This window comes from Alkaliphilus sp. B6464 (assembly GCF_018141165.1).
Taxonomy (GTDB): domain Bacteria; phylum Bacillota; class Clostridia; order Peptostreptococcales; family Natronincolaceae; genus Alkaliphilus_B.
Window position 1 is genome coordinate 3,344,943 of the sequence record NZ_CP058557.1, and the last position, 53,645, is coordinate 3,398,587.

General features: G+C 32.5%; 85 protein-coding genes (2 of these 85 cut by a window edge). 6 read left to right on the forward strand and 79 right to left on the reverse strand.

Annotation, left to right across the window (positions count from 1 at the left end; translation table 11 throughout):
- From HYG84_RS16990 to HYG84_RS17295, 63 genes are all read right to left on the reverse strand, one after another.
- Positions 1 to 127 carry the start of an N-acetylmuramoyl-L-alanine amidase family protein gene (locus HYG84_RS16990; RefSeq protein WP_212379328.1) on the reverse strand. The gene continues 593 nt to the left of window position 1, outside the view, so 127 of the gene's 720 nt are visible here — the first part of the coding sequence; it begins with the start codon at positions 125 to 127; its stop codon lies off the left edge, out of view.
- Between the two features lie 79 nt (positions 128 to 206).
- Complete coding sequence (locus HYG84_RS16995; protein ID WP_212379330.1) at positions 207 to 362, reverse strand: CD1375 family protein; 156 nt, start codon at positions 360 to 362, stop codon at positions 207 to 209.
- A 1-nt stretch (position 363) separates the two neighbouring features.
- Positions 364 to 696, reverse strand: coding sequence for a hypothetical protein (locus HYG84_RS17000; protein WP_212379332.1), 333 nt, complete (start codon positions 694 to 696; stop codon positions 364 to 366).
- A gap of 24 nt (positions 697 to 720) precedes the next feature.
- On the reverse strand, positions 721 to 1,437 hold the full coding sequence (locus HYG84_RS17005; RefSeq protein ID WP_212382391.1) for a hypothetical protein: 717 nt from the start codon (positions 1,435 to 1,437) through the stop codon (positions 721 to 723).
- 14 nt (positions 1,438 to 1,451) lie between these two features.
- Complete coding sequence (locus HYG84_RS17010; protein ID WP_212379334.1) at positions 1,452 to 2,072, reverse strand: YmfQ family protein; 621 nt, start codon at positions 2,070 to 2,072, stop codon at positions 1,452 to 1,454.
- Between the two features lie 3 nt (positions 2,073 to 2,075).
- Positions 2,076 to 2,684, reverse strand: coding sequence for a hypothetical protein (locus HYG84_RS20475; protein ID WP_249168669.1), 609 nt, complete (start codon positions 2,682 to 2,684; stop codon positions 2,076 to 2,078).
- A gap of 11 nt (positions 2,685 to 2,695) precedes the next feature.
- Positions 2,696 to 3,712, reverse strand: coding sequence for a DUF2793 domain-containing protein (locus tag HYG84_RS17020; protein WP_212379336.1), 1,017 nt, complete (start codon positions 3,710 to 3,712; stop codon positions 2,696 to 2,698).
- Positions 3,712 to 4,083 carry a phosphoglucomutase gene (locus HYG84_RS17025; protein ID WP_212379338.1) on the reverse strand — a complete coding sequence of 124 codons (372 nt, stop codon included), beginning with the start codon at positions 4,081 to 4,083 and terminating at the stop codon, positions 3,712 to 3,714. Before HYG84_RS17025 ends, HYG84_RS17020 begins: the two co-directional genes overlap by 1 nt.
- Before the next feature lies 1 nt (position 4,084).
- On the reverse strand, positions 4,085 to 5,131 hold the full coding sequence (locus HYG84_RS17030; RefSeq protein WP_249168670.1) for a baseplate J/gp47 family protein: 1,047 nt from the start codon (positions 5,129 to 5,131) through the stop codon (positions 4,085 to 4,087).
- Positions 5,128 to 5,535, reverse strand: coding sequence for a DUF2634 domain-containing protein (locus HYG84_RS17035; RefSeq protein WP_212379340.1), 408 nt, complete (start codon positions 5,533 to 5,535; stop codon positions 5,128 to 5,130). The genes HYG84_RS17030 and HYG84_RS17035 overlap by 4 nt, the downstream gene beginning before the upstream one ends.
- Before the next feature lie 11 nt (positions 5,536 to 5,546).
- On the reverse strand, positions 5,547 to 5,801 hold the full coding sequence (locus tag HYG84_RS17040) for a DUF2577 family protein (protein WP_212379342.1): 255 nt from the start codon (positions 5,799 to 5,801) through the stop codon (positions 5,547 to 5,549).
- An 8-nt stretch (positions 5,802 to 5,809) separates the two neighbouring features.
- The gene (locus HYG84_RS17045; protein ID WP_212379344.1) at positions 5,810 to 6,763 is read right to left on the reverse strand and encodes an XkdQ/YqbQ family protein; all 954 of its coding nucleotides are present in this window, start codon (positions 6,761 to 6,763) and stop codon (positions 5,810 to 5,812) included.
- A gap of 9 nt (positions 6,764 to 6,772) precedes the next feature.
- Positions 6,773 to 7,273 (reverse strand): hypothetical protein, encoded by a 501-nt coding sequence (locus tag HYG84_RS17050; protein ID WP_212379346.1) that lies wholly within the window; start codon positions 7,271 to 7,273, stop codon positions 6,773 to 6,775.
- Between the two features lie 55 nt (positions 7,274 to 7,328).
- Positions 7,329 to 7,916: a hypothetical protein gene (locus HYG84_RS17055; RefSeq protein ID WP_212379348.1), complete on the reverse strand. Its 588-nt coding sequence runs from the start codon at positions 7,914 to 7,916 to the stop codon at positions 7,329 to 7,331.
- Between the two features lie 69 nt (positions 7,917 to 7,985).
- Positions 7,986 to 10,079 carry a phage tail tape measure protein gene (locus HYG84_RS17060; RefSeq protein WP_212379350.1) on the reverse strand — a complete coding sequence of 698 codons (2,094 nt, stop codon included), beginning with the start codon at positions 10,077 to 10,079 and terminating at the stop codon, positions 7,986 to 7,988.
- A gap of 181 nt (positions 10,080 to 10,260) precedes the next feature.
- A complete protein-coding gene (locus tag HYG84_RS17065; RefSeq protein WP_212379352.1) occupies positions 10,261 to 10,683 on the reverse strand; it encodes a phage tail assembly chaperone in 423 nt (140 codons plus the stop codon).
- Between the two features lie 12 nt (positions 10,684 to 10,695).
- Positions 10,696 to 11,169, reverse strand: a complete 474-nt coding sequence (locus HYG84_RS17070; RefSeq protein ID WP_212379354.1) for a phage tail tube protein — start codon at positions 11,167 to 11,169, stop codon at positions 10,696 to 10,698.
- Positions 11,169 to 12,473, reverse strand: coding sequence for a phage tail sheath subtilisin-like domain-containing protein (locus tag HYG84_RS17075; protein WP_212379356.1), 1,305 nt, complete (start codon positions 12,471 to 12,473; stop codon positions 11,169 to 11,171). Before HYG84_RS17075 ends, HYG84_RS17070 begins: the two co-directional genes overlap by 1 nt.
- A complete protein-coding gene (locus tag HYG84_RS17080) occupies positions 12,473 to 12,664 on the reverse strand; it encodes a hypothetical protein (RefSeq protein WP_212379358.1) in 192 nt (63 codons plus the stop codon). Before HYG84_RS17080 ends, HYG84_RS17075 begins: the two co-directional genes overlap by 1 nt.
- Positions 12,657 to 13,085, reverse strand: coding sequence for a phage tail terminator family protein (locus tag HYG84_RS17085; RefSeq protein WP_212379360.1), 429 nt, complete (start codon positions 13,083 to 13,085; stop codon positions 12,657 to 12,659). The genes HYG84_RS17080 and HYG84_RS17085 overlap by 8 nt, the downstream gene beginning before the upstream one ends.
- Before the next feature lie 9 nt (positions 13,086 to 13,094).
- Positions 13,095 to 13,532, reverse strand: a complete 438-nt coding sequence (locus HYG84_RS17090) for an HK97 gp10 family phage protein (protein WP_212379362.1) — start codon at positions 13,530 to 13,532, stop codon at positions 13,095 to 13,097.
- Positions 13,533 to 13,922, reverse strand: coding sequence for a hypothetical protein (locus HYG84_RS17095; protein WP_249168671.1), 390 nt, complete (start codon positions 13,920 to 13,922; stop codon positions 13,533 to 13,535).
- Entirely contained in the window at positions 13,916 to 14,254 is a 339-nt protein-coding gene (locus tag HYG84_RS17100; RefSeq protein ID WP_212379364.1) for a phage head-tail connector protein, read from the reverse strand. The genes HYG84_RS17095 and HYG84_RS17100 overlap by 7 nt, the downstream gene beginning before the upstream one ends.
- 13 nt (positions 14,255 to 14,267) lie before the next feature.
- Positions 14,268 to 15,278 (reverse strand): major capsid protein, encoded by a 1,011-nt coding sequence (locus HYG84_RS17105; protein ID WP_212379366.1) that lies wholly within the window; start codon positions 15,276 to 15,278, stop codon positions 14,268 to 14,270.
- Positions 15,279 to 15,296: 18 nt separating this feature from the next.
- Positions 15,297 to 15,941, reverse strand: coding sequence for a phage scaffolding protein (locus HYG84_RS17110; protein WP_249168672.1), 645 nt, complete (start codon positions 15,939 to 15,941; stop codon positions 15,297 to 15,299).
- Between the two features lie 134 nt (positions 15,942 to 16,075).
- Positions 16,076 to 16,312, reverse strand: a complete 237-nt coding sequence (locus HYG84_RS17115; protein ID WP_212379368.1) for a hypothetical protein — start codon at positions 16,310 to 16,312, stop codon at positions 16,076 to 16,078.
- Positions 16,313 to 16,323: 11 nt separating this feature from the next.
- Complete coding sequence (locus tag HYG84_RS17120) at positions 16,324 to 17,889, reverse strand: minor capsid protein (protein ID WP_212379370.1); 1,566 nt, start codon at positions 17,887 to 17,889, stop codon at positions 16,324 to 16,326.
- Positions 17,879 to 19,318, reverse strand: a complete 1,440-nt coding sequence (locus tag HYG84_RS17125; RefSeq protein ID WP_212379372.1) for a phage portal protein — start codon at positions 19,316 to 19,318, stop codon at positions 17,879 to 17,881. The genes HYG84_RS17120 and HYG84_RS17125 overlap by 11 nt, the downstream gene beginning before the upstream one ends.
- Before the next feature lie 137 nt (positions 19,319 to 19,455).
- Positions 19,456 to 20,730, reverse strand: coding sequence for a PBSX family phage terminase large subunit (locus tag HYG84_RS17130; RefSeq protein WP_330655520.1), 1,275 nt, complete (start codon positions 20,728 to 20,730; stop codon positions 19,456 to 19,458).
- Complete coding sequence (locus HYG84_RS17135; RefSeq protein ID WP_212379374.1) at positions 20,711 to 21,589, reverse strand: terminase small subunit; 879 nt, start codon at positions 21,587 to 21,589, stop codon at positions 20,711 to 20,713. Before HYG84_RS17135 ends, HYG84_RS17130 begins: the two co-directional genes overlap by 20 nt.
- Positions 21,590 to 21,701: 112 nt before the next feature.
- The gene (locus tag HYG84_RS17140) at positions 21,702 to 22,280 is read right to left on the reverse strand and encodes a hypothetical protein (RefSeq protein ID WP_212379376.1); all 579 of its coding nucleotides are present in this window, start codon (positions 22,278 to 22,280) and stop codon (positions 21,702 to 21,704) included.
- A gap of 102 nt (positions 22,281 to 22,382) precedes the next feature.
- Entirely contained in the window at positions 22,383 to 23,405 is a 1,023-nt protein-coding gene (locus HYG84_RS17145; RefSeq protein ID WP_212379378.1) for a DUF6731 family protein, read from the reverse strand.
- 92 nt (positions 23,406 to 23,497) lie between these two features.
- Complete coding sequence (locus HYG84_RS17150) at positions 23,498 to 23,653, reverse strand: hypothetical protein (protein WP_212379380.1); 156 nt, start codon at positions 23,651 to 23,653, stop codon at positions 23,498 to 23,500.
- Between the two features lie 12 nt (positions 23,654 to 23,665).
- Positions 23,666 to 23,800, reverse strand: coding sequence for a hypothetical protein (locus tag HYG84_RS20545; protein WP_256442557.1), 135 nt, complete (start codon positions 23,798 to 23,800; stop codon positions 23,666 to 23,668).
- Between the two features lie 259 nt (positions 23,801 to 24,059).
- Positions 24,060 to 24,512: a hypothetical protein gene (locus HYG84_RS17155; protein ID WP_212379382.1), complete on the reverse strand. Its 453-nt coding sequence runs from the start codon at positions 24,510 to 24,512 to the stop codon at positions 24,060 to 24,062.
- Positions 24,513 to 24,524: 12 nt separating this feature from the next.
- Positions 24,525 to 24,698, reverse strand: coding sequence for a hypothetical protein (locus tag HYG84_RS17160; protein ID WP_212379384.1), 174 nt, complete (start codon positions 24,696 to 24,698; stop codon positions 24,525 to 24,527).
- Positions 24,695 to 24,883 carry a hypothetical protein gene (locus HYG84_RS17165; protein ID WP_212379386.1) on the reverse strand — a complete coding sequence of 63 codons (189 nt, stop codon included), beginning with the start codon at positions 24,881 to 24,883 and terminating at the stop codon, positions 24,695 to 24,697. Before HYG84_RS17165 ends, HYG84_RS17160 begins: the two co-directional genes overlap by 4 nt.
- 2 nt (positions 24,884 to 24,885) lie before the next feature.
- A complete protein-coding gene (locus HYG84_RS17170) occupies positions 24,886 to 25,590 on the reverse strand; it encodes a putative HNHc nuclease (RefSeq protein WP_212379388.1) in 705 nt (234 codons plus the stop codon).
- A complete protein-coding gene (locus HYG84_RS17175) occupies positions 25,591 to 25,890 on the reverse strand; it encodes a hypothetical protein (RefSeq protein WP_212379390.1) in 300 nt (99 codons plus the stop codon).
- A 457-nt stretch (positions 25,891 to 26,347) separates the two neighbouring features.
- The gene (locus tag HYG84_RS17180; protein WP_212379392.1) at positions 26,348 to 26,713 is read right to left on the reverse strand and encodes a RusA family crossover junction endodeoxyribonuclease; all 366 of its coding nucleotides are present in this window, start codon (positions 26,711 to 26,713) and stop codon (positions 26,348 to 26,350) included.
- Between the two features lie 80 nt (positions 26,714 to 26,793).
- Positions 26,794 to 27,612 (reverse strand): DNA-methyltransferase, encoded by an 819-nt coding sequence (locus HYG84_RS17185; protein WP_212379394.1) that lies wholly within the window; start codon positions 27,610 to 27,612, stop codon positions 26,794 to 26,796.
- 165 nt (positions 27,613 to 27,777) lie between these two features.
- The gene (locus tag HYG84_RS17190; RefSeq protein WP_212379396.1) at positions 27,778 to 27,915 is read right to left on the reverse strand and encodes a hypothetical protein; all 138 of its coding nucleotides are present in this window, start codon (positions 27,913 to 27,915) and stop codon (positions 27,778 to 27,780) included.
- Positions 27,916 to 27,926: 11 nt separating this feature from the next.
- Positions 27,927 to 28,460, reverse strand: coding sequence for a dUTP diphosphatase (locus HYG84_RS17195; protein WP_212379398.1), 534 nt, complete (start codon positions 28,458 to 28,460; stop codon positions 27,927 to 27,929).
- The gene (locus HYG84_RS17200) at positions 28,460 to 28,726 is read right to left on the reverse strand and encodes a nucleotide modification associated domain-containing protein (RefSeq protein WP_212379401.1); all 267 of its coding nucleotides are present in this window, start codon (positions 28,724 to 28,726) and stop codon (positions 28,460 to 28,462) included. The genes HYG84_RS17195 and HYG84_RS17200 overlap by 1 nt, the downstream gene beginning before the upstream one ends.
- Positions 28,723 to 28,917, reverse strand: a complete 195-nt coding sequence (locus HYG84_RS17205; protein ID WP_212379403.1) for a hypothetical protein — start codon at positions 28,915 to 28,917, stop codon at positions 28,723 to 28,725. The genes HYG84_RS17200 and HYG84_RS17205 overlap by 4 nt, the downstream gene beginning before the upstream one ends.
- A 2-nt stretch (positions 28,918 to 28,919) precedes the next feature.
- Complete coding sequence (locus HYG84_RS17210) at positions 28,920 to 29,078, reverse strand: hypothetical protein (RefSeq protein WP_212379405.1); 159 nt, start codon at positions 29,076 to 29,078, stop codon at positions 28,920 to 28,922.
- Between the two features lie 42 nt (positions 29,079 to 29,120).
- Complete coding sequence (locus HYG84_RS17215) at positions 29,121 to 29,270, reverse strand: hypothetical protein (RefSeq protein ID WP_212379407.1); 150 nt, start codon at positions 29,268 to 29,270, stop codon at positions 29,121 to 29,123.
- A 56-nt stretch (positions 29,271 to 29,326) separates the two neighbouring features.
- Positions 29,327 to 29,536 (reverse strand): hypothetical protein, encoded by a 210-nt coding sequence (locus HYG84_RS17220; protein WP_212379409.1) that lies wholly within the window; start codon positions 29,534 to 29,536, stop codon positions 29,327 to 29,329.
- Between the two features lie 28 nt (positions 29,537 to 29,564).
- Entirely contained in the window at positions 29,565 to 29,714 is a 150-nt protein-coding gene (locus HYG84_RS17225) for a hypothetical protein (RefSeq protein ID WP_212379412.1), read from the reverse strand.
- Between the two features lie 176 nt (positions 29,715 to 29,890).
- Positions 29,891 to 30,283 (reverse strand): single-stranded DNA-binding protein, encoded by a 393-nt coding sequence (locus tag HYG84_RS17230; protein WP_212379414.1) that lies wholly within the window; start codon positions 30,281 to 30,283, stop codon positions 29,891 to 29,893.
- Positions 30,276 to 30,440 carry a hypothetical protein gene (locus HYG84_RS17235; protein ID WP_212379416.1) on the reverse strand — a complete coding sequence of 55 codons (165 nt, stop codon included), beginning with the start codon at positions 30,438 to 30,440 and terminating at the stop codon, positions 30,276 to 30,278. The genes HYG84_RS17230 and HYG84_RS17235 overlap by 8 nt, the downstream gene beginning before the upstream one ends.
- 169 nt (positions 30,441 to 30,609) lie before the next feature.
- Positions 30,610 to 30,936, reverse strand: a complete 327-nt coding sequence (locus tag HYG84_RS17240) for a hypothetical protein (RefSeq protein WP_212379418.1) — start codon at positions 30,934 to 30,936, stop codon at positions 30,610 to 30,612.
- A complete protein-coding gene (locus HYG84_RS17245; RefSeq protein ID WP_212379420.1) occupies positions 30,936 to 31,829 on the reverse strand; it encodes a replication protein in 894 nt (297 codons plus the stop codon). The genes HYG84_RS17240 and HYG84_RS17245 overlap by 1 nt, the downstream gene beginning before the upstream one ends.
- 41 nt (positions 31,830 to 31,870) lie before the next feature.
- Positions 31,871 to 32,467, reverse strand: coding sequence for an ERF family protein (locus tag HYG84_RS17250; RefSeq protein WP_212379422.1), 597 nt, complete (start codon positions 32,465 to 32,467; stop codon positions 31,871 to 31,873).
- Positions 32,467 to 32,619 carry a hypothetical protein gene (locus tag HYG84_RS17255; RefSeq protein ID WP_212379424.1) on the reverse strand — a complete coding sequence of 51 codons (153 nt, stop codon included), beginning with the start codon at positions 32,617 to 32,619 and terminating at the stop codon, positions 32,467 to 32,469. The genes HYG84_RS17250 and HYG84_RS17255 overlap by 1 nt, the downstream gene beginning before the upstream one ends.
- Positions 32,619 to 33,158: a host-nuclease inhibitor Gam family protein gene (locus tag HYG84_RS17260; protein ID WP_212379426.1), complete on the reverse strand. Its 540-nt coding sequence runs from the start codon at positions 33,156 to 33,158 to the stop codon at positions 32,619 to 32,621. Before HYG84_RS17260 ends, HYG84_RS17255 begins: the two co-directional genes overlap by 1 nt.
- Positions 33,151 to 33,297, reverse strand: coding sequence for a hypothetical protein (locus tag HYG84_RS17265; protein WP_212379428.1), 147 nt, complete (start codon positions 33,295 to 33,297; stop codon positions 33,151 to 33,153). The genes HYG84_RS17260 and HYG84_RS17265 overlap by 8 nt, the downstream gene beginning before the upstream one ends.
- Before the next feature lie 11 nt (positions 33,298 to 33,308).
- Positions 33,309 to 33,677 (reverse strand): hypothetical protein, encoded by a 369-nt coding sequence (locus HYG84_RS17270; RefSeq protein ID WP_212379430.1) that lies wholly within the window; start codon positions 33,675 to 33,677, stop codon positions 33,309 to 33,311.
- Positions 33,678 to 33,691: 14 nt separating this feature from the next.
- Positions 33,692 to 33,952, reverse strand: coding sequence for a hypothetical protein (locus HYG84_RS17275; RefSeq protein ID WP_212379432.1), 261 nt, complete (start codon positions 33,950 to 33,952; stop codon positions 33,692 to 33,694).
- 163 nt (positions 33,953 to 34,115) lie between these two features.
- On the reverse strand, positions 34,116 to 34,280 hold the full coding sequence (locus HYG84_RS17280) for a hypothetical protein (protein WP_212379434.1): 165 nt from the start codon (positions 34,278 to 34,280) through the stop codon (positions 34,116 to 34,118).
- Positions 34,281 to 34,295: 15 nt separating this feature from the next.
- A complete protein-coding gene (locus HYG84_RS17285) occupies positions 34,296 to 35,054 on the reverse strand; it encodes a Rha family transcriptional regulator (RefSeq protein WP_212379436.1) in 759 nt (252 codons plus the stop codon).
- A gap of 30 nt (positions 35,055 to 35,084) precedes the next feature.
- The gene (locus HYG84_RS17290; RefSeq protein ID WP_212379437.1) at positions 35,085 to 35,273 is read right to left on the reverse strand and encodes a hypothetical protein; all 189 of its coding nucleotides are present in this window, start codon (positions 35,271 to 35,273) and stop codon (positions 35,085 to 35,087) included.
- 60 nt (positions 35,274 to 35,333) lie between these two features.
- A complete protein-coding gene (locus tag HYG84_RS17295; RefSeq protein ID WP_212382377.1) occupies positions 35,334 to 35,555 on the reverse strand; it encodes a helix-turn-helix domain-containing protein in 222 nt (73 codons plus the stop codon).
- A 227-nt stretch (positions 35,556 to 35,782) separates the two neighbouring features.
- On the opposite strand from HYG84_RS17295, the gene HYG84_RS17300 reads away from it, so the two are divergent.
- Genes HYG84_RS17300 through HYG84_RS17310 form a run of 3 tightly spaced genes read left to right on the forward strand, consistent with a single transcriptional unit; the run spans position 35,783 to position 38,273 of the window.
- On the forward strand, positions 35,783 to 36,145 hold the full coding sequence (locus HYG84_RS17300; protein ID WP_212379439.1) for a helix-turn-helix domain-containing protein: 363 nt from the start codon (positions 35,783 to 35,785) through the stop codon (positions 36,143 to 36,145).
- 28 nt (positions 36,146 to 36,173) lie between these two features.
- Positions 36,174 to 36,635 carry an ImmA/IrrE family metallo-endopeptidase gene (locus HYG84_RS17305; RefSeq protein WP_212379442.1) on the forward strand — a complete coding sequence of 154 codons (462 nt, stop codon included), beginning with the start codon at positions 36,174 to 36,176 and terminating at the stop codon, positions 36,633 to 36,635.
- 48 nt (positions 36,636 to 36,683) lie between these two features.
- Positions 36,684 to 38,273, forward strand: coding sequence for a recombinase family protein (locus tag HYG84_RS17310; protein ID WP_212379444.1), 1,590 nt, complete (start codon positions 36,684 to 36,686; stop codon positions 38,271 to 38,273).
- Between the two features lie 33 nt (positions 38,274 to 38,306).
- On the opposite strand, the gene HYG84_RS17315 is transcribed toward HYG84_RS17310, so the two are convergent.
- From HYG84_RS17315 to HYG84_RS17330, 4 genes are all read right to left on the reverse strand, one after another.
- On the reverse strand, positions 38,307 to 38,504 hold the full coding sequence (locus tag HYG84_RS17315) for a manganese catalase family protein (protein ID WP_330655521.1): 198 nt from the start codon (positions 38,502 to 38,504) through the stop codon (positions 38,307 to 38,309).
- A 29-nt stretch (positions 38,505 to 38,533) separates the two neighbouring features.
- Positions 38,534 to 38,782 carry a spore coat protein CotJB gene (locus HYG84_RS17320; RefSeq protein WP_212379446.1) on the reverse strand — a complete coding sequence of 83 codons (249 nt, stop codon included), beginning with the start codon at positions 38,780 to 38,782 and terminating at the stop codon, positions 38,534 to 38,536.
- The gene (locus tag HYG84_RS20775) at positions 38,782 to 38,937 is read right to left on the reverse strand and encodes a spore coat associated protein CotJA (RefSeq protein ID WP_249168770.1); all 156 of its coding nucleotides are present in this window, start codon (positions 38,935 to 38,937) and stop codon (positions 38,782 to 38,784) included. Before HYG84_RS20775 ends, HYG84_RS17320 begins: the two co-directional genes overlap by 1 nt.
- A 296-nt stretch (positions 38,938 to 39,233) precedes the next feature.
- Entirely contained in the window at positions 39,234 to 39,752 is a 519-nt protein-coding gene (locus HYG84_RS17330) for a peptidylprolyl isomerase (RefSeq protein WP_212379450.1), read from the reverse strand.
- A gap of 365 nt (positions 39,753 to 40,117) precedes the next feature.
- Here HYG84_RS17330 and HYG84_RS17340 point away from each other — a divergent pair, with 365 nt between their 5' ends.
- The 3 genes from HYG84_RS17340 to HYG84_RS17350 all read left to right on the forward strand — a co-directional run bounded on the left by HYG84_RS17340 (position 40,118) and on the right by HYG84_RS17350 (position 42,642).
- On the forward strand, positions 40,118 to 40,258 hold the full coding sequence (locus HYG84_RS17340; RefSeq protein WP_212379452.1) for a hypothetical protein: 141 nt from the start codon (positions 40,118 to 40,120) through the stop codon (positions 40,256 to 40,258).
- A 246-nt stretch (positions 40,259 to 40,504) separates the two neighbouring features.
- On the forward strand, positions 40,505 to 40,795 hold the full coding sequence (locus tag HYG84_RS17345; protein WP_212379454.1) for an ArsR/SmtB family transcription factor: 291 nt from the start codon (positions 40,505 to 40,507) through the stop codon (positions 40,793 to 40,795).
- A 116-nt stretch (positions 40,796 to 40,911) separates the two neighbouring features.
- Positions 40,912 to 42,642: a CoA-disulfide reductase gene (locus tag HYG84_RS17350; RefSeq protein ID WP_212379456.1), complete on the forward strand. Its 1,731-nt coding sequence runs from the start codon at positions 40,912 to 40,914 to the stop codon at positions 42,640 to 42,642.
- 87 nt (positions 42,643 to 42,729) lie between these two features.
- On the opposite strand, the gene mnmA is transcribed toward HYG84_RS17350, so the two are convergent.
- From mnmA to HYG84_RS17410, 12 genes are all read right to left on the reverse strand, one after another.
- A complete protein-coding gene (mnmA, locus tag HYG84_RS17355) occupies positions 42,730 to 43,830 on the reverse strand; it encodes a tRNA 2-thiouridine(34) synthase MnmA (protein ID WP_212379458.1) in 1,101 nt (366 codons plus the stop codon).
- A gap of 52 nt (positions 43,831 to 43,882) precedes the next feature.
- Entirely contained in the window at positions 43,883 to 44,083 is a 201-nt protein-coding gene (locus tag HYG84_RS17360) for a hypothetical protein (RefSeq protein WP_212379460.1), read from the reverse strand.
- A 118-nt stretch (positions 44,084 to 44,201) separates the two neighbouring features.
- Positions 44,202 to 45,389, reverse strand: coding sequence for a coenzyme F420-0:L-glutamate ligase (locus tag HYG84_RS17365; protein WP_212379462.1), 1,188 nt, complete (start codon positions 45,387 to 45,389; stop codon positions 44,202 to 44,204).
- 150 nt (positions 45,390 to 45,539) lie between these two features.
- Positions 45,540 to 46,457, reverse strand: a complete 918-nt coding sequence (locus HYG84_RS17370) for a DMT family transporter (RefSeq protein WP_212379464.1) — start codon at positions 46,455 to 46,457, stop codon at positions 45,540 to 45,542.
- A gap of 137 nt (positions 46,458 to 46,594) precedes the next feature.
- A complete protein-coding gene (locus tag HYG84_RS17375) occupies positions 46,595 to 47,425 on the reverse strand; it encodes a YitT family protein (protein WP_249168673.1) in 831 nt (276 codons plus the stop codon).
- A gap of 435 nt (positions 47,426 to 47,860) precedes the next feature.
- Positions 47,861 to 48,631 carry a LytR/AlgR family response regulator transcription factor gene (locus tag HYG84_RS17380; protein ID WP_212379468.1) on the reverse strand — a complete coding sequence of 257 codons (771 nt, stop codon included), beginning with the start codon at positions 48,629 to 48,631 and terminating at the stop codon, positions 47,861 to 47,863.
- Between the two features lie 15 nt (positions 48,632 to 48,646).
- Entirely contained in the window at positions 48,647 to 50,290 is a 1,644-nt protein-coding gene (locus tag HYG84_RS17385) for a sensor histidine kinase (RefSeq protein WP_249168674.1), read from the reverse strand.
- Between the two features lie 172 nt (positions 50,291 to 50,462).
- Positions 50,463 to 51,608: a pyridoxal-phosphate-dependent aminotransferase family protein gene (locus tag HYG84_RS17390; protein ID WP_212379470.1), complete on the reverse strand. Its 1,146-nt coding sequence runs from the start codon at positions 51,606 to 51,608 to the stop codon at positions 50,463 to 50,465.
- A 46-nt stretch (positions 51,609 to 51,654) separates the two neighbouring features.
- A complete protein-coding gene (locus HYG84_RS17395) occupies positions 51,655 to 52,002 on the reverse strand; it encodes a cupin domain-containing protein (RefSeq protein WP_212379472.1) in 348 nt (115 codons plus the stop codon).
- Between the two features lie 30 nt (positions 52,003 to 52,032).
- Positions 52,033 to 52,725, reverse strand: coding sequence for an LrgB family protein (locus HYG84_RS17400; protein WP_212379474.1), 693 nt, complete (start codon positions 52,723 to 52,725; stop codon positions 52,033 to 52,035).
- Entirely contained in the window at positions 52,718 to 53,074 is a 357-nt protein-coding gene (locus tag HYG84_RS17405; RefSeq protein WP_249168675.1) for a CidA/LrgA family protein, read from the reverse strand. The genes HYG84_RS17400 and HYG84_RS17405 overlap by 8 nt, the downstream gene beginning before the upstream one ends.
- A gap of 409 nt (positions 53,075 to 53,483) precedes the next feature.
- Positions 53,484 to 53,645: the 3' portion of a hypothetical protein gene (locus HYG84_RS17410; protein WP_212379478.1), read on the reverse strand. The gene runs 981 nt beyond the window's last position; the window shows 162 of its 1,143 coding nt (coding positions 982-1,143); the start codon falls outside the window, past its right edge; its stop codon occupies positions 53,484 to 53,486.

Genomic DNA, 53,645 nt, shown 5'->3' on the forward strand with positions numbered 1-53,645 from the left:
CGAGAATATCTGATACCATACATGCAATTTTAAAAGCTACGTGGCTTTCTTTTAGTCCTGTAGGACCTACTGCTCCTGGATCACTTCCGCCATGGCCCGGATCTAGAACTACTATATATTTCTTCATAACTTCACCTACCTTCTGAAATTAAAGAAGGGCATAAAAAATACACCCTTCTAGGTGTTAATTGTGTCGCATAAATTTCCTATGCTGCAACTTCTCCTGTTGTTAAGTAGATTGCTACTGCTGTTCTATAACTTTCTTCTACAATAACTTTTTCACTACCCTCAACTGGCTCTAATTCGTATCTTTCGATTTTCACTAAATAAGCATAAGATTTAATTTTCCAAGCATATAACATATTAATTTCCTCCTTTTAATGTTTTGATTTCTTGTTTAAGGCTTTCTAATTCATTTGATAACTGTATTACTGCTTCAGACAAAAATGCTTTTTCTTCGTCTACTTGTTCGTTCACTATCTCGGGTATAGGCTCAGGTCTTTCAGTTGGAATTACATCAACTATTTGACCATCTTCTATTACTAGTTCCATATAAGGAGCATTAAGTTTTATTTTTTCTATTAATTCTTTATTTTCTTCTTTTGTTTCATCTATTATATAATTACCTTCGTTGTACCAGTCTGTACTAGGGAACAAAGAATTTGTTTCTATTGTTTTATCTCGTAATACAATCACAGCTATTCCTCCTTGTATATTTTATTAACCAATAGCAAACCATTCATAAGAAGCTCCAGATTCATTTGGTCTCATATAAATACTATTGGTTCTTAGGATTACACCCGTTGATGATATAGTTATTATTGAACTTGAGTTTGATGTACTATTTACACCTAAAGAGAAAGTGTAATCAGAATAAAAAGTAGTGAATAATGTGTGGTTTGGTTCTTTTTTCACAACATAAAACACCATAGGCATAAATCCTACATTAATTGCCCTTCTGTCAACGTCATTCCCTGTGTATGTTCCTCGTGCTATCCTAGTTCCTTTAGGTGGTGTTGGTATATCGGACAACTTAATATGTCCTGCTGTATCTTCTGTAGCCATTTCTGCCAAATGCGTCGCAAACTCTGTGTCTAATACATATTGATTGTGTGGATTTGTGAGGTTTGCGTGTGCATCTACTTTAGACTGTGCACCCGATGGAGTTTCTTTAGCATCCAAAGCAGATTGTAATCCTGTAATAAAACTAATAGGATGGCTTGATGGATGAGTATAGTTATTAGCTCCAGTAGCTATTCCTGTTAATTTTGTTTTCTCTGCTGTTGTATAATCATTTGTGCTTAATCCTTTCCCTGCCACTTTATCAACTTTCTTAGCTAGTTCAGCTTCTAATATCTCACTATTTTCGGATACTAGGGGTAAATCAGCTATATCATTGCCTTCTAATATTGTGCAACCAAGAGCAGTTTTCCTCATAATATCTCTCCTCTCTAAAATTTCTCATATGTCTTTAGTTCCGTACAAGTTATACTTTTTAAATCACTACAGGTTACATTCCAGGCTATTAACATTTCACAAGTAGTGTAGCTGTATTTAAATTCATAAGCTAAATGAGCTGGCTTGATAGTTTCTAACATATCTATGAAACCTTGCATATTCTTTGGTATCCCTTTAACACCTATAAATTTTACAATAAAGTAATCTTCTTCTAAATATTCTATTACATCAACTTCTCCACCACTGAAAGCCTCAGCAGTATTCTTAATCATTTGTTTGGTAGTTGTCCCTCTACCTCTCCACTTAGCCTTTATAATTTCTCTTCTTTCTTCATAGGATAAACTCATGTTAGTTTTTAAGTCTAGTTCACTTTCATAAATGCTTAATCCCCAAGTAGCTGTATCAATAAAAAATTGCCTATATACATCTTCTGTATAATAAGCAATTAATCCAAATTCTTTAGATATGCTTTCTTGAATTTCTTTCATTGTCTTAGATTCGTGATAGTACCAAGGCAAATATTTCATTAAATTAGGGGTTAGTAAGTCTATCTCGTCTATTGAAGTACCTTCTTCTCCATACCTGTGCTCACCGTATTTATACTGTCCATACATAACCTACACCCCCTTGAGATCATTGCAGGTTAGACCACCAGTGAAAGTTCTATACTCTGTCCAAGGTCCCCAATCAGTATCACTCATTCCTAATCTAATTGCTATAGATGACTTCCCGAAAGTTACTTGTACTGGATATCCTCCTGAAGAATTACCCCATCCTACTATTGTTAATATGTGAGCATATGTACTATTGGCACATGCGTTGACTGGAGGATTTCCAGCTGAAGTCCTATATTTAAAATCTGCCTTAATGCATCTCCCACCCGCCATTAAGTTCTTAGGAGTATCTATAGTGTTTCTAGTATCTAGTATATCAATATAATTATGAGAATGGGTACTAGGTGTAAATGTACTTGGTTTCCCTGTTATCCCACCCCATGGTACCTTATCAGCCACCTCTGCCATATCTACCTTTCCATCATTGTTAGTATCATAGATGGATTTAAGCATATCACCAACAGTTTGAGCTGCTACTAACAATACATTTCCTTTTGCAGTACCTATATATAGCTTTTCTGTATCCTCACAATACCCTAACTCTCCAACTGCAAGAGTACCAATATCTTTTTCTAATCCTCGCCTTATTTGAATCAATACTTTTCTTGCCACATTATCACCACCTAAAAGGTTCCTCCATCTATTAATGCAACTGTAAGCTTATTCCCATCATATACAATACTCGAGCCATCAATACTAGCATTTACTCCAGTACTATCTACTGTGATTCCTTTACCAGCTTTCACACTTATAGATGTAGTTCCAACTGTTATTCCATTACCTTGTCCTATGCTTAATGTAACTTCATCTGCTTGACCTCCGCCTTGAAGTCCATTTCCGGCCTTTATGTTCTGGTTAGCTTCACCACTTCTAACCCAAGTAGTACTGTTAAACACATAGTTTTTATTTTCATCATGAACATATACGCTCCAACCAATAGAAGGTGTATAATACATCCATTTCGCTCCATCCCAATGTGCTATTTGATTTGTTTTTCCTGCCCATGCTCCTGTTGCTCCTGTAGGTATTATCCATCTAAAGTTTTTCTGTGGAGTTACTGGAGGAGTTGTCAATGCTTTAGATCCTACACTATCTTGCCAATCTAATCCTCTTACAGCATTAGATATTTCTGTATTAATTTTCTGTGCTGACCATAAATCAGTAGCTCCTATGGAAGTGTCGTTTATTTTCCTATGTCGTGTTATATCGTCTATATGATCTCTAATTTCAGCAGCAGTAGCACTTTTGGATCCATCAGAAACTTTGTTTACCTGTCCATTAGTAATATCTGCTTTCTTTACCTTTGCATAAGTAGCTCCATCTTTTATATTATCAATATTACCTGTTAAATCTGTAAGAGCTAAAGAATTGATTCTGTTCCATGTTGAACCATTATCTATATAGATGTACCCTAAGTTAGCCCCTTCTGTTACATAAAAAAACCGACCTTCTACTCCTGCATTCGGTCGACTTGCATATGGTCCTGATAAAACTTTACCTACAAATATATTTTTAGAACCATCCCCTATATACACCTCTTTAGTGTCAGTACAAAATCCCATTTCTCCTTGTGATAATGTGCCTAAAGTATTTAACTGTGCTTTAGTACCTCTACGAATTTTTATTGTTTGCTGTGCCATTACATATCACCATCCCTTATAAAATAGCCACCATCTATAACCCCATTTTCTCTGTAATCATCAAATCTTTGATTGATTGAGTTTATATCCTCCGCTTCAACTTGGTCACCTGTAGTTTCATAGACGATATAGATTTTTTCTGATTTAGAAAACACCTTCAAATGAGTTTTCCATGGTGTTTCAGAAGGGGTGGAAATAAAATAATTATCTACCTTTTCCCCTGTAAATTTAGGTTCTGTATAGATTGATATAGATTGGTGATTTACATTATCATGGTCTAAAAATCCTTCCCAAATGCCATTAACTATATCTTTTTCTTCTTCTATTATATATACTCCGCTTGGTTTCTTATTTAATTTCTCTACAAACAATCTATATCACCTCTAATTCTACTAAGTTGAACATAGGTATTTCTTCTTCATTTAGCGATATATTTTTCATTTCTTCATTTAACTTTAAATCAGCATAATCCAGTACTCCATCTATATTTAATAGAATGCTCCCAATCTTCGCATAAGAAATATAGCTATCTTTAAACGCTATATCTTTTCGGTACTGCTCTAACGCCTTCTTAAATTCATCTTGTAGTAACTGTATTCTATATCCTTCTGCTAAACTCACTTTAGCTTTTATGCTTATGTCCTTGGCAACTGCTGACACAACCGTCACTTTAGCACCTATAGGTCTTTCCTCTTCTATATGATCAAATACCTTTGTGACAAGTTCCTTCCCTGCTGGATTTTTATTAGAATCTACTATTACTATCTTTACTGTGCCTTTTCCGTTCCACAAAGGTATTACTTTCGCATCTCCTACTCCGACAACTTCTTTTGCCCAATTAAGATAGTGATATTTATTTCCGCTTGTTGCAGGGGTTCTAATTCTCTCATAGTATCTTTCCAGTAAACTCTCATCACTTTCAGCCTCGTATCCATAAATCAATACATCGGTCAACTGAGCCTTTCCTAATCCATTTATATAATCCACTGGTATTAATGAACCAACATAAATATTACCAGGTTCGCCAACTTCCTCACATTCAAGCTTAAATTCTCCATCGGTTATTTTTTCTATAACTACATAATACAAATCTTCACCCGCGAACCTGCTACCTGTCGTTACATTAAAAAAACTACCATCTTCTTTAGAAAATACACCTTTTCTGATAGCGTTAGTAGCATATTTTCTTATTATTCCTGTTTTTTGATATACAAACCTTTCTAACTCCTCGCCTTCAAGATTTTCAGCATTTAATTTACCATAGAGATAATCTAATGTAATATACGTTTGTGCTAATTCAGTAGCTGCAGGAGCCATTGCGTCATATATAACTGAACCTGGTCTTTTATCCATACTATTTGGTATCTTATCTAACATTCTTTTTAATATGTTCTCAAAGCCCATTTCTTCAAAAATCATATAGTCACCTCCTTTTGCACTCCTACTTCTCCCAATGTGGTTATCACTGTAAATTTGACTGTTAATGCATCTTTTTGATCTATATCCAACATTGTAAAATCTTTTATTTCAATTATTCTATCATCTGTCAAAAGCGCATCTCTTATCATTCTTTCTACCTCTGACTCTACATAAAATCTATCTTGCCCAATAAGTGAACACAGTTCATGTCCGTACCAATCCGGATATATTTTATGCGAGTATCTAGGTGTATTCAGTATCTTGTCCACTGCTTGTTCTACTGCTTTAATTGAATCAATTGTACCTCCTATCCTATTGTTTTTGTAATCTATCGTATACGTCAAAGAAGGCATATTTACTACTTCTAATTCATCTGAATATGTTAATTCTCTCTGAGGTATCATTTAATCCCTCCTTAATACTTGTCTAATACTACAAAGAGCTGTCCATTTTGGACTCTTAAAAGAAGAAGCTTTTCCCCTATATCATCACTGTCTATCTTTATACTTGATGGAACATGTATAAAGTCTTCATCAATAGGAAGTTTGCTATCTATTTTTACTATCAGTGGGTTTGTTTTTTCTATGGTTCCGACTATAGATTCCGTTAACTTTTTAGCTTCTAAATAACTCTCAATTATGTTTTGAATTTGGTCTAATAATTTTGCCATCCCATCACCTACTCATATATAAGATTTAAGCTCATAGTATGATGTCTTCCCTTAATTTTATGGGTTACACTATCTATAATCATTAATTGATTTACACTTATATCCCCTAGCTCTTGAATAAATACCCCTACCGAATTACCTGCCCTTAATTGAGTAAATCCTATACAGTCTATAGACAGTGTACGTTTTAAACGATTTCTAACTTTTAATAGGGTCTTAGCTTGTTGATTAGCTCTACCTTCCGGAATGTTTTCGTTTAACTTTTCTGTATACTGCAATATGCCCCATTTGCTTATATTCTCACTATCAAAAACTATATAGACATCTCTCTTACCAGTTTCTTTATTATCTTTAAATAATTTAATCCGATTATAAACATCACTGTCTATAGATGTAGTATATTTAAAATTAGTAGCTAAACTTTCATCACCTATTATAAGGTTAGTTTTTAAGCTATCAATGTCCTTAATAGTCAGATATCCAAAGTCATCATATACCACATAAATTTTACCTGTATTTATTAGTGTTTTATCTAGTGCTCCTTGTATAATATCTAATAAAGTTTTATTATCTTCTATTAGTTTTTCTATTTTAAAAGGCGTATTTTGTATATCGCCATATTGCAATTCAAACTGTTTAAAGATATGCACTGCTATTTCTGAAGCAGTTTTATTTTTAAATATAAAAGTGTCTTTATTTTTCAGATATCTCATTTGATCGTATGCAGTTACTTCTATAATCTGTGATTTATCTCTATCCTTCTTAAAGATATAACCTTTAAATAACTTCCTATCTCCATCTATAAGTTTTACAGTATCCCCTTCAAAGAAAGCCAACTCATCTACTCTTTGAACATTTACTTTTAGTGTAGCAGCTTTATTTAATTCTGTTTTCCATTCAATATTTGAACATAAATGAGTTACATTAAAAGTTTTTCCTCTACTTTCTATTAATACTTCCATTTTAATCACCTACACTTTAGGTCTGTTAATGTTTTGCACATAGACCTGATCAATCTTACCTTTATCACTTCCTGCTACTGTAAACGTCTTTAAACCATATTCTCTATACTCCTTAAGCTCTAATTTCACATATATATCATCTTCTTCTCCTGCCCTTTTTTCATATTCTACATTTTCTATGCTAACTAACTGATTGATTGCCATAGGATCTCCTGTGATTACAAGTCTTACAGGTTCTTTACTTTCCATGTATTTATCAAACTTATCTAAGTAAAAATCAGGACCCTTGAAATCATTTTTAGTCAATACAAAAGGGTATGCCCTACCAGGTAATAAAACCTCAAAATCGATTTCATTAAGCTTCATATCTCCTAATATATTGATTTCTCCGAGTTTAAGGACTTGATACGTTTTGTTGTCTCCTTCTTTTCTGACTCTAATCGTCTCTGGGTTTACTGGAAGTCTTATTATTTCACCTTGGAAGTTAAAGAATATGCCGTACTTATCCATATTGCACCTCCTATTTTAAGCATTAGAAAAGACACCCTAATTTTAAGGTGCCTATCTATATATTATTTAAAAGCTCTTGTTCCTGTTGTCTTTTTATTTCCTCTGAAGTTATTGCTTTATCCCCAAATATGTTTTTAAATTTCATTTCAAAAATATCTTTTGTTCCAGCTCTGCATTTAAAAAATATTTTATTTTCATCAGTTTCCATTACCATATATGCCTCTTGTTCAGCTATTTCTCCAATACCACTCATTCCACCAATAATAGTACCTACCGGACCCGCTATAAGAGTGCCTGCAATCCCACGTTTAATTACACTTTTACTTTTTGTAATTACATCCCCATCAATAAAATACACTTTATGTACATAATCTTTGGATATTCCTATATACCAAGCTTCCTTACTAATTGCACTCATTAATTTAAAACTAACACCCCCATCATGAGCATAGATAAATGGCTCTAAAGACGCAGGATTTGAATTTTTACGATTTTCATCAATTGCTTTTATTCCTTGGATATAGCTTAATCCCAAATTCGGTACTTGTTTTCCCTTGCCCATTTCTTTTTCTAAATCTCTTTTAAAATCTTTTTCTTCTTTCGGTATAAAAACCAAATTAGGTTTAGTTGTAAGTACTTTCACATTAATCTCCTCCCAACCAATGTCATTTATAATATTATAACATTAGTTGGAAAGATTTTCATTTATATTTTACCCATAAGACAATTCTGTACTAATAGCAATCTGTTCTTCTAACATTTCTTCAATTATTTTTGGTATTCCATCCATATCTGCGGTTTGGTGTACGTCTCCAAAATTCGCGTTAGACTCAAGTTTAAATGAATTATATTGAACAACAGCTTCTTTCATCGCCACATCTCTTAGTAGTTTAATGTCTTCATCTGATATATCTACTTCTTTTACACTTTTTACTTTATCTACACTCCCTATATCCATTTTAGTTGGAAACTCTGGAAGTTCTGGCTTTTCCGGTTCTTCTGGCAATTCCCCCATAAGTTTGTCTGGATCAAACATATCCTCCAAAGGATTTCTAAATTTAAGGCCAGTTTTTTCATCTAGCTCCTTTATTCTAAAATTTCCAATTAAGTTACCAATAACGGGTACTTGAGATACTTGATCTAATAAATCATTAACAAAGCCAATTACGCCATTTATAAATTTTACCATTGCAACTCTCACCCAATCAAATTTTTGTGCTAATGCAACTAAAACAATTATTACTGCACCTATGACAGTTATAATAGCTAAAGCTGGACTTATTAACGCTATTTCCGCCACAGCCTTTGCGACTAATGCTGGAATAGACATAAATATTGCTTTTAATAGTCCTTTTTCTGCTATAGTCTTAGCGATTGTCGCAAGTACACTTTCTTGAGCTAAGAGTGTTTGAATCTTAGTTTGTATGGCTTGCGCACTTTGTGCTAACCAAAGTACTCCCATTGCTGCTATTAGTCCCCATATAACAGGCGCTAAAGGATCTAGTTGAGCAAGGAATATCATAAGCATACTAGCTAAAAGGCCTATTCCACCAGCAACCATTTGAATTAATACAAAAAAAGTACTACCTATATCAGATTGAGCTATTGTAAGAAGTAACATGCCGACAGGCTCTAATGCCGCACCCAATCCAACTAGCCATGTATTAAATTGTGATAAAAAACCTCTGAACTCTCCACCTATTCCACCATCTATTGTGGCTATCATGTCATTTAAAGCACCATCAGATTGCTCTATCTGATCTTTATACTCTGGGAGCTTATCAAGTTGTGTCATTAATGCATTTAATCCTACTTCGTCGTAAACATTAAACATTCCTGACATAATTTGCTTTTTACTTTGATCGTCATATTGATTTAATTTATTTCCAAATTCCTGTAATAAATCAAAAGCATTTCTTGACTCACCATTTTTATAAGCTTCTATGCCCATTTTTTCTAGTATTTCTTGTGTCTTTTTCTCCGTTCCATATAATCCATTCATAATATTTCTGACCTGTGTTCCTGCTTCTGTTCCTTTTATACCAGCATTTCCAAACACCCCTATAAGGGCATTTAACTCTGGCATAGACATTTTACCAGTTTGAACGCCTTTAAATCCTCCACCTTGATAAGCATTTAAAAGCTGTTCAATATTAGTATTAGAAATCCTTTGAGTTACTGCCATTTGATCTGCAAATTCGGGCAATTTATCTATACTTAACTGTAATGGCGTCATGGAATCTGTAATTAAATCTGATATTCTCCCAAACTCTGCTCCTGTAACTCTTTTTAAGCCACTCATAATCGGCATAGCAAAAGTTGACTCATCAAAATCCCATCCTGCCAAAGAAGTATACTGATAGCCTTCTGCAATATCCTTTTTAGTTAATCCTCCCGTAGCAAAAGCTGTTGTGTACCTGTCTAACTGCTGCATCATGTCTGAAGAATTGTCTCCTGTTATACCCATTACCTGTCTAGTGGCATCATCATAGGTCATTGATGCATTAAAAGCTCTTCTTCCACCTTCTATAGCAGCACCTATACCCAGATATCTTTTGAAAGAGTTAAATAAACTGTTACTACTTTGTTCAGCTACTTGTAAACCTTGGGCCATTTCATTAACCTGTGTAGTAAAGGCTCCTATATCTGTTCTAGCTTCTCTAATAGAACTAGTTAAATCCATATTTCTGGCTGTTGTATCTAAGTTTTCCATAACCCTAAGCATTTTATCTAAGCTCTGAAAAACACCATTTAAAGGCTGAGAAAAGTTATCGAATAGTTTTAATGTAGTTCCTACTGCACTCACTGTCTCACCTACTTTCTTTTAGCCTTATCCATAGCCTTTTTCTCATCTTCTATCCTTACATCTATACTGGCCATAATAAAAGCTTTTTCATATGGCGGTAAATTAGAAAACCTACTAGGCATTATTCTAAGTTTGTGGAGGGCATAGTGAGCATAAACAGCCTCACCATCACCCTCCTTTATTAGTTTTTTGCTTCTTCTTTTAACTCATTCATATCTTGATTTAATCCTGATATCTCCATAATTTTATTTGATAGATTTGTGATTTCTTCAATTGTAAGCATTGCATCTAATAATTCTGTTTCTGACATAACCTCATAAAAATCTTGAAGCTCTGCATTTTTTAAATCTGGATATACAACACATTTTGCACATAATGCCAAAGTAGTTGCTCCTTCATTAGTCTTTTTAATCATTTGCTTATTTTTTATTTCTGTCATAGAGTTTTGTTCTCTTATAGCTGAAAATTGTCCAAAGCCAATAGGTTTAATTTTAAATGGTTCTATGTCCCCATCTGAATTTTTAAAGTCCTCTGATACTACAAACTCTACTATTTGATTCTTTCTATCTCTTTTATCTTTATTTAAAAATGCTTGTAAACTCATTTAAATTCCTCCTTAATTTCCATAGCTTAACTTTTTATATTTTTTAATAATATCTATATCTTCACAGGTAAAGCTTACTTCCTGTTCAAGCGAATCCGCATCTGCATCTAACATGGCAAGGGTAGCATTATCTAGGTTACAATCCCTAACTATCGTTTGCTTATTCCCTGCCTCTGATGTTGGGTCATCATTTTCTATAAGTAACTCAAAATACATATCTTGGCCAGTTCTAATGTAGTCAATAGCCATTTCTGTAAAGGTATCTTCTGGCTGAAGTATAGTCATATCTCCTTTTAACGAGAAACCTGTTGCTTTATGCCCGGTGACCCTTCTTCCAATTGTTTTGATTTCAGCCTTCTGTTTTTCAAAGTCTATCTTTATTTTTTTAGCACAAAAAAGAAGATGTCTCCTACCATTTATAACTAGATAGGCTCTACCTTCTTTACCTGATATAGCATCTTTTGATTTAAGTTCAACTCTACTCATTATTTAATCACCCTTTCTATGTAGATTTTGTCTACACTATCGACAGGTTGTACAGCATATCTTATGAACACGGAATCTATATCATCACCCTCAAATATTTCAAAATCTTCTAATGTTGTATTTTGAAAGGCTCCTAATTCTTCGTACTTTTTAGCTAGTTTATAAATCTCATTTTTAAGAATAGCTCTACCTGCCTCATCATTATCTTCTTTACCAATATAGTAAGTGTAAAAAGTCTTATCTATGTCTCCGTCAAAGTTATCTAGTGCTCTGGATGGCCTTCCTTTTCTTAATGCCTTTGGTCTTTCTTTCGATAATGATTTTAAAGTAGTGACATCTTGTTCTATTACTACATTGCCATCTCTAGACATGGTAAAAACAACTTCACCCTTAAGCAACGCTTTCTTGATATCCTCATTTTGTAGCTCCCCGGTTACATTGGTAGCACCCATCTTATATTTATGATAGGTTAGTGATTCGTTAATTCTTGCTCCTGCTACGGCCCCTAATACATAAGGTACACATTCAGCTGAGGTCAATTTTGATGCACCCATCACGACTCCATTTTTAACGGAATAAATAGCCTCATGATCCGCTTCTGGATATTCAGATAGTACGCATTGAATTTTGTACCCGACTTCATCTCGAATCCGATTAATAAAACTAACAAAGAGTTCTTTAATAGGTTCTTCAGTTCCTGGATAACCAATGGCATTGATATTACCTACTTCTCTTTCTACAGCTTCAAGAAACTGAATATAGCTTTCATTGGTAACTGTTCCTGTTTCCCCACCTGTTAATTTTAATCCGGCCACTTCCTGCAAGGTTCCTGAAAGGGTAATAAAATCACTTTTGAATTCTTTTATAGTGGTAATGTTCTGTTTCTCTACCTCTATGGTTCCAAGGGTTATAATCACTTGATAACTATCATCTAAGTTCTTTTCAATGACAACTGTGATATCATTCCCTCTAATTCCTTCATATTTGGCCTCTGCTATAAGTTCCCCTTCTGTAGCCTTTGATTTCTTTCCTTGCTCCGCTACATTGTATAAGTAAATAATTCTAGCATTTTTAAAGGCTTCTTTGATAGGGAATACTTCTTGGTCAGTAATTGAATACCCAATCTTTTTTAGTAGGTTTTCCCCATTTACTATCTGAATAAATCCTTTTTCTCCCCAATTTAACTTAAGGGGTAAAGCACATACGCCTCGATCGGATACTTGAGATAGATCCATATCCTCTGATGTATTTCTGCTATACACACCTGGTCTTCCTTTATTTTGACTTTCCCACCTAGCACCCATTATTTCACTTCCTTTCTTCTAAAAGCTTCTAACTCGCTTTTTACTTCTTCCTTTGTATACTTCTTATCATTATCTAAGATAATTTTTAATATATCTTGATCTATTGCTGAGTATAACTTGGATTGAATGAATTGATTTTTAGAGTATCTATGTTCTTTTACCGCTTCTTCACTCTTTTTTAATTTACTCATCCTTAACCACTCCTTCCTTCTCTAAAGCCTCCATTTTGATACCTTCTTCTATCTCGATTAATCCAACATCTACATCAAAGAAATAATGTAATATATCGTTGACCTTCTCTACTTTTCTATTGTTTAGTCTTATCACCTTACCATCTTCAAGTTGTATATATTCTATAGATCTTAATAACTTATTTTGTACTATCATAAAGTCACTGTTACTATCTTCTAGATCGCTAAAATACTGAACATCAAAGAATATATTATCTGTATAGGTCTTGCATAATCCTTTTTCGGTGCTTGTATTTAAAATGGCAACAAAAAAACAAGGTGCTTTAAAACCTTGCTTAATAGCTTCGTTATAAATTGTAACTTCGGAAAAAATCTTTTCTAATTCTTGATTTATAGCAACTACTATTTTATCAATAGTCATCGTATCACCTTATTCTGTTTTAAGAATTTCTTCTAATAATTTGGCTGCTCTATTCTCTAAAAACCTAGGTAATTCTCGTTCTATTTCCTTCATTGAAATAGTCATCATAAATCTTCCCTGTACCCACCCTGTATGATCTCTGGTTCTATGGCCATATTCCACAAAATTAGCATATTCTGTTGGATTATATATCTCTACTACATAAGAGCTGCCTTGCTTTTCTACATTCCCTACTTTCCAGTTACGTCTAAGGTTACCTCCTGTTCTTCCAGAACCTTGAGGGTATACTCCAACAGGGGTACGTTTCTTAATCTTTCTTTCTGCTCTAAAAGCCATTTCCAAAATAAATTCTTCCAGAAACTTATCTACTACTTTTCTATTTATGGATCTTTGAAAGTTGTCTGCAAGTTTCTTAAAATCCGAATAATCAAAGCTACCTTTACCCATCTATGCTTTACCTTCTTTTAACAGGATAACTTCTTGATGATTATTATAAGGGAATCCTTCTCCAGCTTTATATGTCTCTTTAACCCCAAGTTTATTAGTAACCTCTATAGTATCACCTTGCTTATTTTCTAGTTCTGGGGCTATGAAGAGTTTAAGTTCATAAGCTATCTGGTTTACTGTATCAGTTTGATTATTTTTAGATAGGCTTTGCTTAGATACTTTGCAAGGTTGATCTTCATATTTAACTTTGGGTACTTGCTTAGTTGCTCTAGTGACGGGATCTTTATAATCTTCGCAGCCTGTCACATTGCATGTGCAATCATATAAGCTCTCTATAGCTTTTCTTGCCTTAGCCCTAGCTTTCTCTATACCTTTAAACATGATTACCATACCAGCTTTCTATATCTATTAAGTTGCTCTTTGTAATTCTTTATTAATGTGTCTTTAAATTCATTAGCCGAACTCCTATAGCTTACAGTAGTATCTCCTTCGCTTATGGAAGAGACAGAACCCAGGGGACTCTCTTCTTCTCCTAGGTTCTCATTTCTATATAGATCTACCGCCATGCTTAAAACTGTATTGTTAAGCTCTGTTGGAATCTCTTTTATATTGCAATAGTTCTTTATAGTATCTTCTGTTTTTTCTAGTGTAAACTGGAGTATAAAGTCTTTTGTATCATCTGTAATACCTAATAGTTGTTTCAACTTCTCTAACTGAGTCATCTTATTCACCTTCTTATAGCTTATGCTTAAATGCTACTATTCTTATTTGTTTTGGCTCATATACTCTTTGCCAGTTGGCTTTATTTGCTAACTCTAATCTAGATGGCCCTTCTGTTTTAGCTACACTTGCATTGGTAAATCTAATCCCTCTAGGATGTAAAATATAAGTCTTTCTATTGATTAAATAATCAACTCCAGAACCTTTTTTCTTGTCTCTATCGGTTTCGGTAGCTATAAATCCTACTGGATTGCCATTTCCTAATGCTAAAGCTCCTTGACCAAATAGGTAAGTTGTGTAAGTTCCGCCAGTCTCCACAGGACAACCATCATCAATTACTACTCTTTTACCTTGATAAACGTTAAATGCGGGACTATCACTTGGCTTTATTACATCTATTAAGTTTTGCTTTCTTAAAGCTGATTCTGTAGCACTATGCATAACAACTGCCGTTAAAAGTTCTTTTGCATCTCCTAGCATTTGTTGTGCGTCTATAAAGGCACTAGCTGACCATTTGGAAGCATCACCTTCTAATGCAGATATGTCTAGAAGATTATCCTTCATTGTTGGAGCTAAAAACACACCTTTAAGAATTGCAATTAATTCTTTCTGCATATCTCTAGTCCAAAATCCACTTACTAATTCTGCTATAGCTGCCATTGGGTCCTTACCTGCAAGTGCAGCAGATAAGTCCGTAGCACTCCACATTTTTGCACGTCTTATAATAGCTGCCACATCTTTATTACTTGTAATCTTAGCTGCTTCTAAATCTGCATCTTCGATTATTTGTTCTGACTCTCCTGTTAAATCCTCGAAGAACGGCATGTTAATAGTTGGAGCTGCTTGAGAAGCTAGATTGTCAAACTCTGAATTGTTTGTTATTATGCCACTTTGTACTAAAGCACTTTTCTCCATTGTTCTATTGATTACATAAGGATTAAATAATTCTGGTACGATAACATCTGATAATTTAGTACCTCCACTTGAAGCGAATAATTGCAGATCCATTTTAAATTTTGTTTTCATATTTATCACCTTTCCTTTTTATATACTTACTCCAGCTTGGCTCATTAATTGTCTAGCCTGTTCTGGGTTTTCTTTAAATATCTTTCCTTGATCCGTTAAGTTAAAAGTTTCTTTCTTCCAAGGATTATTCTTCATCGATGGATCAATTGTATTAGTATCTTTATTTGGATCTCTACCTTTCAATATATCCTCACCAAATAAATAAGAGTCCGATTCTTTCAGACCCTTTAATTGTTCTTCTAACCCTATTAAATTGTCTCCATCAATACTTACCTTGTCTAAATCTAACAGAGCTTTTATAACCTTAATATTCCTTACATTTGCACCCTTTAAAGCTCCTTCTAATGCATAATTAAATTGCATATCCTGTATCTGTTTTTCATAGTCCTTTACTTTAGTCTCATACTCTCCTACTTTAGTTTGTAATGCTTCATTATCCTTGTTACTCTTTTTTAAATCATCAATAGTATTACTCGCTGTTTTAAGTTGTTCATTTAAAGCATTGAACTTATCTTTAGGTATCCAATTACCATCTGACACTATTGCTATCTTTTGATCTCCTAGCTTTTCTGTAACTTGCTTATATAGATCCTCACCTAATAGTTGCTCTAGTGTTTCACCTGCGAATAATTGCAAGTTCATTTTAAATTTATTGATTGTCATTCCTATTCCTCCTATTATTGTTCTAACCTTTTTAAAGTGGCCGGCTCCACCTTTGAACTCTTGTTTCTTTATGCCCTAACAATACTAAAAAAGGGCAATATAAAAGCACCTACTACTTTTCTAGCAAGTGCCTTCTAATTAAAAGTTATATAGTTTTTTAATTCTATTTCAGATTCTATATAGGTCGCTCCTACATCTTCATCCATTATTAGCTTTATTTTTTTATCATCCAAGTAATATATTTGTATCAATGATCCGTTGACATCTTCTAATAGGGTTTCTGCTTTTACATTTGGAATTTTCTTTATCATTTCATCATACTTATTAAACACTGTAGCGTCTACTTCTGTACTCAAAGTATAGTCAAACATTTTAACCCCTCCTAGTTTACTCCAAATTTCTCATTTACTGATTTCCTAGTGGTGCTTGAACTACCAATTATATCTTTATAAACCTCATCTAATGAAAGTTTCTTATATTTAACTTTGTAATCTACTAACTGTTCAAATGTTTTAATCGCTTCTTCTAAATTTAGTCTTTCAGCTTCTTTTCTATCTTTCATCATCAATCTAGCTTCTGTTTTATATTTATTTCTCAAACTATAAGATTCCATAGCCTGTTCTTTAATGTCCTTAGACTTATCTATTACATTAGGTATATCGCTACATTTATGAACATACCACTCTCTTACTTCTTTATTACCCAATTTTCCATATAAAGAATCTCTATAATCTAAAGAATTTAACGTATCTTGTTTCTTAGTCTTAATATTTTCCCATTCTTTAATATTATTATACTTTAGTTCTTGGAAGTCCTCAAGTTTAGAAGGTATTTTATCACCAAATATTAATTTATATTTACTGTGCTGTGCCGTATCACTATACTTATTATGTAGTTTCTTCTCTGCTAATAATTCTTCTGGATCACTTTCAACATATTTCTCATACCATTCTTTGTAATTCATATTTCCATCTACATAATAAACGTTACCATCACTATCTCTCGCAATTCTATTTTCATCTATAGTATCTGAAAAATAGGCTATAGTTGTGGTTCTACAGTTCGGATGGAATGGTGGAGCATTTACTCCAGGTTGCATTTCTGATACTTTAAATATATTCCCATCCATGGATCTACATATCTGGCTAGTACTAAGGTCTAATGTAGCTAATACTTCATATTCTTTTACTACTCCACTATTCTTGTATGAATCCATTGTAGCTTTATTAGTTATATAAGCACTTTCTGTATTAACAAGGGTAGCTGCTCTACTCCTGGATACATTCATCCTATCTGCTAGTAACCTTGATGTTTTATCTATACTATCCCCGCGAATTAATGATTGTACAAGAGTTGTCTGCAACTCCGTCAGAAGTTTAGTTCTATTATCCCATACTCGGCTACTAAAATTTCCTTCCATCCACTTTTGGGCTATGGCTTTTTCTATGGTGTTTGTATCTAGCTTTGCAAAGTTTACTCCTATACCTAGTCCCTTTTGAAATTCATAAATGTTCCTGTAATAGGTATCTTCGTAAATATCCGATAGTAGTCTGTTCATTCCTTCTAGCTGACCATTCATTACCATCTCTACTTGATGTCGTATTTGGGTTTGTAAGGCTTCTAACCTACTGACCCTAACTTTATACGATACATTATTTAGTTCCTGCTCCCATATGCCATTAGTATTGTTTTTAGCCTTAGATGTGAACTCCTCTAAAGTCATTTTAAACTCAGATGACTCTCGGCCACCTAGTAATTTTTTAGCCTCTGACATATCTACTTTATTTTCAATTGCAAATCTTTGATAGAAAATTTCTATATCCTGCTGAATACTTAATTTAGCTTTTTCATATTCTTTGATCATAGAAGTTACATATTCATCCGTTTTCTTAAATTGCTTTGAAGCTATCTGCTCTGAACGTTTTTCCCAGTATTCTTTATTCTTCATTATCTACATCACCACTTTTAAAGTTAGGTGGATATACTTGAAGATCTTTTTCTCTCTGTTTCTCTAACCTGTCTAATTCCTCCGACACATCTTCTACCCATGGATGATTAGCAACTATTGTTTCATCAGATATAACTCCTTTAGATTGAGCCGCTATTTGTACATCCTCTAAATCGTTGGTTATCATGGTCCTTCTAAATGTTACTTGTACGGTAGTACTATTATAATCTTTCTTATCTATGATATTGATATATTCAGTAGTAAACCATAGTAGCCTTTTAACTGCCTTTCTAAACTTCCTTTCCATGACAGAAGCTTTCATATTCAATAGAGCATAAAGGAATTTAAGAGCTACACCGCTAGGACTATTCCCGAATCTATCTGTTTTTACATTTACACCTTGACCGAATAAGAATATATTTTCTTCTAGTCGGTCCAGCATTTCTTTCTTAGCATCTATAGGAATATTTAGCTCTAACTTGTCTACTCCGCTACCTGGTTCGCCACTAACCTTTATAGTTTTGTAGTGTCTTAGGTTCTCACTAAATTGTGATAGGTCGGTATCTTCATATCCTTTTAATATAGTTATGATTTCTTGTACTTCTGATAGATTATTGGCTAGATCGGATACATTAAGGTCATAGTTATCTATAAGTTCTTTATAGTATTTCAAATCACTATTTCTTTCCTCGTTATTAGGAAACTCAATAAAAGGTACTTTGCCCCATCCATAGCCTACATTATTGTAGTAGAAGTGCGAATCCGGATTCTTAAGTTCTGTATCATCTAACACAAATACTCCGTTTTCTTCTTCAATGTAAAAGGTTACAGTGTCTCTAGTCCACCATTCTACTCTAATTCTATCTTTGCCATTAACCTCTACTAAATAATACCTTAATACCGCTTCTAGGTTCTCTTGTAGGCTTGTATCATAGATAGGTATAACTTCTTCTGCCGGAATGATTATAAACTTAAATTTGCCCTCACTATTAATATATATATGTAGCCATTCAGTACCCTTATTGGAACTATTCTTTGCTAATTCTGTTAGTCTATCGTCCCATTCTTCACCTAATATTAAATTGAGCCTTTCCTCGTAATCCTTATCCTTTTTATCGCATTGAAACACTATAGGCTTACCAACTAAATAAGATACCTTCTGGTCAACTAGGAGCTTATGCCAGTTGTGAGGTATCTTATGGTTTGCTTTTGTATCATCTTCTAGTTTGCGGCCATCTTTATAGTAGTACTGTTTACGTTTTAATATGTCATTCTCATTTTCGTAGTACCTTTGCCCTTCTACCATTTTCATGGTATCATGGCTATCTATTAAATCTTTAATAATACTAGAATCATTAATATTGGATTCGCTTATAAGCTTCTGCTCTAATAACTTTTGATACGTTATCAATCTATCACCTTCTTTCATATGTATTCATAAGAACAGGTCAAAAATCATAGCATATCTATACATTTTCATTGAATAATAACACATTTGTTGTATTATCAATACTTACAATCATTTTTGTATGTTACAGAACTATGATTATGTTACATTCGACCTATTTATTTAAGAAATTCTATCGACTTATTACCAAATATAATTGTATTTACAAAGTATCTATCAGCATCTAATTGGTGATCGTTTTCCTTTGAAGGTTTATCCTCTCCCCTATCGGCCGCTTTAGAATCCCATATGTAAGACGAAAATTCTCTGAATGTCTCTTTACAACAATCGTTATAAACTATAAGTAAATTATTAAGAGCAGATGCCATATTTCTAATGCCATCTAATACATCATTCTTAGCTTTTCTTACTTTTATCTTACGTTTTTTTAGCTCTGCAATAAACGAAGCGGCAGAAGGGTCTACTATAACACTTTTTATATTTAATTCACCTATAAAGTCTACTAAATCATCAGCATATTCTGTATCTGTTTTTTGTTTGGATTGTTTTCTACCATCATAATGGTATTCTTTGATCTTATACCATTTATTTTGATATTTGCCCCACAAACCAAATGTGGTTGGGTTTTGTGTACCATAGTCAATAGATACATAATATTCGGTGTATGCTCTATTTGTAGTTTTAACTGTATGTTTTTCATGACTAAACATATCATATATAACACCTTCGGCCATTACCCATAATCCAAGGATATACCTCTTAAAAAACACACCAGAATACATCTTCCTATATCTTTCCTTGATCTTTTCTGTTAGGGAAAGATTATCGTCCATAGTAAAGTGTAAATAGATTAAATTTTTATCTTTAATTCTATCTATCCATCCAATCTTAAACCAATGATGTGGTCCGGCAGGGTTACAGTTAAACCAAAATTTAGAGCCATCAACTGAACAACGACCTGTAGCTTGACTAACAAAACTCTCGGGCATCAAAGCCACTTCATCAAAGAATACTCCAGCTAGTGTTATCCCTTGAATAAGATCCTGTGACCTTTCATCTTTACCACCAAAAATATAAAAATAGTTAGTGATATTACCTTTACTAACTATGACTAGATTATCAGCTCTATGATCCTTAACTTTATATCCTCTGGACTTTAACATTAACTTAAGCCAAAAGAGAACATTACGTCTAAATGAGCCTATGGTTTTACCGCACATTCCAAAGTTCTGTTGGTCAAAAGTCTCCATGGCCCACATTACGTATGACAATGACATAGATAGAGTTTTACCACTTCTTATGGCTCCATCGGCTATAATGCCATCTTTATCCTTTACCGGAGAATTGGGAAGCCACCAAGTTAATATTTTCTTCTGCTTTTTAGAGAAGGGTTTGAACTTAAATACTGCCTTTTTAATCTTCTTCAGCATCATCCCAAACCTCGCTTACCTCTCCTTTAAGAGCTTCTATGAATCCATCGTCTTCTACTTCTTCATCTTCTCCAAGGACTTTAGTCTTCTCTAATTCAAGTTTTTCTCTAGCCATCTTAATCTTTTCTTCTTCGATTTGTCGTCTAAACCTATCTGGGAATAGATCAAAATACTTTTCTAATTTTTCAAGAGCTTTCATTTTGTCATGGAGTTTTATAGATATTCCTTCCTTGCCTTGTTTAACTTCGCTTATTAAAGAACCGTCTACATTGACGGAGTCATTTAAATCCACATAGTTTAATACAAGTTCCTTTGGCTCTCCATCTACTATACCGACTACAACTGGCTTTTTACCAAACTCAACATAATCGGTTATATCTGCAAATGCTATATCCATATACTTTTGAAGTACTGCCATTGCATCTAAGCCTATTCCTTCTCTAATACTTTGCTTTAATTTATCTATTTCTTTTTTTATGTTAGGTTTTGCTAGGTTTCTACTTCCTTCAACTCGTGCTGTAAGATAATTAGAATCATAAGCTTTTTGATATGCCTTAGTTGCATTCCAATATTTAACGTAATACATACAAAAAAGATGCTGTTTGTCTGTTAATTCAGCATCTTCTATTTCATCATCATTCATAGCTTTTTTAATTATTTCCTTGCTGATTGCACTCTCTTTTTGTGTATGCACCCTTTTAGATTTTGTATGCACACCTTTTCTACTCCAATTGTATCTCTGTTTCCATGACTTAACTGTATTAATAGATACATTGTACTTCTCTGCTATGTCCTTATACTTCATTCCTAACATGTAGTCTTTTTCTGCTAGTTCGTAATCTGGACCTCTTATTTCCGTCATACCACCACCCCATTGCTAGTTGCTTTGTTTGTTTTTCCCAAAAGAAAAGCACATCTCAAATGTTATTTTGCTTAACACTTGAGATGCACTTAAGTTGCCTTACTATTTATTTTTATATTTTTTCACAATTTTTTCTTTGTATATCCATAGCTTCCTTCATCTCATTAAAATACTCAGTATTTGATTTAGTATTTTCAACTTGTAAATCATCCTTTATTTGCCTTAAAAGTTTTATTGTTTCATCTTGATACTTTTTCTGTTTCTCTACTGCACTAGATGCATCACTAATGTTAACATCATACATTTTAAGTACAATTGCTGAAAAACGTATAAATTCCATAATGACAGATATAAATACACTTATGTAAATGAACACAAAAAACTCCCATTTCATTACATCATAAAAAATAGTTATTATAAAAAAAATAAATGTTACAATTAAAAATTTCTTTGCATATTTAATGAAATTTTCACAAAGGTTTTTATCCGAAATTTCAACAACCGCTTGTGAATAACTTGATCCAAATACAGACATAATCGTTACATTAAATCCAATTAAAACAACAGATATTGTTGTCAACATTTCTACCCTTGCATCAGTCAATATATCTGCATTAAGAAAGCTAAATATACAATTATAAGTCTCCATAAATATTGTATATTTCAAAGACAATAATTTTAAAATAATCATTATAATGAAAAATATAATCGCGGTGTATTGTAACTTTTCCTCAATTACACAGTTAATACATTTATTAAGTGAATTGCTATTCTTTCTCTTCATACTTATCACCTATTTTTCTACCGACTTCAAAATAACTCTACTCTCTTTATTAGGTTCTTTTTGCAACTTAGGAAAATCAGCTGTTACCATATCGATTATAAATTCCTCATAAGATTTTGACAACGTACCCTCATAACCTTCATACATTCCAATAATCGTTGATCCCACATATTCAGAATCAGGATTAATATTTTCGTCTTTTTCAAGTATTTTATCTTTAAATTGCTTGCCAATATATTTTAAGTCTATTGTGTCTAATTTATCTGTTTTAGCATCTCTATACCTCACTTTAACACTCTCAATGTAATTGCTATCCAGATTTAAAACCTTTGTCAGATGTTTAACAGTTTCCAAATTCATTGTTCCTGTTTTGTTTTGCCCCAAATTAAACTCTAATTTTAATGTATTTGCATCTAATGAAGTATTTCCCGCTCTAAAATTACTTAATACATCTAAAATTAATTTGCTGTTATTATCATCTACTTTAACTCCTCTTGCAATTATATTTTCACTATATTTGTCTAGTTTTAATTTAATCTCTAACTGTCTTATTTGCATTGATTCTTCTATATTTTCTATGCCTTTTTTAGATATGACTGGTATGAGTTTTACAGCCCATTCAATTCCTTCTATTCTATGTATAAATGATGTGAAATATTCCTCGATGTTTTTAGGCTTAAGTCCATTTTGATTATAATCTAAAACAGCAGTCCTATATTTTTGATCGTAAACCATAGTAACAAGTTCTACAACATCTAAGTCTTTTTGTATTTCTCTTAAATCAGATGTAGTTACCTTTCCTAAAAATGGTTTATAGTCTGTTCTAAATTTCCCTATAGGTATAATTCTTTTTTCTTTATGGAGTTCACTTAGATGCAGTGGAAATAGTGCAGAAATATTTCCACTTAAGTTTCTAACTCTGCATTCCCAAGGAAAACATGCAATTTGATCAATAAATTTTAAAAAGTCTAAATCAGTTTTTTCTCCATTTTTAAATATTGCAACGTTAAAAAAGTTAATAGTTTTGCTCATTTCAATTTAGCTCCCTTTTATTATTTTCCTAGTTGTTAAATTCGACAAAAGGAGTCTAAATCCTATAATAATCGTTCGCAAGTTTCGACAAATTATTTAATGCACCTTAAGAACATGCAAGTATACTTTGTTCCTGTCCACCTACTCCACTCACATCTATGACACTTACAACTTTCTATTTCATCCTGTCTTTTCTTTTCTCTTTCTAACTCTTTTCTATAGAGTATATCAATGTATTTTTCTTTCATAATATCACCTAATTAAAATATCATATAGAAATCATCCCAATCCTTAACTTCTGTGATCTCAACATCGTCATATACAACTGACACATACCTTATTTCCTTCTCTTGATCTAGCTTAGAAAGTAATTCGATTAATTCTTTTACCGACATATAATCACCTCATTTTTGGTAATAAAAAACCCCACTGAGCGAGTCCCAGCGAGGTTAAATAAAGGGGAGGAAACATTTTCTACCTAAGTTATAATTTTCTATAATGCTATTATACTAGGTTTGACTTACATTTTAGTTACTTTTTGATGTCTTTTTGATTACTTTTCATCAAGTTTATCTAAAGTAAAAACCCCAGCGACCTCAGTCGGTAGGGTTTCTTGAAAGGAGAACACTTATGTATATTCTTTCTATACTATCATTATATAACGTCTTTTTTATCTTGTCTTACTACATCTTTACTATGTTTGCTGATGGTATTTGATACATGAGAATAGCTATATCCTAATTCATCCGCTATTTTTTGATTATCTTTTCCGTCAACAAATCTCATATATAGTATTTTATGATCTACCCCTTCTAACTTTTTAAGCATTCCCTCTATTTGCTCCTTACAAGCATTTTTTTCTTTTACAGTATCCTCTAATACTTCTAATGTATTTTCAGCTCTCTTTAACCTGTCTATGAGTCTGTCTAATGGAATATGAACTACGCTTCCCGAAGGCTCTTTTGAATAATCTATCCCAGTAATCCCTTTAGGTCCTGTATGCATTAGTTTATAAATATTTTCAATTTCTTTTTTTATATTTTCAATTCTATATTCAAACCCCTCAATTTCAGTACATAATTCAATGTAACTTTGTGTTAATTTCAATTCATCGCCCCCTTAATCTTCTTTAACTTGCTCTAGTTTCATCTTTCTAAATGTAGTTATAATTTCATCTAGTCCGTATATATCTGCTAATCTATTTAATTCTTTTTCTAAATTCTCTATCATTTCTTGTCTATATGTGCCTGGTTCTATGCCCATAACACTCCAATATACTCTGTGGCGATTCATATTTGCCTCTCCTGGTCTTCGCCATACTCTACTAAATGTTTTCTAACTAAAGTTTTAATAATAGGTCGCGCAAAATCCGAATAGCTATCTCCTGCTTTTCTTACACATTGATCTATAACTTCTTGAAGTAACATATCCTTTTCAAATTGTGATAAATGTTTTATAGTTAAATTGCCGTATTTCATATTTAACCCTCCTGGTCTTCGTGGTTTTCTAATTCATCTACTTTATAACCCAATTCTTTTAAAGTTTCATCATCTACCTGTATTCCGTAGACATGGTATTTTTCAAAGAAACTCTTATCCCCAATTACATGTATTTCATCATGAAGTTTTCTCGATACAGGTAAGAAATACTTACCACTATGACTAATTTTATGTCTATTTCTTCCCATTCCAACTTTACTACCTGTACAGTGGTGTAAATCTGCTAGTTTTCCTGTGCTGAAACATTTGCGATATTTAATACACATGTAAAGGTAGTTGCTTATATCATCTGTCCGATCTAACCCACTATCAGCTAATGGAATGTCCCATTGAAATGCAAATTCGATTAAGTAGTTTATGAATAACCTTGCTGTTGTTACACTACAGTTGGATAAGGAGAAATAATCTTCTCCACTATCCGCTATGTAGTAATACTTCATGATTTCCTTTAATTCTTCCGGTAGATGCCCAGTATGTAGGCTTATATCCTTAATTGTTGCATATATCTTCTTCCTTTGGTCAGCCGATATGGTTCTACCATCATCTAACCGCAATTCAGCTTGTACTATTCCGTTCTTGCTAAATCGTTTTATATAGTCCCCTAACTCTTTCTTAGGTATAATAACCCTTAATTCTGTTCCTCTTTCAGTGTGTTTATATGCCTTAATCTCTGCGTATTCATGCAACTATAACACCTCTTTAACTGCTTCCCATAGTGCATCACATAATTCTGGTTTTGCTACATGAAACTGATGATATAATGTAATTTTTTCTTTCTCATATAAAACTACATGCCATGAATTGTTTTTGTCTTGTTCTAGCGTAATCCAATATTTGTGTTGTAAAACCCCTATCATTCTTCCAATATTAACATCATATTCACTTACGTAAATTTTTTTTTCCGGAAGACCCATTAAATTAAATAATTTGTCTAAATGTTCATCAGTTAATGAGTCAAATTCTTCAAACGTAATATGCTGTTTCATCTAATCCTCCCTTTCCTCTCTCAGATCACACTTATTAGGTGGAAAACTAGGAAGTATAATTTTATCTTTTATTTTGCAAAACGTTAAATTGTTCTTAGGTGATATAAGATGTTTGCAATCATTGCATGGTGGTTCTTGTGATTTAGCCTTAAGTATTTTCTCTAGTAAACTCACCTATCCCACCCTTTCTATTTAACAATTTCATGCAGTAGCCAAAATGGATATGTTATTAGCTTAATTACTAAAAACAAAACGTTTGATGGTGCTAACAAGATTAAAAGTAGCCACATTTTTATAATCCGTTTTAACTTGTAATATCTTACCTTGTGCTTAAATAAATAGTGATATTGCACTTTTAAATCAAATATCAATTCATCTATTATGAAGAATCCGTATTTATGTTTTATTGTTTTGTTGCAGATGCCACATTGCCTTGATGATGTTTGTGTGTATCTCATTATCCCACCCTTTCTATTTCAATTTCAGTTCTTGGATTACTTCTATCATAGTCACCTTTAAGAATAAGCTCTATATTACTAAAACTATCGTCTACTAATATCCCAGACCTTACTAATCCATCTAGTATGAATTTACCGCTATAGTTGTCGGGATCTCGTCTGTGCTTAGTAGGAAAATAATATGTTATTTTGACTACTGCTTTCTTATATGCGTTGTCAATCTTTTCTTTTTTAACTAACCATCCTATCGTGTCTGCCCAATGTTTCTTTATATTCTGATATTCAAAAGCCTGTGTCCTGGTGCTACCTCTGCCCATATACTTGTTATTACTTGGAGGTATGTCTGGTATAACTAATTTAATCATTGTCCCCCTCCTTGCAAATTTCATAAATCTATATTAATTTCCGTATAATTTGTTATAATTTCAATGAGTCATGTTGTAATTTAAATTATAGATAGCTGTTCGAATTCATCCTCATTTTCTATTAGCATTTGTTCTGTTGCTTTTCTAAAAAAATCTTTAGATATTTCAAATCCATAGCTGCTTCTATTTAGCTCCTTGCAAGCCCTTAATGTGGTTCCACTACCTGCTACTGGATCTATTACAACATCACCTTCATCGGTAAAAATTTCAATAAGTTGTTTTAATACAGTTATTGGCTTCTGTGTTGGATGTATTTTGGGATAAGATTTAGAATTATCTCTTTTCCATTCAAACCAATTAAAAATCATTTTCCCTTTTTGTGTGTCTGTTCGGCCGTTATTGAACTTAGGGAGTTTATCTCTGTATAAAACAACTGCATGTTCCGTTGCCCCGACTATTTTCATATTCGCTTTTAATACTTGTGCTGAATAATTTTTAATAAAAAATAATGGATAACTTTTTTTAAAACCATGCTTTTTGCCATATTCAATAACTGTAGGAATTTGTTCAAATGAACAAAATACAATCATAGCTGGAGCTTTCCCTTTTTCTTTCGGCTCTTTTTTTAATAATTTATTACAGAAATGGAAGTATTCAGCTATATTAAAATTATGATCAGTATTGAAAAATGCTTTTCCTGCTTTCTTACTTTCTCCGTTTTTGTTGTTCCCACCTATATACCATTCAGGGTTTGAAGCGTAAGCATTAACTCCTAGGTTATACGGTATATCTGCTATTACTAGTTGTGCCTTTGGTATCCCATATCTTTTGTAATTTTGAAAATTATCATTGTATAATTCTGTGTATAATTCTGTTTTTATTTTTTTATTATTTTTCAATTTATTTTCCTCCACGTCTGGAGGTGCAGCTGCACTTTTATCTAGAATTACTCCGTTTTTATATATTTAAATTTCATTTTGAATGCTATAATTTAATTGTGTGTGCTTGTGGAGAAGTCTCCTCGGTCGCCAAACTAAAGTGACTTCCCCTTGCACATGCCCTTATTACTTTTTCTGTCTAAAATACTCGCAATAACTATCTAACTTAGTTTCTTTTTCTTCTATAATGCACATGTGTATAGTGCCTATTAGAGATTCTTGTTCATATCTCAATTTACAAAATTTACAGCTTCTATCTTGCATTTGTATACCTCCTAATATCCATTCTCCTGTCTATCGTGGTTGATCTTATTTTTATCCATATAGGCTTGTACAATATTTTTTTCTGTAAATCCTAATAGTTGCCCTAATCCTAAAAATGTTTCAACTAGCTGTATGTATATAATGCATTTAATAGTGTAGTCTAATTCGCTTTCTAACTCTGTTGCATATCTAAAAACTTTATTGAATTGTTTAGTTATGTCTGTACTATATATATTAGTTTTGTATTCGTCTTGCACTCTCCAATTCATACCATAATCAAGTCCTATGCTCAGTATAAAATGCAAACAATCAACGTATTCTTCTAAGAGTGGATTACCAGCCAATTGATTTGGATGATTATTGTCCCTTGGTATCTGATCTTCACTCCAAAATTTAAATCCTCTCCACTCGTTAGCCAATTCTCCGAGTTCCACCTGTAAAGCTAATATCTTTTTATGTATCAAAATATGAACTGTAAGTCCTTTTTCTTCTATTATGCAAATATCTAACTTACTTTGTTTTTTAAACAGTTCTTTGAGTTTCATTATTCCGCCTCTCTTTCTATAAGTTCTAAAATCGCATAATTCGCAAGGTCTAAAAGTGTATCGTTTATGCTCTCATCAACTTGTGGTTCGTAGTCTATTTCATACAACCTTTTTAATCGTTCTAACTTGTCCATTAGTCGAATTAAAATAGCCTTAGGATACTCTTGTCTAACCTTTGAAAAACTATCTCCGTAATCGGCATTTTTAGCCTTATAAGTATCATGTAATGTATTGCATATTTCTTTATGAATTTCTACTTTGTTCATCCTTTCAACACCCTCCTTGCGTCTCTTAGTCCTTCAAATCCCATTCGCTTTAGTTCTTTCAATATAATCGGGTGACTGCACTTGAATTCTATCTCTAACTTTGTCATGCTTGCATTTTCTTCTATTAATTTCAACATTAAGTCTTGATCTTGTTTTTCCCAAATGTATTCACCCTTTTTCCCTCTTATCATTTTTACCACCTATCCTTATAATTTTTGTGTTTCCAACCACTTTCAATCCTGCTCATTCGTTGTACTGCTTGATATGTGTACTGTCTTAATTCCCTTTCCTTCTGCCTATTCTCCTTAATCTTTTGTCTATCTTCCTCAGTTATATATCTTGCAGCAAACATATGCTTGTCCTCCTTACGCATAATTCTTGCAATGCGACATTATTATTTTTCTATTTCATTTAAATCTACACCATAAATTTCCTTAACCCAACTTTTAATAGTTTCTGAATAACAACCTAATAATCCATAGTTAAAACCATCACAACTCAAATTGTTTCTTTCTAATATTGTAAAAATGTTTTCCTTATTCATTTTAAATGCACCTTCCTTTTAAAATATAATGAATCGTACAATTTTCAAAATATGTACTAAAATATGTTACCAGATGAAGCAATAACTTTTGCTGTGCCTTCAACTGTACCCATATATGTGAGTTCCATATTTCCAACACTAACTTTATAAAGATTCATTCCGATATCCGTTACAGGTGATATAACTGCCCCAGCTTCGATTGCCTTCACGTAAAATCTTTTTACTGATCTTTCAATAAATAGCTTAGTTTCATCGGACAAATTCATTAATTTCACTCCTTCGCATAATTTTCATTTAACGTAAAGATAAGTTTTTATAATATTCTTCTCTTTTGTCTTGTTCTTCTTTTACAATTATCTTCCATGTTTCCCTTATTTCTTTCTCTGTGGTTATGCCTTTTGTTATTAAAATTCTTTCTAAAACTTTTAAATCTAAATTAGCCATTTTTAATTACCTCCATATTTTTTAATTTAAGTCGTATAATCTTCATATTGTGTCTTACTTCTTATCAGTCCGCTCTAAGTAACCATTGTTAATTCCATAAGCAACTCCACACATGCAAGCCATAAATCCTGCTGCAAATCCTATTAATTCACTTAACATATTTTCTCCCCACTTCATCAGAATGGTATATCGCTGTCCGAGTCTATAGCTGTAAAATCATCATAATTAGAATCACCTGTAGAATTATTCTCCTGCTTCTTATCCCCCCACTCTAAAAACTCCACATTGTCCGCAATCACTTCCGTAACATATCGTTTTTGTCCGTCTTGAGCTTCATAGGACCTACTTTGAAGTCTACCTTCAAGTCCTACCAATCTACCTTTTGCAAGATAGTTAGCACAGTTTTCGGCAGTTTTACCCCATACAACTACGTTGAAAAAATCTGCTTCCTTTTTTTTTGAAAAAGGTCTATTTACTGCTATACTAAATGTTGCTACTGCTTTGCCACTTGCTATATATTTAAACTCTACGTCTCTAGCAAGACGACCTATTAAAATTACTCTATTCATCTTCATCCTCCACTTCTTCTAAGTAATTTTCGTATGCTTGATCGCAACGTGTACCTTCACATAGATTCCAAGGTCCCGTGTTTACCTTCTGGGTTCCAAATTCCGTCCACGGACAATAATCGCATAATTCTTCTTCTAATTCCTCTCTTGATTTCATATCTACTCAACCCCCACTAAGATTTATTTGTATGTACTAAACTAGACCACATCAACCTAGACTTAATTGGTAACTTTAGAAACTCAAAATTTAATATTGGTCTCATTGTTTCACCCCCTCATATATTTCCATCGCTTTTTCTATAGCTTCTTTAGCACTACAATTTTGATCAAAATATATTTTTACTGCTTCTTCCGCCACTTTGATGATTTTCTTCTCCTCTTGCTTGTCCATGCCCAAATATTCCGCCCTCCCTTGACTCTATTTTGTTCTGTCTGCCTAGATGCATTATTAGTAGTGCTACTTCATCAACTGCATTTCTAATGCCATCATACTTTCTTAACTTTCGAGCCATTTCTTCAATGCTCCATCCACAAGTCCACATGAATATTGCTTGTTGAATTTGTTCCGTAGTCCAAGTTAAATCTAAGTCGTCTAAAATTATGACGTAGTCTTTTAGATTGCGCTTAATTTTATCCGTTGTGGTAGTTGCCATCAGTTCCCCTCCCTGCGTTTCTTCTGATTATTTAATATAAGTTGCTCTAATTCATCTGCCGAATACTTATCGCCCCTACTTTTAGCAAGGTGGAATTTAGTCTTAGGCTTTGGTGGTTGATTCCGTTGTTGTGGTACTACTTGTTGACTTGGACCTTTACTTTTAAAGTCACTATAGTTAATCCACTTCTGCCCTTCATCTAGCCAATCATAGTAGCCATTATTTTGAGTTAAGAATTTATCCAGTGTCATTTTGTACTTACAGAATTGATAATTTGGATCTCTAAAAGCTTCTCCGTATCTTTTAATAGCTTCTAGGATAGTATCTTGTTTATCTCTCTTTAATGCTTTATCTATAGCCTGTTTCATTTTAGAAGTAAGTTCTTTATGAGTAATAATATTTTGATTGTTATAAGTTTCAAAAACTCTTTCTTTAATATTTTCTTTATATATTTCTTTAATCTTTCTTTCTTGGTAGAAGGATTCTTCTACTGGGGTGTTGAACAACTCTTCATCTGGGGTATTGAATAACTCTTCATCTGTTGAACAATTCTTCACCTGTTGAACAATAGTTCCACACCCTACCCAAGTTTGATACTTTTTATTGATCATCAATTTTCGACTTTCTATATCGGTGTATTTCTTTGAAACCAACACTACATTAGATTCAATTAACTTATTCAATTCGCTAGATACATATCTTCGACTTACTCCAGTAGCTTTACTTATGAAAGATAGTGACAACTCATGTTCTTTACGTCCAAATCCGTAAGTATAGCGAATGATACAAAGTAAAATTTTAAGTTGGGTAGCATTAAACTTAGTACTATATATCACTTCCAATAATTCGTTTGCTATCCTAGTGTACCCATTTTCTAATTGAGGATTAGCCATTTAATCACCTTCTTTGTCCCCCTTTCGGGTAGGGCTATCGGCTAGCCCTGTTTTACATTCTTCTTCTGACAGTCCATGCACAAACCTTTTCCGTAGTATTGTTTGCTGTATGTTTCAACCGCAGGCTTTATTTCTACACCACAATCCACACAACTTCCACTATTGGCTTCTTTATTTTCTTTTTTACTAGAACTACTTTGTTTAGGTTTATCATCCGTTTTAGCAGGCTTGTCCTTTGTTTTTCCATGTGTATTCGTACTATCCGAATCCTTAGTATCATCTATGCAGAATAGTCCGTTTAAAGCGTATTTACGAGCATATGAAGATGTACTCCCTGTCACTTGACTAAGGTCCATACCTTTTTTAGTTTCGTCTTCTCTAGCATAAGAAGTTGAAGTAATCTCCTGCCCTTCTTCTGCGTCAATCAATGTCGCTGTAGCTTTTACATAGTATCTGTCACCTATTTGGGTTATTTCATCATTGATTACTAGAGTTGCTTTATGTTCTTCTAATAAAGGTTTCAAGCCTTCTAAAATATCTTCACAACTTCTATAATGGTATTTTCCGAACGAATTATATTGTCCCTTTGGTGCTTTAAGCTCTGTTTGTATCTTCAATAATTTTTCAAATATACTCACTATGCTTGTCCTCCTTTCAGGAATTCCAGTTCATCTTCCACAGGCTTAAAGTGTACTAATTCAAGGTAATTTCTAAGTGGCATAATATTAATTTGTCTTAGATCTTCTTCACTTTCAAATACTTCTAATGTTAGAGTATTAATGTATTTCATTAGTCCATCACAACCTCAAATTTATCTTCTCTTTCAATTGCCTTTACATGTTCTATAATTTCCCCTGTATGCTTGTCCACTACATTCCCAGCAACTACTGTTATATCTTTCTTTAATGTGCTCCAATCAAAACTCTCTTTAACTTTGATTAAATCTGCTCTTGTCGACCCTTTGGCCCACTTTATTAAGTTTTCTTCGTCTCTAACATACTCTAGTGGTTGCTTTCTAAATCGTACTGTACCATGTGGTAATTTAATAGATTTAGTCTCAGGGTCCTTCTCACGTTCCTTAACCATGTACTCTAGTAGTAACCCCTCGAATCTAGCTATATCATACTTACTTTTCTTGTTTTCGCTTTCTTGCCACGCTTTGATACGTTCAATTTCAGCCTCTGCTAATTGGTCAGTTTCTTCTATTTGCTCTTTTAATACCTTAATTTTTCTTAACGCCCATTCTGCCGATTGTTTGTTCTCAATCTTGTAGCCTTCTCTTTCTACAGTTTCAACCTCTTGTATTTCAGCTAATTGTAATCTATTCATCCTCATGTTCCCCTTTCAAAATTCGTATTTGTCTTTTCAAGTAACTATTTTCCTGTTCTAGCAGGTTTATATAATTAAACAGTCGTGATACTCCGTTATTAACATCTGCTTTTATCTCTTGTAACTGCCGATCAGTCATAGGACACCCCCCTAATCTATGTACCATTTGCCATAAAGGATTTCTCCTATGCTTATGCCAGCTCCATTTGTGCCTAAAATTTCATGAAATTCGTGTTTAGGTGCTTTATACAAATAAAGTCTTTGATCGACTTCGCAATAAACACTAGACTCTTTTTCTAAAGCCTTTATTGCTTCTGTAAATGTAACTGGCTGTTTTACTTCTTGCCAGTCTCTATCAATAAATATAGCTCGAACAAATTCGTTATTATCTTGTGTGTACCTAAAGGATATAACTGTGTTATTTGATTGAGCGGTAATTTCATTTGGCGTATCTTTATCACTTATAAATGTTTTATTTGGTTTTTCCTCTAATATCGCAATAACTTCACTTAATTTCATGTTTACAACCTCCCTTATATCTCTGCGAACTCTGATTCGAGTCGCTTAATCTCTGCATTGGCTAAATCTATAAAATTATTAATTAAATGTGCTCCCGCATAAGTTGTAAAATTATAGTTTTCTTCTTCAAGAAAGTCGAGCTTAAATCCATCCGTATAAACACCACGTGTTGTTTTTACTAGTTTTATTCTCTTTTTCCATCTATCAATTTCATTTAAAATACGATTTCCATCGTTAACTCTTACCTGCATATATTCCAAAGTTTTAATATCCATTGTTTACAACCTCCCAATTTGTGTTATAATACTGTTAACTTGTTTTTCTAAGCCCCTTATTCGTTGGCAGACGATAGGGCTTTTTCTATTTCTGCTAATCTTTTTAGCTGTTTTCTAAGTTCTTTTACTGCGCCTGTGTAGCGAAATAACATTACTTTCATAGTTACACCTCACTTATTTCTATAGATTCTTCCAAACATTCATCACATATTGGTGGATTTATAGGTTGTCCCATGCATCCACAATCCCGACCACTACAACAACCTTCTGGCTCATACTTTGTAAATTCTTCTACTGACTTTTCTTTTAAACAGTAATAACATTTCATCTTCGCACCTCCTTTCTAAGCTCCGTATTTAATCGCCATTTCTTTTACTACTGCTATATAAATTTCTTTAAGTCTTTTATCCTCTGCTATTACATCGACTTGCGATACTGCTTTAACTTTAGATTCGCTTGTACCTTCTCTACGCATACGATCTTGTTTATTTACAATTCGTGTTTTCAAATTAGCACCTGCTCTTTGCTCTACTAGGTTATAGACTTCTTCTCTAACACCTCTGTAGGCTTCGCCTGTGCCACCTCTTTGCTTTGCAATCTTATTAATAAGGGTATTGCATTCTTTTCTCCATGAATCGTGATCTAGCACCATTGCGTCCCTTATTCCCTGTACTTCTTGCTTAGTTTCTGTTATGGCCATTTCTATTTCTCTTTGCTTTAGCTCCATATTGATTAATAACTGTAGCTGTGGACTTAACTCCTGCATTGGTGCTTTTAATTGCTTGTCCATTTCGTGAAAACGATTAATGTATGTAGCTGTAAATATTGCTCCTTTTTGTCCTGTAAGTTTGTGTGCTATGAACTCACAACCTTTTTTAGTTATCTTGTAATTAGGTCTTTCTTCTCCTTTACTATCAACATAAGTACTACTAATAAAGAAACTTTCAACCTCCCCAACTTTGGGGTCGTTAGCATTTTTAAGGTATTGACTATAATTTTCTATATCCCTCAATAAATGATCGTGTCTTTTCCCTACCATTTCTGTTACTTCTCTACTGTCTAAAGTTGATTCTTGAATTGATACGTTTACTAAACTTTTCATTTACTTGTCCTCCTTTGTTCTATTTTTAGGCTAATTAGCCCGATTTTCTTCCTTAGCATATTTCCTCATTAAACCCTCTACAGCTATATCTTCAATTCTTTTAATGATTGCATCTATTTCAGCTTGCGTTTTATTCTTATAACATGCATTGTTAATTTTAATTTTTGTATTCCCTAACATATACTCCTCAACTATTTCACCTTCTAATGGTTCTTTCATAAGTAGCCCCCCTTTTGCTTAAATGTATGTTGCTAAAAGAATGTCCTATTACTATGTAACTTACATTTCAATTTGTTTTAATATCTTATTTACATCAAGTTCTAAACATTTAGCTAAAAGAAGTAATTTTTCTGAACTTGGTGCATATCTTCCATTTTCTAAATCAGATAGATAATTTCTAGATATATTAATTTTTTCTGCTACTTCTAATTGAGTCATTGATTTACTTTTTCTAGCTTTCTTAATGTTTGCTCCAATGATTTTTTTGTTGTCGGTTTGCATTGTATTCACGACCTCCTTTCAATAACATTGTATTAAATACACGTCATTTTGTAAAACAGTAAAAACGAGCATTAATTCAAATTACTAAGGATTATCAATATAATTCGTTAATTCACGTCATTTTGCTTTAATATACGTGAATTTCCGTCTAAAAAGTAATTGTATAACCGACATTTTATCGTTATAATATGATTATCAAAATAATTAAACAGTTCGGAGGCAATAAAATGAATATAGGATTAAGAGTTAAAGAATTAAGAAAACAACTTGGATTAACACAAGCTGAGTTTGCTAAAAAAGCAAATATATCAAGAACCTATCTATCAGATGTAGAAAATAATAGGTACAACCCAAGCATTGATACATTACAAAATATAGCTAACCATTTAGAAGTGCCTTTAAGTGATTTTTTTGATACAAGTACGGATAATGAACGAAAAACAATCGATGATATAAATAAAATAGTTGAAAAAAACAAAATAGAAACTATAGCTGCACATCTTGATGCGGAAGAATTTACTGATGCAGATTTAGAAGATATTGAAGAATTCATTAAATATGTTGCATCTAGAAAGAAAAAAAGAGAGTAATGCCTTGTGAATCAAAAGGGGGACAACTATGCGTACATATGAAGAAATGATAATAAAAGCTGATGAAGAAGGTATTGAAGTTATTGAAATGGATTTTAAAGGAAATGCAAAAGGCTACTGCTGCGATAATGTAATTAGTATTTCTAATAAGTTAACTACAAATAAAGAAAAAAAATGTACCTTGATTGAAGAAATCAGCCACCTTAAAAATAACATTGGGAATATACTAGATCAGTCTGATATTAGAAATAGAAAACAAGAAAGACTAGCTAGAACATGGGGATATGAGAAATTAGTCGGAATTATAGATTTAGTTAGTGCTTATAACAATGGTGTACGAAATAGATACGAACTATCTGAATATCTAGATGTAACAGAAGAATTTATCGATAGTGCATTAAAATATTATAAAGAAAAATACGGTCTTTTTTATGAAATAGATAACTATATAGTCTATTTTGAACCATTAGTTATAATTAAAAAATTTTAATTTTTTTTAATTATTTACTCGAACATACGTTTGAAAGAAGGTTATTATATGACAAAGGGTTATTGTATATATTTGAGAAAATCAAGAGCAGACGTTGAAGCAGAGTCTAGGGGTGAAGGTGAAACTTTAGCTCGACATGAGAATATTTTATTAGAGCTGGCCAAAAAACAAAGTCTACATATAACACAAATTTACAAAGAAGTTGTTTCTGGAGAAACCATTTCCTCTCGCCCTGTAATGCAACATTTACTTTCAGAAGTGGAACAAGATTTATGGAAAGGCGTATTAGTTGTCGAAGTAGAGCGTCTTGCTAGAGGAGACACTATAGATCAAGGTATAGTTGCACAGGCATTTAAGTATTCTAATACAAAAATAATAACTCCTATGAAAGTCTATGACCCTAATAACGAATTCGATGAGGAGTATTTTGAATTCGGACTGTTTATGTCTAGGAGAGAATATAAAACCATCAATAGGCGTTTACAACGTGGTCGACTTGAAAGTGTTAAGGAAGGCAAATATGTTGGCAACACTCCTCCATACGGCTATGTAAGAAAGAAACTTGAGAATCAAAAAGGTTACACTTTGGAGATTATTCCAGACGAAGCTAATGTTGTTAAACTAATATTTGAATTGTACACTAAAGGCGAATTACAAGAAGATGGGACACATAACAGATTAGGTGTATCTCTTATAGTTAGAAAGCTGAACGATCTTAAAATACCAACTATTAAAGGTGGCGATTGGACTCCTGCAACTATTCGAGGAATACTTAGAAATCCAGTATACATGGGAAAGATTCGTTGGAATGCACGTCCAGAAGTTAAAAAGATGGTTGATGGAAAAATGATAAAAGAAAGACCTCATGCTAAGGAAGAAGATATAGTTTTAGTTGACGGACTACATGAATCTATTATAGATGAAGAATTATTCGAATTAACACAAAAGTTTTTAAAAGAAAACCCAATGTTTCCTGTACCAAATAAACATGTTGTAAAAAATCCATTAGCCGGGATCATAACCTGTGGTATGTGTAATAGAAAAATGACTAGACGACCATATGGTGATAAATATCCAGATGCTTTAATCTGTGCTTTTACTTCTTGTAAAAATGTAAGTTCTCAACTCTCCTTAGTAGAAGAAAAATTGTTACATGCTTTGGAAAGTTGGCTTACAAATTATAAATTAAATTTAAAATCAATAAAAAATAATAAGTCAGAAAAGAATCTTGAATCAGATATTATAAATAAAAACATAGATAAATTAAATAGCGAAATTGAAACTTTACAAAAACAGTTGGATAATTTACACGACTTGCTAGAGCAAGGAATCTATACAACCAAAACATTTCTTGAAAGATCTAAAAAGATTAATGATAAAATTGAGATTGCCAAGAATGACAGAAACGCATTAGTCGATAGTTTGAATAAGAGTACTATTACAGAAAAAGAAGCAAGCATAATTATACCTAAGATAGAAAATATAATAAGGGTATATCATGAATTAGATGCAAAAGCTAAAAATATATTGTTAAAGGAAGTTTTAAATAAAGTTGTTTATATTAAAAATAAAAGTGGACGATGGCACGCTAAACCAGATGATTTCGAGCTTGAACTTTTCATAGAACTACCGAAGTAGTTCTATTTTTTATTATGTATAACATATATGTACTTATTCTTCCGTACCAATATCTGTTAGAAGACCTTTCGCTTCATTAGTAGGTATTGTATATCTTTGATTTAAATATCTTATAGCTGCAGAAAGTTCTCCATCTGGGCCTCCGTATTGAGTTAATAAATATTTAGCCATTCTTAAGTCTTTGCAATGAATTTTAACTGGATACTCTAGTTTTTTTTCATAAATCCACATATATTTCCCTCCTTAATTTCCTTTTAGCATTATTCTTCCCATGGCCATGGACTATCGAGCCATCTCCATGAACAATGATTAGGAGAGAACCCAAAATTTAAAAGTGGTCCATAGAGCATTTCATATTGCTGCTTTAACATTAATAACTGGTTGGAGTAGTTGTTATACTCCATTAATGCTCTTTGATCATAGAGATGTGTATCTAAGTACAGTTGCCACTCTATTGCAGCAAATTCTACCTCCTGAATTTGTCTTAATAATTTATGTCTATCGCCCATTATTTTTCCTCCTTCCAGGGGTCTTCATGCGGATTATACACATTAGATAACTCCGGAAATATAGTCCCCTTCATCAATGCTTCTCTTATAGGAAATGTAGTCGTAAAGGATTGATAGGGTACATAAGCATGAGCGTACAATGGGTTAATAGGCATAAATGGGACTGGATAAATCTGACATGGTCCATAGTTTCCATGTTTGTATAGATATTGATTACATCCGTTGTGACACACTTTTAATTACCTCCCTTAAATTAGCTTTATATATTAAATCACTCGTCATACCATAATATTCAATAGACCTGAATAGTGTGATTTACTTTATATATAATTACATAATATAAGCTTGTTTTCAGAGTTCTACCTGTTAGTACTTTGTAAAGACTGCGTCATTAGAATACAAAAAAACACCTAGAATGTATCAAATACCATTCTAGGTGTTTTAAAATAATCTATATTTTTTCTGGTTCTGGATAATCTACTCCAAATGTATCTACAGTTACTTCTTTCATTCTTTGGTCAACATTTGGCTTATCGCTATAGTTACGATCTACTGATACAATTTCATCTGCTACTTCTATTCCTTCAATCACCTTGCCAAAAGCAGCATATTGACCATCTAAGTGTGGAGAGTTAGCCACCATAACAAAAAACTGGGAGCCCGCCGAGTTAGGAGCCATTGTTCTTGCCATTGAAAGAACACCTTTGGTATGCTTTAAATCATTTTTAAAGCCATTTCCACTAAACTCTCCCTTTATACTATATCCTGGTCCACCAGTACCTGTTCCATTTGGATCTCCACCTTGAATCATAAATCCTGGTATTACCCTATGGAAAATAACACCATTATAGTACCCTTTGTTTATTAAGGATATAAAATTATTAACAGTATTAGGGGCTATCTCTGGATAAAGTTCTGCCTTCATTTGCTTTCCATTTTCCATTGTAATTTTAACTATTGGATTTTTCATATGTATTTCCTCTCTTTCTTATTGCTAAGTTTTCTTACTCTATACGAAAATATAAATTTTTTAATTCTTTATCTTTTCTACATATTCCATATTACTATAGTGTAGTCAAAATTTCTATATTATATTATTAAATTGCCAAAATTTATGATGCTATAGTATTTAATCTAAGTATTTTAACAAATTAACTTTATATGAATCACATATATTTTACTAAATGTTTGATAATATATATTTACTGTTCACTTACATACAAATGAGGATTTTTATGTATCTATTATAATAAAAACTATTACAGATATAGCAAAACAAACAAATTTATTAGCACTAAATGCAGCTATTGAGCTGCAATGGCAGATAGAATTAATATGGGACAAATAGTAAATACTAAAATTGAAGAAATGGTTCAAGGCTTTAAATATATTGGAGATGTCTTAAACCAAACAGAACAATCTGACTACATATTAGCAAATATGCATGAAAAAATGAAAAACTTATTAGTCATGTAGATAGATCGTACACCGTTGATAAAATCTTGAAGAAAACTTAACTGAAATGAGAGCCATGTTAACAAAATCTGATATTTAAAAATTTATAATTTATTACATAAAAACGAGCAGAATCTTTTCTTTTGTGATTGTTTTTAGATTGAATACTTGATTTTATAAGTATTCAATAAAATGTTATAAAAAATACTTGACACTTATTTTTATATATCGTAATATTATGATATTAGGATTCAAGGAGGTTATTTTATGGACCATTTTTCAAATGATACTAAGATTTTTGATGAAAATGCCGAGATTTTAAAAGCGCTCGCTCACCCTATACGGCTCTGTATAGTTCAAGGATTGCTTAGCTGCAATGGATGCAATGTGTCTAAAATTCAAAATTGCTTAGATATCCCTCAGTCTACTATTTCTCAGCACCTGGCTAAACTTAGAAGCTCTGGTATTATTGCTGGCGAAAGAAACGGTTTAGAAATCGTTTACAAGGTTGTTAATCCTAAGGCCAAGGCTATCGTTAATGCTATTGTCAATAACTAAATTTAGTTATTGACACAGTGTTAATTTATATTTATAGTTAACATCGTAATATTACAATATATAAATTTAAAGTTTTATAATTTAATATATCAATTAAAGACTAGGAGGATTTAATGATGAGTAAAAAAGTAATTATTGTGGGTGGTGTAGCGGGCGGTGCTTCTACTGCTGCTAGATTACGAAGAATGGATGAAAATGCAGAAATTATTATGTTTGAAAGAGGAGAGTATATTTCATTCGCTAACTGTGGTCTTCCTTATTATATTGGAAACATTATTGAAAGAAGAGAGGCTTTGCTAGTTCAAACTGTAGAAGGAATGTCAAAAAAGTTTAATATGGATATTCGTATTCTAAGCGAAGTTATTGCAATAGATCCTTCCCAAAAGAAGTTAACTATTAAAAACTTAAAAACTAACGAAATATATGAAGAATCCTATGATGTACTTGTTCTTTCACCTGGTGCTAATCCAATTAAACCACCTATCCCTGGAATAAATGAAGCTAAAAATCTGTTTACATTACGCAATATACCAGATACAGATGCTATTAAATCTTTTGTAGATACTAAAAAACCAAAGTCCGCAATAGTTATAGGTGGTGGTTTTATCGGTATCGAAATGGCAGAAAGTTTACATCATAGAGGTATACATGTAACTCTTGTAGAAGCGGCTGATCAAATAATGGGACCTATCGACTACGAAATGGCTTCTATTTTGCACAATCATATAAAGTCTAAGGGCGTAGATCTGATCCTAGGTGATGGAGTTAAATCCTTTGAAAACCAAGGTAAAAAGTTAGTTCTACAAAGTGGAAAAGAAATAGAAACTGATCTAATTATATTTTCCATAGGTGTTAGGCCTGAAAACCAACTTGCTAAAGATGCAGGGTTGAAAGTTGGTGAAAGAGGGGGTATTCAAGTAAATGAATATCTTCAGACTTCAGATGAAACCATATATGCAATAGGAGACGCTATTGAAGTAGTAGACTTTATTAGCGGTAAACCAACAATGATTCCTCTAGCTGGCCCAGCTAATAAACAAGGTAGGATTGTAGCAAATAACATTTGCGGCAAATCTGAAAAATATGTTGGCACTATAGGAACTTCTGTAGCTAAAGTTTTCGATATGGCTGTGGCATCCACTGGTAATAACGAGAAACTACTAAAGGCTAGAGGGGTTAAATATGAAGCAATTCATATACATCCAGGTTCTCATGCAGGTTATTATCCTGGTGCCTTCCCTATTTCTATGAAAATGCTATTTGATCCTGAAACAGGCAAAATTTTCGGCGCGCAAGCAGTTGGATATGATGGTGTCGAAAAAAGAATCGATGTTATTGCTACAGCTATAGCTGCTAATATGAATGTCATAGATTTAAAAGAATTAGAATTATCCTATGCACCTCCATTCTCTTCTGCCAAAGATCCAGTTAATATGTTTGGATTTGTTGCTTCAAATATAATGAATGGACTAGTAAGTACTGTACAGTGGCATGAGATTGATAATATTGTGAAAGATGGTGGCATCCTAGTAGACGTTAGAGAAGCAGAAGAAAATCAATTAGGATTTATTAAAGGTTCTATACTAATACCACTTGGAGAGCTTAGAAGCCGCTTAGGAGAATTACCCAAGGATAAAACAATCCATATATACTGTCAAGTTGGTATTAGAGGATATAATGCTAGTAGAATATTGATACAAAATGGTTATAGTGCTAAAAACCTAGATGGTGGATATAAAACTTATCAATGTGTATTTTCAAATGATTCATCTAATGATTGTATTGCACAAATAGATGATTCTGGTGTTGCAAAGATAGATTGCTCAACTGGTGAGAAAAAACTTTAAATAATATTAAGTATATTAAAAATACACCTATGCACTGTAAAGATCCTAGTACAATTAATTGTACTAGGATCTTTTAAACTTTAAATATTAATCTTCATTTAGTATTTTGTCAATAGTAGCTCCACCTAAGCATACAGCTTCATCATAAAATACAACTGCCTGTCCAGGAGTTATTGCTTTTTGAGGTTTATCAAATAATACCTTACACGTATTATCTTTTTCTATATGAACTGTTACACCTTGGTCTGCTTGTCGATATCTAAATTTAGCTGTACATTTAAACACAGATGGCTTCTGTTTTTCACTTACCCATTGAATATCTGTTGCTATAAGTCCACTAGAATATAGACTAGGATGATTTTCACCTTGAGTAACATATAGTATATTTTTCTCAAGATCTTTGCTTACTACAAACCACGGTTCACCAGTTCCAGCTCCACCTATACCTAGACCCTTTCTTTGTCCTAATGTGTAATACATTAACCCATCATGCTTACCCTTTATTTCTCCTTCTAAAGATCTAATCTCTCCTGGCTGTGCAGGAAGATAGTTGCTTAAAAACTCCTTAAAGTTTCTCTCTCCAATAAAACAAATTCCTGTGCTATCCTTCTTAGTAGCCGTTGCAAGACCTCTATCTTTAGCAATTTGTCGAAGGTCTTTTTTCTGTAAATGTCCTATTGGGAACATTGCCTTCGAAAGCTGATATTGATTTAACTGATTTAAAAAATAGGTTTGATCCTTATTAGAGTCAGCACCTCTAAGTAATCTATATTCTCCATCATTAAAATCCACTTGAGCATAGTGTCCTGTTGCTAAATAATCTGCTCCTAGTTTTAACGCATGCTCTAAAAAAGCCTTAAATTTAATCTCTTTATTACACATTACATCTGGATTAGGTGTGCGACCATTTTTATATTCATCTAGAAAATAAGTAAATACTTTGTCCCAATATTCTTTTTCAAAGTTTACAGAATAGTATGGTATATCTATTTGATCGCAGACTCTTCTTACATCTTCATAATCTTCTGCTGAAGTACAATATCCAAGATCATCAGTTTCATCCCAATTTTTCATAAAAATACCTACTACATCGTATCCTTGTTCCTTTAATAATAAAGCTGCCACAGATGAGTCTACACCACCCGACATACCTATAACAACTCTTGTATCCTTTGGCTCTTTTTTCATATCTGTCGCCTCCCTTCTTAATAACTTGAAGTCTTAGCCTATATTAAATCATCTAAATTAGTGTCTCGTCAAAAATAAACTTTTCTCCATTATTTATAACTATACAAGGTATTCCTATAGATCCCTTTTTCTTAATTTCTTCAAACTCAGAATAATTATCCCTATATTTTAGAAATTGCTTTAAGTTAAACATACTATCTGTTATATCTAAGTAAGCATATTTAATATTTTTTTCTGAAAGAAACTCTTTCAACGGTGCACAGCCTGGTCAATGTTGACTTCCAAGTACAATTATTTTTTTGATTTATGCCCTCCTGTAAAGTTATATTTATTATTTTAGCACTTTTTACTCAAAAAGAGTAGCATAATTGCTACTCTTCTGCATAACTATCAAAATATCCTTGAATTAGTACTATTGGTGTTCCTTTATCTCCACTTCCACTTGTTAAGTCACATAGACTTCCTAAAAGATCCGTAATTTGTCTAGGCGTTGTTCCTAACTTCTGTCCTAAATGACCTTCATCATTACCTTTTTCTTTTATTTTTTTCTTAATAGCATCAGTCATCTCTTCACTACTTAAGTTGCCAAGTTCATTATCAGCAACATACTTTATTTTTATTTCATTAGGTGTTCCTTCTAGTCCCTTTGTGTATCCAGGAGATACTACTGGATCCGCTAGCTCCCATATTTTACCCATTGGGTCTTTAAAAGCACCATCTCCATAAACCATAACTTCTACATGCTTACCAGTTTTCTCTTTTATTAACTGTTGAATATTTTCAACCGTATTTTGACAATTCTTAGGAAATAATTTTATTTTAGTATGCGTAGCTGTATTAGAACCAAGAAGACCATAGTCTGGATTAAATCCACTTCCATTTATAGATTCATTTAATACTTCATCTAAGCCATAAACATTTTTCGCTCCTGCATTTAATAGTAATTTCTTAGTTCTTTTTCTCTCATGTATATTAGCTACTAAAACATCCTTTGTATACTTTAATGCCGCCCTTGCATCATTTGCAAGAAATATTTCAATATTATTATCTACTGCAAGCTCTTTATACATTTGCACATAGTCTATTCCTGTAAATGGATGAGCTACTTTTTGTCCAAATAGTGATCTGTATTTCTCTTCAGTTAGAACATCAGTATACGGATTAACACCGGCTTCATCCATCATATCAATATCCATCAAGTGGTTTCCTACCTCATCAGATGGATAATTTAAAAATAAATATATCTTTTTACCACTCGTTGCTAATCCCTTTAGTATTAAAGAAAATCTATTTCTACTTAATATAGGGAAAACTACTGCAAAGTCTCCTTCGAACTTTCTATTAATATCTGCTGCAATATCATCAATATCTGCATAATTCCCCTGTGATCTAGCTACTAGAGATTCTGTTACACCTATTACGTCCTTATCATTAAGTGTAAATTTTTCAGCATCTATGGACTTTAGAACTGAATCGACTACAATATTAACTAAGTCGTCTCCTTCTTTTATAATAGGAGCTCTAATTCCTCTAACTGTAGTACCTACTGTTCTTACCATCTAAACATCTCTCCTTTTAGGTTATATAGTAAAACCTGAATTTTAATGAGTCAATTAATCATTAATATACGTATCTATGAATATCTTCTATCATATTATAACATTTATAGTTCATGTTTGGTAGTTTTTTTTATAAAAAAACATTTCTGGTTACATAACATTTGAATGCTCACTAATACTATTTTCTTTATTTTCTTTTAGTTGCTCTTTTATTATTCCATAAATAGACATAACTATCAAAATAGTTCCTAATATGATATTAATAGTGATCTTCTCTTTAAAGATTATAGCACTTAGTACTATACTTGTAATAGGTTCAAAGGTACTAAGTATCGATGTGTTAGATGAACCAATTAGTTTTACAGCTATTGCAAAAGCCACTAGACCATATATAGAAGAAAGCGCAATAAGTACTATAGGTATTAATGAAATAAATTGTATTTTAAAGCTTATAGTTCTCGTTATTATACCAAATACAAAAATCCCTATAGAGGAAAATAAAGAAACATAGAAGGTTAAAAGTAAGCTTTCTATATTTTTAATTTTACTATGGGCTATTGATAAGATATATATTGAATAAAACACTCCTGATGCGAGCGCTAGCATTATCCCTGTAAAATTATTTTTCACGTTTCCAAACCCTACTAGAATATATATCCCTACTATAGAAAGTATTAAAGAGACAACCTTTATAGTGCTTAGACTTTCTTTAAATAGTATAAAGGATAAAAATATAACTAATGCTGGATATATAAAATGCAGTATAGTAGCAAGTCCCGGTGAAATGTATGTAAAAGATGAAAATAATGTTAATGCAGTTGCCGCATACCCAACGAGAGAGGCGAAAACCATACTAGGAATAATCTCTCTATTTATTTTGAAACTTATTTTTTTAATTAAGAAATAAATAAAAAGTATAATAGTTGAAAAAAGAAATCTATAAAATGCAACCGTTATAGAATTTGTACCCCCTTTATATGCAAGTGTTGCAAAAATTGGTAAAACTCCTAAAGCAATAGCTGACAATACCGCATAAACTACACCCTTTGTTTTTTGTCTAATTCCCATATAATTACCTCCCTTATATTTAAACCATTATCTATTTTCATTATACATTATTTAACACTTAAGTTTGATCACTTTAATAATATATATGCACAAAAAAAATGAACTCAAAAGAGTCCATTTTCTATAGTTCTATATTTTTATATTCCTATATTTCTAAAGCCAGAACCTTGTACCTCTTGAATGCCTTGAATAGCCATAAAGGCCTTAGGGTCATGTTCTTCTATTATTTCCTTTAGTTTTGCAATTTGGGTAGTAGTTAATATACAGTAAATAACTTTTTTATTGGATTTTGAATATCCTCCTTCGGCCTGCAAAAATGTTACTCCTCTATTTAGTTTATCCATTATTACTTCCGCCATTACCTCTGCTTTATCTGATACAATCATTACATTTTTCTTTTGATTTAGTCCTTCTTGCACTTTATCTACAACTTGGTATGCAACATACATAGCTATTAATGTATACATAGCAGGTTTTAATCCAAATAATGTTGATGCTACTGCAACAATAACAGTGTTGAATAGCATTAGTCCAGTTCCTACATTAATACTGTATTTCTTTTTAAAGATTGCAGCTATAATATCTAATCCACCTTGACTAACTCGACTTCTAAACAATATCCCCATTCCTATACCATTTAAAATGGCTCCAAATATTGCAGCTAAAATAATATCGTCTAAAACTATATGCTTATTTATTCCTGTTGTAATTTCCATTAAAAACGATAAGCAGAACATTGATATAAAGCTATACGCCGCAAACTCCTTATCAACTATTCTCATCCCTATTAAAAATATAGGAATATTTATTAAAAATATTAAAAGTCCAGTAGGAATTTGTGTTAAATAGTAAATCATAATAGATACTCCACCAACACCACCGCTAAGTAGTTTATTTGGTATAAAAAATCCATTTATAGCAATTGAGCATAATAAATTACCTAAAATAATAGCTCCTATTTTATTCATATTAATCGAAATATTTTTTGAGCTTAAAAAAGCCCTTTTTGTAGATTCCAAAGTAAATACCTCTCTTTTATTTTATTTTATTAATTGTTACAACTCATTATACTAATATGAATTTTTTCTTTCAATATTCATAAAAATAGATTTATCCCTTCTATCACTCATTTCAAAGGATATACTGCATTAAACTGCAAATTATACGCCTAATCGCCCTATTGCTACTAATTGACAGAAGCATACCATTAACATTTAATAAACAAAATACAATAGCGAAAAAAAAAATTATTAATTTATAAATAAGTTCTGTAAACGTGATAAAATAGCCAATAGAGCATTATTTAAGAAATAATGCTCTATTTATAATTATCTGTAATGCGAAAATGATTCCTATTAAACTTGCTAAATATTTTTATATTATAATGAAATTTTTCTTGCTATTTAGCTTATATTCATTATTGTCCTAAAATCTTTTATCTTACTTCGGCTTACAGGTATCTTTTCCTCAACATTCTTAAGTTCTATTAAATATGTGGAGTTAAACCAAGGCACAATCTCTTCTATAAAATCTAGATTTATCAGAAAGCTTTTGTGGGTTCTAAAAAAATTCTGGTAGTTCAACTTCTCTTCAAGTTGGCTTAAAGTATTATTAAATTCAAATATACCCTTAGTAGATATTATTAAGGTATTTCGCTCTTCAACGGTTGCATATACTATTTCCGATGGATCTACTGGTATTAGTTTCCCATTACTGTAAATAGAAATTTTAGATACTTTGTTTTGCTTATGGGTATTAAAAGTATTAATTAAATTCTCTATCTGTTTTCCATAGCTAATATTTTTAGTCTCATATATCATATGTGAAACTCTTTTTATACTTTTTTCTAGTCTTTCTTTAGCTGTAGGCTTTAATAAATAATCTATAGCATTTACTTCAAAAGCTTCTACTGCGAATTCTTCGAAGGCTGTAACAAATATGATTAAGGGCGCATATCCTTCTTTAATTATTTTTTCAGCAACTTCTATACCACTCATCTTTGGCATATGTATATCTAGAAAAATAACGTCAGGTTTTAGTTTCCGATTTAGCTCTATTGCTTCAAATCCATAGGCAGCTTCCCCTATAACCTCTATATCTTTGAGCTGTTGCAATAAAAACCTCAGCTCCTTCCTTGCTGGTAACTCATCATCCACAATCAAGCACCTTATCATAAGACTCTCCCCTTATCATTTAGGAATTCTAACTATTACTGTGGTTCCTTTATCAACCTGGCTATATATTTCAAGAGCATTTTTTTCGCCGTATTTATTTTTCAACCTATTATTAACATTAATTAATCCTATTGAATCATTTTGTAATTTATTATCAAACAATGAATCTAAAAAACTTTTCTCCATACCAACACCATTATCTCTTATAACTATAACTGTTTCATCTTCATTATCTGTAGCCTTGACTTCAATATTGCCTCCTTCAATCTTTTCTAATATACCATGCTTTATTCCATTCTCTACTATGGGCTGGAGTATCAAGGGTGGTAGTACACAATTTATATTATTAGGTATATCAAACTTTACATTTAATTTATCTCCAAACCTTGCTTGTTCTATCTCTATATAAGACTCTATATGCTCTATTTCTTCAAATAAATTTACTTCTTCCACATTCTTCTGTAGATTTTTTCTAAAATAGGATCCAAGATGTATCAATAGCTCCCTTGCCCTATCAGGATTCGTCCTAGTAAAGGATACTATGGTATTAATTGCATTGAATAAAAAGTGAGGATTTATCTGAGCCTGTAATGCTCTAAGTTCAGCCTTTGACAACAATTTAGATTGATAATCTATTTTACTCAATTCTATTTGAGTGGAAAATAGCAATCCCAAACCTAAAGCAAGCTCTAAATCCACTTGAGTAATTGAATCTTCCTTGTCCTTGTAGAGTTTTAAGGTTCCTATAGTCTCATTTTCTTCTTTTAGAGGCACTATTATGGCAGATTTCAACTTGCAGCAGTCATAACTACAACCAATTTCGTCCTTAGTACCTGCTACTTGATATACTCCTGTATTTACAACATCCTTAGTAAGGCTTGTCATTATATTATCCCCAGATTTATGATGGTCTTCTCCTAAACCGACGTGGGCCAATATATTTTCCTTATCAGTGAAGGCAACCCCTTTGATGGCTGTCATATCCTTAATAATCTTAGCCGTTTCTAATGCTGTTTCTAATGCTGTTTCTCTATTAAATCCCTTTCTAAAATATTTAAGGGTTCTATTTGCAATTTTTAGCACCATTTGAGCTTGATAAGCTGCAGCCCTTTCTTGATCTGTAAAGACACTATCTACTATAGCTATAAATATGGCTACTCCCAAGGCATTGGTTACTGTCACAGGAATGGCAATGATTTTAACTAATTTAATGGCTTCATCAAATGGTCTTGAAAACAATAAAATAGCTCCTAATTCAATTAACTCTGGTATTATTGCAGTTATCATAGCAAATAGCCATTTATTATTGTTTTTATGAAACTTCTTGCTTAACAATCCAGAAATTATTCCTGCTAGAACAGTTGAAATTGTGCAAGGAACTGTTGTAAACCCTCCTATCTCAATTATGCATCTATGTAGTCCAGCTATTAGTCCAGATATAACCCCTACAGTTGGTCCCCCCAAAAGCCCACCCACAATTATGCCAATAATCCTAGAATTTGCTAAGGCTCCATCTATAGGTATTCCTATATAGGTGCCTATTATTCCAAACATTCCAAAAATCATTGATAAAATAAGTTTATCCTTTCTACTAATATTGTTTTTTGTAACTAAGTTTCTTATTAATTTAATCTTCGATACTATAAAAGCTAGTATCATAATTATTCCAATTCTATTGATGAGATTACTAAATATGTCAATTATCAGTTTTAGCTCTCCTTCCTGTTAATTTATTGTCAATTTGATTATATTACAATTATGGTATTAATGGCAAAGGAGAATAAGCGTTGTTACTGCCTATCCTCCTTAATATATATTATTCAGATTTACCTTACTTTAGTAATTCTTTCATTAAAATACCTACACCTTTACCTAATTCCACATCTTTACCACTTCTATATAATGCCCTTTCTATAGTTGCAATTACAGATACCATATCGTGAATGTCTATATTACCCATGTGTCCTAATCTAAACATTTTGCCCGCATAGGCTCCAAGTCCACCAGCAACAACAATACCCTCTTCAGCTAACATTTTTCTAAATTCTACATCATCGATACCTTCCATATATAGTACGTTGGATAAGGTCACCGCTCTACATTCTTTCTGTGCAAGTAAGTTAAATCCTAGACCCTCTAAAGCAGCTTGCATTGCCCTTGCATTTTTTTCGTGTCTCTTATATCTATTTTCCAACCCTTCTTCCTTAATAAGTCTGACGGATTCTTTTAAGGCCCAAATAAGATTTATAGCTGGTGTAGCAAAGTATTTTGAAGGATCTTGCATTATCGGTAACCATTTTTCGAAATCTATATAATACTCTGGTATAGTGCCTAATGCTTTTCTTCTTTCTAATGCTCTAGGTCCCGCCCATACAATTGCAAGTCCTGGTGCAACACCAAAAGCTTTTTGCGTTCCTGTAAGTAATACGTCTATTTTCATTTCATCCACGTATTCAGGTTCCGCAGCAGTAGCACAAACTCCATCTACTATAAATAAAGTATCTTCGAACTTACTGATTACTTCTCCAATTTCTTTAATAGGTGCAACTACTCCTGTGGCAGTATCAACGTGAGTCGCAGTAACAGCTTTATAGTTCTTGTCTTTTAATTTTGCCTCAATGTCTGCTACTGGTACAATTGTACCCCATTCACTTCCAATTACATCAACATTGATACCTTTTCTTTTACACAAATCAATAAATCTGTCACCGAAGAATCCTTGAGATACAATAAGTAGGTTGTCACCAGCTTTTAAGGTGTTAGCAATTGCCATTTCCATAGCCATTGTACCTGTACCAGCAATTACAAATACTTCACCTGATGTTCCCCACATTTCCTTCATATCTGTTAATAGGTCTTTGTAGTCCTTAACGAAAGCCGGATCTCCAAATGCAACTGTTTCTCTACCCATTTGATCCTGAATAGATCTAACTACAGGTGTTGGTCCAGGAATCATAACTAGTTTTTTAGTTTTCATATATATCTACCTCCTAAATTTTATATGGCTTATTAAATACTTATCCTTAAACGTTGTGAATTAAACCTATGAATTCCAAGTCAGAATCTCCAGTATTTTTAATCGAATGACCTTCTCCACTTCTACAAAGAGTAAAGTCACCTGCTTGTATTTCTACCTCGTTACCGTTGTCACTATATAATGCTTTACCTTTTAATATGTAATATGCTTCTTGCTCTCCTTCATGCTTATGGAATCCAATAGAATTTCCTGACTCTATAATATGTCTTGCATACAATCTTCCTTTTCCACAGAAATCTTCTGATTCAAATAAATGAACTCGGTTTATGTCTCCGTCACCTTTCATTAGATTTGTAACTACATCTGTTCTTAATTCTCCTGCTCTTTTAATCATAGTATTTCCTCCTTAAATTATTTTTTAAAATTAAGATAATATTTGAAGTAATAAGGGCGCTAAGAAAACTGTGAATAAACCTGCCACACTTATTGCAAGAGATCCCATTGCGCCCTGAACCTCTCCCATTTGCATGGCCTTTGCAGTCCCAATAGCATGGGAAGCTGTACCTAAAGCTATACCAGCTGCAACTTCGTCTTTTATTCTGAAAAGCTTAATTAAAATTGGTCCTAAAACATTTCCTGTTATACCTGTAAGTACTGTTACAGCTATAGTTAAAGCGGGAATACCTCCGATTTGCTTTGAAATTTCTGATGAAATAGCTGCTGTTACAGATTTAGGAAATAATGATATTGCAACAGGATCTACTATACCAATTAGTTTATTTAGATAAAATACTCCAACTAATGCAGTAACACAACCAACAAATATACCAACTACAACAGCAATACCACTTTCTTTTAATTTATTTATTTGTTTATACAGTGGAATCGCTAACACTACGGTTGTAGGCCCTAGAAGGAAGCTGATTATACTTCCACCCTTATTATAAACATCATACTCAATACCAGTAGCCATTAATAAAGCAATTATTAAGCCTATAGCAATAAGTAGCGGATTAAGAAGTGGTTGTTTAGTCTTTTTATTTATTAAAACTCCAATTTCATAAGCTACAAGTGTAATAAGAATTCCAAAGACTGGCACGTTTACTAAATCAAGCATTTATCTTCTCCTCCTTTTTACCACCTTTTAAAGCTTGAACTGTTAAGCCAGTAACAGTGATGACTATAGAAGTTGATACCACAATAAGAATTAAAATTTGCAACCATTGATCTTTAATAAGATCTAAAGATGCTATTAGTCCAACTCCACCCGGAATAAAAAGAAATGTCAGATGATCTAGAAGGAATTGACCTACAGCGTCAATTTGTTCAAGCTTTACAATTCCCGCAAGAAGTAATATTAAGAGAAAAATCATTCCTAAAACTGTTGCGGGTATGGGAAATTTTGTTAATGTTTGAAAAATATGCCCCGCAAAGAAAATACCGCATATTATTGCTAATTGCTTCAAAAGTTTCAATACTCTCACCCCATTCTAATTGTTCAATACCCCTTTTATTAACCCTCTTTTAAATGTAAAGATGTTCTAACTAATCTTGGCTCATCAACTCCTTTTGCTTATTTTTTAACAAATAGATCTTTTAATACTTATAGTCTAATACTCTTCTAGTTAATAAAATAATATAATTTGTTCGTTGAAAAAAATACACTTCATGGGTAAGATAACAAAAATCATGGTTGAAATACATTTTTCAAACCATGATTTTCATATTAATTATTGAGCTAACTAGTCTCTGATTATAGCTAACTTTTAGTACTTAAATGCTGTTATAATATTAATTAATTTTGATTAAACAAAACTCCCCAATCATCATAATTGATAGGGGAGTTTTTAATAAATTATTTATTATATGCTATCTTTATTTGGCGTTTGCATAAGCCTCTGCAACAGCAGCTATATAACCTTCAACAGTTACAGTTACAGTTGATGTAAGTTCTGGTATATCTGGCACATGTTTGTGAGACGCGTCACGTTCTTTAACCTTTAAAGCCTTAATTTCGTCTACACTCTTACCAACCAT

Bases quoted from the DNA above. Each gene is read 5' to 3' on its own strand.
- HYG84_RS17310 (WP_212379444.1), top strand. From the start codon at position 36,684: ATGACAAAGGGTTATTGTATATATTTGAGAAAATCAAGAGCAGACGTT.
- HYG84_RS17305 (WP_212379442.1), top strand. From the start codon at position 36,174: ATGCGTACATATGAAGAAATGATAATAAAAGCTGATGAAGAAGGTATT.
- HYG84_RS17220 (WP_212379409.1), bottom strand. From the start codon at position 29,536: ATGAATTTGTCCGATGAAACTAAGCTATTTATTGAAAGATCAGTAAAA.
- HYG84_RS17230 (WP_212379414.1), bottom strand. From the start codon at position 30,283: ATGAATAGAGTAATTTTAATAGGTCGTCTTGCTAGAGACGTAGAGTTT.
- HYG84_RS17330 (WP_212379450.1), bottom strand. From the start codon at position 39,752: ATGAAAAATCCAATAGTTAAAATTACAATGGAAAATGGAAAGCAAATG.
- HYG84_RS17340 (WP_212379452.1), top strand. From the start codon at position 40,118: ATGGGACAAATAGTAAATACTAAAATTGAAGAAATGGTTCAAGGCTTT.
- HYG84_RS17090 (WP_212379362.1), bottom strand. From the start codon at position 13,532: ATGGGTAAAGGTAGCTTTGATTATTCGGATTTTAAGAAACTTGCAGAC.
- HYG84_RS17370 (WP_212379464.1), bottom strand. From the start codon at position 46,457: ATGGGAATTAGACAAAAAACAAAGGGTGTAGTTTATGCGGTATTGTCA.
- HYG84_RS17065 (WP_212379352.1), bottom strand. From the start codon at position 10,683: ATGAGTTTACAAGCATTTTTAAATAAAGATAAAAGAGATAGAAAGAAT.
- HYG84_RS16995 (WP_212379330.1), bottom strand. From the start codon at position 362: ATGTTATATGCTTGGAAAATTAAATCTTATGCTTATTTAGTGAAAATC.
- HYG84_RS17175 (WP_212379390.1), bottom strand. From the start codon at position 25,890: ATGAAACAGCATATTACGTTTGAAGAATTTGACTCATTAACTGATGAA.
- HYG84_RS17130 (WP_330655520.1), bottom strand. From the start codon at position 20,730: ATGATGCTGAAGAAGATTAAAAAGGCAGTATTTAAGTTCAAACCCTTC.
- HYG84_RS17140 (WP_212379376.1), bottom strand. From the start codon at position 22,280: ATGATTATTTTAAAATTATTGTCTTTGAAATATACAATATTTATGGAG.
- HYG84_RS17125 (WP_212379372.1), bottom strand. From the start codon at position 19,318: ATGAAAGAAGGTGATAGATTGATAACGTATCAAAAGTTATTAGAGCAG.
- HYG84_RS17290 (WP_212379437.1), bottom strand. From the start codon at position 35,273: ATGAAAGAACCATTAGAAGGTGAAATAGTTGAGGAGTATATGTTAGGG.
- HYG84_RS17135 (WP_212379374.1), bottom strand. From the start codon at position 21,589: ATGACGGAAATAAGAGGTCCAGATTACGAACTAGCAGAAAAAGACTAC.
- HYG84_RS17270 (WP_212379430.1), bottom strand. From the start codon at position 33,677: ATGAAATTAAGTGAAGTTATTGCGATATTAGAGGAAAAACCAAATAAA.
- HYG84_RS17215 (WP_212379407.1), bottom strand. From the start codon at position 29,270: ATGAATAAGGAAAACATTTTTACAATATTAGAAAGAAACAATTTGAGT.
- HYG84_RS17030 (WP_249168670.1), bottom strand. From the start codon at position 5,131: ATGATTTTTGAAGAAATGGGCTTTGAGAACATATTAAAAAGAATGTTA.
- HYG84_RS17385 (WP_249168674.1), bottom strand. From the start codon at position 50,290: ATGATACTAGCTTTTATAGTATCGAAGATTAAATTAATAAGAAACTTA.
- HYG84_RS17225 (WP_212379412.1), bottom strand. From the start codon at position 29,714: ATGGCTAATTTAGATTTAAAAGTTTTAGAAAGAATTTTAATAACAAAA.
- HYG84_RS17280 (WP_212379434.1), bottom strand. From the start codon at position 34,280: ATGAAATGTTATTACTGTTTAAAAGAAAAGTCAGTAGAAGAATTTACA.
- HYG84_RS17050 (WP_212379346.1), bottom strand. From the start codon at position 7,273: ATGGATAAGTACGGCATATTCTTTAACTTCCAAGGTGAAATAATAAGA.
- HYG84_RS17260 (WP_212379426.1), bottom strand. From the start codon at position 33,158: ATGAATAGATTACAATTAGCTGAAATACAAGAGGTTGAAACTGTAGAA.
- HYG84_RS17365 (WP_212379462.1), bottom strand. From the start codon at position 45,389: ATGGTAAGAACAGTAGGTACTACAGTTAGAGGAATTAGAGCTCCTATT.
- HYG84_RS17145 (WP_212379378.1), bottom strand. From the start codon at position 23,405: ATGAGCAAAACTATTAACTTTTTTAACGTTGCAATATTTAAAAATGGA.
- HYG84_RS17005 (WP_212382391.1), bottom strand. From the start codon at position 1,437: ATGAGGAAAACTGCTCTTGGTTGCACAATATTAGAAGGCAATGATATA.
- HYG84_RS17205 (WP_212379403.1), bottom strand. From the start codon at position 28,917: ATGATAAGAGGGAAAAAGGGTGAATACATTTGGGAAAAACAAGATCAA.
- HYG84_RS17350 (WP_212379456.1), top strand. From the start codon at position 40,912: ATGAGTAAAAAAGTAATTATTGTGGGTGGTGTAGCGGGCGGTGCTTCT.
- HYG84_RS17045 (WP_212379344.1), bottom strand. From the start codon at position 6,763: ATGGAAGTATTAATAGAAAGTAGAGGAAAAACTTTTAATGTAACTCAT.
- HYG84_RS17095 (WP_249168671.1), bottom strand. From the start codon at position 13,922: ATGGTAATCATGTTTAAAGGTATAGAGAAAGCTAGGGCTAAGGCAAGA.
- HYG84_RS17040 (WP_212379342.1), bottom strand. From the start codon at position 5,801: ATGGCAAAATTATTAGACCAAATTCAAAACATAATTGAGAGTTATTTA.
- HYG84_RS17345 (WP_212379454.1), top strand. From the start codon at position 40,505: ATGGACCATTTTTCAAATGATACTAAGATTTTTGATGAAAATGCCGAG.
- HYG84_RS17200 (WP_212379401.1), bottom strand. From the start codon at position 28,726: ATGAACAAAGTAGAAATTCATAAAGAAATATGCAATACATTACATGAT.
- HYG84_RS17210 (WP_212379405.1), bottom strand. From the start codon at position 29,078: ATGTTTGCTGCAAGATATATAACTGAGGAAGATAGACAAAAGATTAAG.
- HYG84_RS17165 (WP_212379386.1), bottom strand. From the start codon at position 24,883: ATGAAATACGGCAATTTAACTATAAAACATTTATCACAATTTGAAAAG.
- HYG84_RS17275 (WP_212379432.1), bottom strand. From the start codon at position 33,952: ATGGATATTAAAACTTTGGAATATATGCAGGTAAGAGTTAACGATGGA.
- HYG84_RS17035 (WP_212379340.1), bottom strand. From the start codon at position 5,535: ATGATACCTCAGAGAGAATTAACATATTCAGATGAATTAGAAGTAGTA.
- HYG84_RS17115 (WP_212379368.1), bottom strand. From the start codon at position 16,312: ATGTTTGACTATACTTTGAGTACAGAAGTAGACGCTACAGTGTTTAAT.
- HYG84_RS17255 (WP_212379424.1), bottom strand. From the start codon at position 32,619: ATGAAATACATTAATACTCTAACATTAGAAGTATTTGAAAGTGAAGAA.
- HYG84_RS17070 (WP_212379354.1), bottom strand. From the start codon at position 11,169: ATGAGTAGAGTTGAACTTAAATCAAAAGATGCTATATCAGGTAAAGAA.
- HYG84_RS20775 (WP_249168770.1), bottom strand. From the start codon at position 38,937: ATGCCTATTAACCCATTGTACGCTCATGCTTATGTACCCTATCAATCC.
- HYG84_RS17080 (WP_212379358.1), bottom strand. From the start codon at position 12,664: ATGAGTAAATTAAAAAAGAGTGAAGAAGCGGTAAAAGAACATAGATAC.
- HYG84_RS17075 (WP_212379356.1), bottom strand. From the start codon at position 12,473: ATGGGTGCTAGGTGGGAAAGTCAAAATAAAGGAAGACCAGGTGTGTAT.
- HYG84_RS17315 (WP_330655521.1), bottom strand. From the start codon at position 38,504: ATGTGGATTTATGAAAAAAAACTAGAGTATCCAGTTAAAATTCATTGC.
- HYG84_RS17265 (WP_212379428.1), bottom strand. From the start codon at position 33,297: ATGACTGATCGGCAGTTACAAGAGATAAAAGCAGATGTTAATAACGGA.
- HYG84_RS17240 (WP_212379418.1), bottom strand. From the start codon at position 30,936: ATGGCAACTACCACAACGGATAAAATTAAGCGCAATCTAAAAGACTAC.
- HYG84_RS17400 (WP_212379474.1), bottom strand. From the start codon at position 52,725: ATGCTTGATTTAGTAAACGTGCCAGTCTTTGGAATTCTTATTACACTT.
- HYG84_RS17375 (WP_249168673.1), bottom strand. From the start codon at position 47,425: ATGAATAAAATAGGAGCTATTATTTTAGGTAATTTATTATGCTCAATT.
- HYG84_RS17160 (WP_212379384.1), bottom strand. From the start codon at position 24,698: ATGAATCGCCACAGAGTATATTGGAGTGTTATGGGCATAGAACCAGGC.
- HYG84_RS17150 (WP_212379380.1), bottom strand. From the start codon at position 23,653: ATGAAAGAAAAATACATTGATATACTCTATAGAAAAGAGTTAGAAAGA.
- HYG84_RS17105 (WP_212379366.1), bottom strand. From the start codon at position 15,278: ATGAAAACAAAATTTAAAATGGATCTGCAATTATTCGCTTCAAGTGGA.
- HYG84_RS17300 (WP_212379439.1), top strand. From the start codon at position 35,783: ATGAATATAGGATTAAGAGTTAAAGAATTAAGAAAACAACTTGGATTA.
- HYG84_RS17245 (WP_212379420.1), bottom strand. From the start codon at position 31,829: ATGGCTAATCCTCAATTAGAAAATGGGTACACTAGGATAGCAAACGAA.
- HYG84_RS17380 (WP_212379468.1), bottom strand. From the start codon at position 48,631: ATGATAAGGTGCTTGATTGTGGATGATGAGTTACCAGCAAGGAAGGAG.
- HYG84_RS17020 (WP_212379336.1), bottom strand. From the start codon at position 3,712: ATGGCACAGCAAACAATAAAAATTCGTAGAGGTACTAAAGCACAGTTA.
- HYG84_RS17190 (WP_212379396.1), bottom strand. From the start codon at position 27,915: ATGCAAGATAGAAGCTGTAAATTTTGTAAATTGAGATATGAACAAGAA.
- HYG84_RS17010 (WP_212379334.1), bottom strand. From the start codon at position 2,072: ATGTATGGACAGTATAAATACGGTGAGCACAGGTATGGAGAAGAAGGT.
- HYG84_RS17085 (WP_212379360.1), bottom strand. From the start codon at position 13,085: ATGACTATTGATAAAATAGTAGTTGCTATAAATCAAGAATTAGAAAAG.
- HYG84_RS17390 (WP_212379470.1), bottom strand. From the start codon at position 51,608: ATGAAAACTAAAAAACTAGTTATGATTCCTGGACCAACACCTGTAGTT.
- HYG84_RS17100 (WP_212379364.1), bottom strand. From the start codon at position 14,254: ATGACTCAGTTAGAGAAGTTGAAACAACTATTAGGTATTACAGATGAT.
- HYG84_RS17180 (WP_212379392.1), bottom strand. From the start codon at position 26,713: ATGATTAAATTAGTTATACCAGACATACCTCCAAGTAATAACAAGTAT.
- HYG84_RS17295 (WP_212382377.1), bottom strand. From the start codon at position 35,555: ATGCAAACCGACAACAAAAAAATCATTGGAGCAAACATTAAGAAAGCT.
- HYG84_RS17395 (WP_212379472.1), bottom strand. From the start codon at position 52,002: ATGATTAAAAGAGCAGGAGAATTAAGAACAGATGTAGTTACAAATCTA.
- mnmA (WP_212379458.1), bottom strand. From the start codon at position 43,830: ATGAAAAAAGAGCCAAAGGATACAAGAGTTGTTATAGGTATGTCGGGT.
- HYG84_RS17110 (WP_249168672.1), bottom strand. From the start codon at position 15,941: ATGACAATCAATAAATTTAAAATGAACTTGCAATTATTCGCAGGTGAA.
- HYG84_RS17195 (WP_212379398.1), bottom strand. From the start codon at position 28,460: ATGAAACTCAAAGAACTGTTTAAAAAACAAAGTAAGTTAGATATTTGC.
- HYG84_RS17320 (WP_212379446.1), bottom strand. From the start codon at position 38,782: ATGGGCGATAGACATAAATTATTAAGACAAATTCAGGAGGTAGAATTT.
- HYG84_RS17285 (WP_212379436.1), bottom strand. From the start codon at position 35,054: ATGAAAAGTTTAGTAAACGTATCAATTCAAGAATCAACTTTAGACAGT.
- HYG84_RS20545 (WP_256442557.1), bottom strand. From the start codon at position 23,800: ATGTCGGTAAAAGAATTAATCGAATTACTTTCTAAGCTAGATCAAGAG.
- HYG84_RS17235 (WP_212379416.1), bottom strand. From the start codon at position 30,440: ATGAAATCAAGAGAGGAATTAGAAGAAGAATTATGCGATTATTGTCCG.
- HYG84_RS17120 (WP_212379370.1), bottom strand. From the start codon at position 17,889: ATGAAGAATAAAGAATACTGGGAAAAACGTTCAGAGCAGATAGCTTCA.